This window comes from Candidatus Uabimicrobium helgolandensis, from assembly GCF_041508025.1.
GTDB lineage: Bacteria > Planctomycetota > Uabimicrobiia > Uabimicrobiales > Uabimicrobiaceae > Uabimicrobium > Uabimicrobium helgolandensis.
The window spans coordinates 4781560-4839230 of sequence record NZ_CP165719.1; the positions used below are offsets into that span (position 1 = coordinate 4781560).

At 34.3% G+C, this 57671-nt stretch carries 38 protein-coding genes (1 of these 38 running past the window's edge); 23 read left to right on the forward strand and 15 right to left on the reverse strand.

Translation table 11 applies throughout. The features are described from left to right. Positions 1–305 precede the first annotated feature (305 nt). Complete coding sequence (locus tag UABHE_RS17450) at positions 306–1493, forward strand: PcfJ domain-containing protein (RefSeq protein ID WP_372364517.1); 1188 nt, start codon at positions 306–308, stop codon at positions 1491–1493. A gap of 139 nt (positions 1494–1632) precedes the next feature. On the opposite strand, the gene UABHE_RS17455 is transcribed toward UABHE_RS17450, so the two are convergent. Next, complete coding sequence (locus UABHE_RS17455) at positions 1633–2631, reverse strand: hypothetical protein (protein WP_372364519.1); 999 nt, start codon at positions 2629–2631, stop codon at positions 1633–1635. Then, positions 2582–4900, reverse strand: coding sequence for an LPS assembly protein LptD (gene lptD / locus UABHE_RS17460; protein ID WP_372364520.1), 2319 nt, complete (start codon positions 4898–4900; stop codon positions 2582–2584). Before lptD ends, UABHE_RS17455 begins: the two co-directional genes overlap by 50 nt. Positions 4901–5073: 173 nt before the next feature. Between lptD and UABHE_RS17465 the strand changes: the two genes are divergently transcribed. From UABHE_RS17465 to UABHE_RS17540, 16 genes are all read left to right on the forward strand, one after another. After that, a complete protein-coding gene (locus UABHE_RS17465; protein WP_372364522.1) occupies positions 5074–7596 on the forward strand; it encodes a VWA domain-containing protein in 2523 nt (840 codons plus the stop codon). Further along, entirely contained in the window at positions 7593–9752 is a 2160-nt protein-coding gene (locus tag UABHE_RS17470; RefSeq protein WP_372364523.1) for an RND family transporter, read from the forward strand. Before UABHE_RS17465 ends, UABHE_RS17470 begins: the two co-directional genes overlap by 4 nt. Next, complete coding sequence (locus UABHE_RS17475) at positions 9742–10596, forward strand: HEAT repeat domain-containing protein (RefSeq protein WP_372364524.1); 855 nt, start codon at positions 9742–9744, stop codon at positions 10594–10596. The genes UABHE_RS17470 and UABHE_RS17475 overlap by 11 nt, the downstream gene beginning before the upstream one ends. Continuing rightward, positions 10589–11221: a hypothetical protein gene (locus tag UABHE_RS17480; protein WP_372364525.1), complete on the forward strand. Its 633-nt coding sequence runs from the start codon at positions 10589–10591 to the stop codon at positions 11219–11221. Before UABHE_RS17475 ends, UABHE_RS17480 begins: the two co-directional genes overlap by 8 nt. An 86-nt stretch (positions 11222–11307) precedes the next feature. Further along, complete coding sequence (modA, locus tag UABHE_RS17485; protein WP_372371632.1) at positions 11308–11964, forward strand: molybdate ABC transporter substrate-binding protein; 657 nt, start codon at positions 11308–11310, stop codon at positions 11962–11964. 44 nt (positions 11965–12008) lie between these two features. Further along, positions 12009–12665, forward strand: a complete 657-nt coding sequence (gene modB / locus UABHE_RS17490; RefSeq protein ID WP_372364526.1) for a molybdate ABC transporter permease subunit — start codon at positions 12009–12011, stop codon at positions 12663–12665. Positions 12666–13249: 584 nt separating this feature from the next. Continuing rightward, positions 13250–14113 carry a serine/threonine protein kinase gene (locus UABHE_RS17495; protein WP_372364527.1) on the forward strand — a complete coding sequence of 288 codons (864 nt, stop codon included), beginning with the start codon at positions 13250–13252 and terminating at the stop codon, positions 14111–14113. Positions 14114–14123: 10 nt separating this feature from the next. Next, the gene (locus tag UABHE_RS17500; RefSeq protein WP_372364528.1) at positions 14124–15371 is read left to right on the forward strand and encodes a M48 family metallopeptidase; all 1248 of its coding nucleotides are present in this window, start codon (positions 14124–14126) and stop codon (positions 15369–15371) included. 179 nt (positions 15372–15550) lie between these two features. Then, positions 15551–16615, forward strand: a complete 1065-nt coding sequence (gene tsaD / locus UABHE_RS17505) for a tRNA (adenosine(37)-N6)-threonylcarbamoyltransferase complex transferase subunit TsaD (protein WP_372364529.1) — start codon at positions 15551–15553, stop codon at positions 16613–16615. Positions 16616–16620: 5 nt separating this feature from the next. Continuing rightward, positions 16621–19917, forward strand: coding sequence for an AAA family ATPase (locus tag UABHE_RS17510; protein WP_372364530.1), 3297 nt, complete (start codon positions 16621–16623; stop codon positions 19915–19917). Then, on the forward strand, positions 19918–23298 hold the full coding sequence (locus UABHE_RS17515; protein ID WP_372364531.1) for an AAA family ATPase: 3381 nt from the start codon (positions 19918–19920) through the stop codon (positions 23296–23298). Further along, a complete protein-coding gene (locus tag UABHE_RS17520; protein ID WP_372364532.1) occupies positions 23285–25555 on the forward strand; it encodes an AAA family ATPase in 2271 nt (756 codons plus the stop codon). The genes UABHE_RS17515 and UABHE_RS17520 overlap by 14 nt, the downstream gene beginning before the upstream one ends. Further along, a complete protein-coding gene (pdxH, locus tag UABHE_RS17525; RefSeq protein ID WP_372364533.1) occupies positions 25552–26187 on the forward strand; it encodes a pyridoxamine 5'-phosphate oxidase in 636 nt (211 codons plus the stop codon). The genes UABHE_RS17520 and pdxH overlap by 4 nt, the downstream gene beginning before the upstream one ends. 57 nt (positions 26188–26244) lie before the next feature. After that, positions 26245–27627: an MBOAT family protein gene (locus tag UABHE_RS17530; RefSeq protein WP_372364534.1), complete on the forward strand. Its 1383-nt coding sequence runs from the start codon at positions 26245–26247 to the stop codon at positions 27625–27627. Then, positions 27596–28495 carry an SGNH/GDSL hydrolase family protein gene (locus UABHE_RS17535; protein ID WP_372364535.1) on the forward strand — a complete coding sequence of 300 codons (900 nt, stop codon included), beginning with the start codon at positions 27596–27598 and terminating at the stop codon, positions 28493–28495. The genes UABHE_RS17530 and UABHE_RS17535 overlap by 32 nt, the downstream gene beginning before the upstream one ends. A 40-nt stretch (positions 28496–28535) precedes the next feature. Beyond that, positions 28536–29222, forward strand: a complete 687-nt coding sequence (locus tag UABHE_RS17540; protein ID WP_372364536.1) for a 7-carboxy-7-deazaguanine synthase QueE — start codon at positions 28536–28538, stop codon at positions 29220–29222. A gap of 52 nt (positions 29223–29274) precedes the next feature. Here UABHE_RS17540 and UABHE_RS17545 read toward each other — a convergent pair whose 3' ends face one another. Genes UABHE_RS17545 through glgB form a run of 3 tightly spaced genes read right to left on the reverse strand, consistent with a single transcriptional unit; the run spans position 29275 to position 33962 of the window. Beyond that, entirely contained in the window at positions 29275–30117 is an 843-nt protein-coding gene (locus tag UABHE_RS17545) for a sulfurtransferase (protein WP_372364537.1), read from the reverse strand. Next, positions 30117–31052 carry an alpha/beta fold hydrolase gene (locus tag UABHE_RS17550; protein ID WP_372364538.1) on the reverse strand — a complete coding sequence of 312 codons (936 nt, stop codon included), beginning with the start codon at positions 31050–31052 and terminating at the stop codon, positions 30117–30119. Before UABHE_RS17550 ends, UABHE_RS17545 begins: the two co-directional genes overlap by 1 nt. A gap of 9 nt (positions 31053–31061) precedes the next feature. Then, positions 31062–33962, reverse strand: a complete 2901-nt coding sequence (gene glgB / locus UABHE_RS17555) for a 1,4-alpha-glucan branching protein GlgB (RefSeq protein WP_372364539.1) — start codon at positions 33960–33962, stop codon at positions 31062–31064. A gap of 382 nt (positions 33963–34344) precedes the next feature. On the opposite strand from glgB, the gene UABHE_RS17560 reads away from it, so the two are divergent. The 6 genes from UABHE_RS17560 to UABHE_RS17585 all read left to right on the forward strand — a co-directional run bounded on the left by UABHE_RS17560 (position 34345) and on the right by UABHE_RS17585 (position 39638). After that, positions 34345–35190: an LEA type 2 family protein gene (locus UABHE_RS17560; RefSeq protein WP_372364540.1), complete on the forward strand. Its 846-nt coding sequence runs from the start codon at positions 34345–34347 to the stop codon at positions 35188–35190. Positions 35191–35206: 16 nt separating this feature from the next. Continuing rightward, a complete protein-coding gene (locus tag UABHE_RS17565; protein WP_372364541.1) occupies positions 35207–36112 on the forward strand; it encodes a metallophosphoesterase in 906 nt (301 codons plus the stop codon). Then, positions 36109–36972, forward strand: a complete 864-nt coding sequence (locus tag UABHE_RS17570) for a DUF1684 domain-containing protein (protein ID WP_372364542.1) — start codon at positions 36109–36111, stop codon at positions 36970–36972. Before UABHE_RS17565 ends, UABHE_RS17570 begins: the two co-directional genes overlap by 4 nt. 104 nt (positions 36973–37076) lie before the next feature. Further along, complete coding sequence (locus tag UABHE_RS17575) at positions 37077–37904, forward strand: hypothetical protein (RefSeq protein WP_372364543.1); 828 nt, start codon at positions 37077–37079, stop codon at positions 37902–37904. Between the two features lie 83 nt (positions 37905–37987). Further along, a complete protein-coding gene (hemC, locus tag UABHE_RS17580; protein ID WP_372364544.1) occupies positions 37988–38902 on the forward strand; it encodes a hydroxymethylbilane synthase in 915 nt (304 codons plus the stop codon). Between the two features lies 1 nt (position 38903). Next, positions 38904–39638 (forward strand): glycosyltransferase family 2 protein, encoded by a 735-nt coding sequence (locus UABHE_RS17585; protein WP_372364545.1) that lies wholly within the window; start codon positions 38904–38906, stop codon positions 39636–39638. Positions 39639–39874: 236 nt separating this feature from the next. Here the strand turns inward: UABHE_RS17585 and UABHE_RS17590 are convergent, their stop codons facing one another. The 10 genes from UABHE_RS17590 to UABHE_RS17635 form a co-directional block, all read right to left on the reverse strand. Continuing rightward, positions 39875–40144: a hypothetical protein gene (locus UABHE_RS17590; RefSeq protein ID WP_372364546.1), complete on the reverse strand. Its 270-nt coding sequence runs from the start codon at positions 40142–40144 to the stop codon at positions 39875–39877. Between the two features lie 2 nt (positions 40145–40146). After that, positions 40147–40557, reverse strand: a complete 411-nt coding sequence (locus UABHE_RS17595) for a hypothetical protein (protein ID WP_372364548.1) — start codon at positions 40555–40557, stop codon at positions 40147–40149. After that, positions 40557–44993, reverse strand: coding sequence for a protein kinase (locus tag UABHE_RS17600; protein ID WP_372364549.1), 4437 nt, complete (start codon positions 44991–44993; stop codon positions 40557–40559). The genes UABHE_RS17595 and UABHE_RS17600 overlap by 1 nt, the downstream gene beginning before the upstream one ends. Before the next feature lie 10 nt (positions 44994–45003). Then, entirely contained in the window at positions 45004–50385 is a 5382-nt protein-coding gene (locus tag UABHE_RS17605) for a hypothetical protein (protein WP_372364550.1), read from the reverse strand. A 10-nt stretch (positions 50386–50395) separates the two neighbouring features. Beyond that, a complete protein-coding gene (locus UABHE_RS17610) occupies positions 50396–51538 on the reverse strand; it encodes a hypothetical protein (RefSeq protein WP_372364551.1) in 1143 nt (380 codons plus the stop codon). Further along, the gene (locus tag UABHE_RS17615) at positions 51486–52118 is read right to left on the reverse strand and encodes a hypothetical protein (protein ID WP_372364552.1); all 633 of its coding nucleotides are present in this window, start codon (positions 52116–52118) and stop codon (positions 51486–51488) included. The genes UABHE_RS17610 and UABHE_RS17615 overlap by 53 nt, the downstream gene beginning before the upstream one ends. A gap of 4 nt (positions 52119–52122) precedes the next feature. Further along, positions 52123–53058 (reverse strand): MraY family glycosyltransferase, encoded by a 936-nt coding sequence (locus UABHE_RS17620; RefSeq protein WP_372364553.1) that lies wholly within the window; start codon positions 53056–53058, stop codon positions 52123–52125. Between the two features lie 388 nt (positions 53059–53446). Continuing rightward, the gene (locus tag UABHE_RS17625) at positions 53447–55507 is read right to left on the reverse strand and encodes a protein kinase (RefSeq protein ID WP_372364554.1); all 2061 of its coding nucleotides are present in this window, start codon (positions 55505–55507) and stop codon (positions 53447–53449) included. Positions 55508–55939: 432 nt separating this feature from the next. Continuing rightward, on the reverse strand, positions 55940–57280 hold the full coding sequence (locus UABHE_RS17630) for a uracil-xanthine permease family protein (RefSeq protein WP_372364555.1): 1341 nt from the start codon (positions 57278–57280) through the stop codon (positions 55940–55942). Further along, on the reverse strand, positions 57280–57671 hold the 3' portion of the coding sequence (locus UABHE_RS17635) for a xanthine dehydrogenase family protein subunit M (RefSeq protein ID WP_372364556.1). Its footprint extends 484 nt past the window's final position; only the last 392 of its 876 coding nucleotides appear in the window; its start codon lies off the right edge, out of view; the stop codon is at positions 57280–57282. Before UABHE_RS17635 ends, UABHE_RS17630 begins: the two co-directional genes overlap by 1 nt.

Consider the following 57671-nt stretch of genomic DNA (forward strand, 5'->3'; position numbering starts at 1 on the left):
CAATATAGTAGTATATATGTGACTTTATCAAAAGCCGTCTGTTTGTTATTTCGAAAATACAATGTTGAGTCCTTTGGACTCAAATCCCATGTTTTACTTACAAGATCTCTCATAATGTATATTTTATCTATTTTAGCGATAGAAATAGAGATTTTGTATGTGCCAATTCTCATCCAACACATATTTTCTTTAAACTTTCACACAAAATGTGGTTTCATTTGCGTACTTGAATAATCTATAAAAAATATAGACTGATCTCTATTTCTACTTACTTTGTGTCTTACAAAATTGTGATAGAAAGAGCCATGATGTCTATATATCAAAAAAACGTCAAAGTATGCATTGACAGTGAAATTAAAAAAGCCTTAGCTTCTTGCCAGAACAAAAAACAAAGAAGCTTTTTTATGAAGATTATAACTCACGTAAGGCAGTATTCCTGCTTGTTACGGCCACAAATAAGAGGGACCCAGCAACAATATTTTCAAGGCGTTTCTTTTGTAAAATCTTTGCGCGCGGTTATTTCGCATCGTAATTCTTGGATAAATTCCTTCTTCATATGGAAACCTGAAAAATGCGGAAGTGCCAATAGGCAGTTTTATTGTTTACTTACTCATTTATTTGCAAAATATCCAGTCCCTTCTTTTATGATGTCGATATGGTTTGAAGATCCTTCTCCTGATGTTATCCGCAAGCAAAATTGGTTTAAGCATATCGGTAGTGGTCAAAATTTGCGAACAGTAAATGATCTCCCACTGCGTTTCACAAAAAAAATGTCTCATTATTTTGTGCATGCCCCTGGTGATCTCTCTATAAATCAAGCTTTACGGTGGTCACAAGTTCGTGGTATGGGAGGAGATGAAGTTCTTGCAGATTTGGTTGTTTGTAGTCGAATAGGAAACAATTTCGATAATGAAAATTTCTGGGAAAAATTGATTGTTATACTTTGCAATAGTGAATGCTTACCGTATCATAAAATATCTGAAATTATAGACTATGTTTACCAAGCAAAATTTACAGATACAATAGTTCTTGAGTCTAATTTTTCTTTGAAAGGTCAGACAGACAATTCTTTGCTAAATAAAGTGAATAATTGGCATCGATTTCTTTCTCTAGAAGTTTATTATCATACTAAGTATCGATCGTGGAAACAATCTGGTATTAATGGTTATAATCAACAAGACAGTACACTAAAATTTTGCAAGTTGTCCATTGATGAATTGCAAAATAACTGGTCATTGATAGAAGAAGGGCGAAAAATGAGAAATTGTGTTGCAAATTATATTCCCAAATGTCTTAGAGGCACTACTTCTATTTGGTCAATGGCAATACTAAAACAAAATATTCGCAAGCGAATTATGACTATTGAAATAGACAATGATCAAAAGTTGATATGCCAAGCAAAAATGAAATGCAATCAGGCACCGGATAGAGATTCTCTAGAAGCTTTACAATGTTGGGCTGATAAAGAAGGTTTAAAAGTAGAGCTTCAGTAAAAATAGATTTTAAGCAAGTCGCAAAGACTTTTTGCGGCTTGCTTAAAACGCAGACAAAGTCGAATTATTTTGAATGATTCAATAAATATGCGAATGTTCATGTTAGATACGATTGTAATTTATATTTCTACAGCTTGGGTTACTTAATTTTTTGCTCTATTTTTTCTTGAAAACCTGCAAGACCAAAGCTCGATCCATTGAAAATAAGCAAAGAAGGTGAGTTTTGTGTAACGGTGTTTTTCGCTGTTAGAAAGTGTTTTGCTGAATATATTGGGTCAACAAGCATTCCTGTGGTGCGTGCGATTAATTGAATTTCGTTTAAAACAGTAGTATTCACAGCTCCAAATGATTTTGCTGTGGGAGGAGTATGAAATGTAATATTGTACTTGCTTGTATCAATAGTGGTTGATAAAGTATTTTCAATGTAGGAAGTATATTTTTGCAAGAGATTTCTGTAAGTACTTTCGTTACCTGCGATCATTGTTATGTGAAAATTGCGGTTATGTTCTTGCATAACAGCAAAGCCTAAAATCATTGCAATTGAGGTAATCCCCGTGCCGCTATCAATAAAAATATCTGAAAAATTTAGGGAATTCTGTTGTTCGTTTCGCAAAATGTCAATAGCAAGAGTCATTGCTCCCCATAGAGCACTTTCGTGGTTTCCGCCTTCTTCAAGCACAAAAGTTTTGTGTGTTTGTCTGTTGCAATATGCATAGGCGATATCGTTTACTCGCGTCCAATCTTTTCGTTCTATCCAGTAAATTTCATTTTCAGGGCACAGTAGACGTAGCCACAGTGAATTGCCGCGTAAGTTATGTTGGTTTTGCTTTAATAGAAATGGTTTGGCTGTAAGATTATGTTCATTTAAGAACTGTAAAATACCAACGATATTGTTTGAGTTTTCCCCACCAATTATCGCAACTTCAGAAAAATTTTGTTGTTTTAAAAATGGAATAATACTTGCGTACTTACGATACTTAGAGCCAACAATACTCGCACTTAACTCGTCTTCGCGTTTTACATAAGTGTTTGATCTATATCTGTTTATCGAATGAATACGCGTGAAAAGTTGTAATGGTAACAGATGTTTAGCGATAAACGTTGGTAAAGTTTCTTTGTTTTGGTACAAATAAACCACCACTACTCCCAAAATCCATTGGCAAAATTGAAAAGCTCACCCCAACTTCATCGTCAACATTATCGATTTCTAGGGAAATATCAAATGCAAAACGGTGAAAGATACGACGTACGGTAAAATTACTTTCTCGTAGTGTTTCGTCTCCATCAAAATCAAATTGTTGCGAAATTTCAAAACCCCATTTTTCATTGAAGTCATTACGCACCCTGTATGTTGTGATGAAGTTATTATCTCGTTGGTAACGAAAATCAAGGCTTAAAAACAAATTGCTTAATGGTTGTGAGATAAGAGAAGAAGATAATACGTCTAAACCATCTACCTGAAAATCATATTCAGCATTACCAATAAGACGTAAATTGTTGCGAATGTTCCATACTAAGTCAATTTCTAGATTGGATAACTGCTCGCGAAACCCTCCTTGTTCTTCTGGTAAATAGGAAAGTTCTAACTCAAGGAGAAAAAAATCGTCACTACCACTTTCGCGGACGGTGCGTAAGCGATTGATTAAGCGCAAGGTTACTTGTTGTAAATCGTCTACTTCTTCTACGGCATTAAATGGTATGAGTTCATTAGAATCAATGGTCGTGCGCAAAAACTCGTAGCGTACTTGTGGTGTGAAAACGTGTAAAAGTTGATGAATATCGAGAAGGCTGTTTTCTACATAAAATAAACGGTAAAAATTAGTGGAAATTTCTGCTCCTGTAGAAAAAACACCGCGCACTTCGTTAAAATTATCTATACTTTTTTCAAAATAAGTACTGCGTCCTTCTAGGAAAGGTACAAATTGAATGCCACCAGCAGATATTTTATAATTGAGAGTATGTATTGAATCAAAGCGAATAATGCGCTCGCCATCAAATTGTGAACGATTTTGTTCGTCGTCTTCACGGCGAACATTTGCTAATTCGACATCAGTACTATAATACAGACCACCACCCCATTTATCTAAGAAAAGTTGCTGTTTAATAAGATGGTATGTTCCTCGTGGTAAGAATACGATTTGTTCTTGAAAATCATTTAAGTTAGCACTTGCGAGAAATGTGACTCCATGGTTTTTCCATACTTTTTTGAGATGCGCATAGGTTTCTTGTTCTTTTTCTTCGCGGGCTTCATTTTCAAAAAAATCAAACAATAATTCTTCATCCGAAATATGTGAAAGTTCTATGTCTAAAAACCAATCGTTTGGTAGTTGATGACGATGTTGCCAGTAAAAGCGATATAAAATTTCAAAAGTAGCTTCTTCTTCATCTAAAGGATCACCGTCAAGTGTGTTGCCTAATTCGCGAAGTGGTTGGTCATGTACATAATACGTTTTGAAAAAACCAAGAAAGGAGTCTCCCTCATAATTAAATCCTGGCCCTATACCAAAACCTCTCTCTTCATATACATCTAGATTTAAATCCCAATTCATACTTTGTAACCAGTTTTGTTTGTTACGATAGAGTTCTCCACCCCACAGCGTAAGTAAATGATTACCAAAACGCGAAGAACTTCCCACCCGAACATTACGTAGAGGAAAGTCTTCTAAAGAGTGTCCTGCTATATATGGAATATAAAAAATAGGGGTGTTTTGTGCATACAATGTATTTTCTTCTGATACAATGTAGGACCTTTCGCTATTTTTGCGCATTTCAAGATGGTCTACGGAAAAATGATAGTGCGGTTCTCCAAATTGACAAGTTGAAATATCTGCATTATGAGCTTCTATATGGTTTTTGGAATGTATACGCAGGGTTTGGGCGCGAAGAAAGAGAGGGGTTTGTTCTCTCGTTCCTCGAACGATGCTTTCTGTAAGGACACCCGTTTGTTTACTTGTATCAAAAAACATCGCTTTAGAGCGCAAAGTCTTGTTTCCCCAAAAAAAATGGACGTTGCCTTCAGCGTATATTAAAGCGTTTTTTACCTGAACTTTTTTGCTATCTTCGCCAAAGGACTGTTTTTCTCCAGGAAACCATATTACCGCTGACTCACTATACAACTCTAATACTGTTTTAGGCTTTTCATTTTCTACTGTTTCTTGCCATAAATGTACACCTTCGGTGAGTACCCAGACATTTTTTCCTTGGTATTCCTGCATTTCCACAGCGCCAAAATCCATATTTAAAGGAAGCTTCTCTGGATTTGAACTAGCAGGTTCTCCAAGTAGTTTTACCCACTTATCTGTTTTTGTGGTTTTTTGCGATTTTTTTTTGGTGGAATCTTGGGCTATAGATTCTTGCTGTCCATAGATCAGAGTCAATAGAACAAACGCGACAATGATGTTTTTCATAAAATCCTTGATTTCTAACGATGTTTTTGTTTAAAGTTGTGAAAACATATGGAAATATTTTGTAATAGGGTGCGCTCTAATTATTTATATAGGTCCCTTATCTTCCTTATACTACAAAAGATACTTTATTAAGTCAAACTCCTCATTATAATTTTAGAGAATTTGGATTTACTATGGAATTTATATACCCTTCTCTGCTCATACTACTCTTTCCTCCAATGCTACTCTTTCTCTATAAAATTTTAAGAAAATCGTGGAGTAAGAGCTTGATTTTGTGGTTAATAACAATAACTTTTGTTGTTGTTGCCATTTCTTTGCCCGTATGGAAGTATCAGAAAAAGCAGCGACAAACAATAGTTTGCTGTATCGACACCTCGTTAAGTATATCACCACAAGAAATGCAAGACTTCCTAACGCTACCCATACATAAAAAATGGTCCTCTTCGGAAAATGATATACATTTTATTCTATTCGGCGATGAGTTATCTATACACAAGAAGTTTCCCAAAAAGATTTCTCCTACAAGTAATTTTTCCGTTTTAGAAGAAGCTCTTCAGGGAGCGTTAGCTCTTATTCGTAGGAATAAAAATCCTGGGAAGATAATTGTGTACAGTGACGGAACGGAACAAATACTATCTTCAGAAGTACTAGGAAAATACCAGTCCCAAAAAATTCCTATTTTTGCAATAACACCAAGCGAGCGCACCAGGGAATTTTATTTTGATAAATTGTCTATTTCTCCGCAACTTTATCCTCGTGAGCGTCCCGAATTTACTCTTAACTATCGCAGTACCTTTTTTGGAAGTGTGCGCGTTAGAGTGCTTGCAAATCAAAAACCATATATAATGCGCGACATTGTTGTTCAAAAAGGTAAAAACAATATTACTTTCTCAGGAAATATTCTTAGCCCAGGTGATTATTTTTTTGAAGCAACAATCGACGCCAATGATCGACCTCAAAACAATAAAGGTTTTGCTGCAACAACGATTATAAAACAACCAACTGTTCTTATAATAGGACAGGTAAACAACGATTACCTTGCACAATCTCTTGCGTTTTATAATATTAAAACGACGACACATTTTAATGCTCGTGTAAGTTACGATGCAATTGTGGTTATCAATCGCAAACAACTCTCTAGCAAAATGAATACTTTTTTGCAAAAATACTTAGAGCAAGGAGGTAGTGTTCTATGGATAGGGCAGGGAAACAGTAGTTGGCTACCAGGAATGTATGTTCCGCAAAAGAAAAAAGATCCTCCAGTAAATGATAAAACTCCCAAAGAAAATAAAAAACCAAAAAGTGACAATAAAAAACCACGTAAAATACAAGCGCGTTCTGCCGCTTTTGTTTTTATTATTGATCGTTCGGAAAGTATGAAAGGTGAAAAGCTACAGTTAGCGCAACAGTCAGCACTAGAAACTATTTCGCGTTTATGGATAAAAGATAGTATTGGAGTGATTGCTTTCGACGTTGAGCCAAACTGGATTATACCTTTGGGGCCTATTGTTAGCTTTGATTGGGCACAAAAACGTTTAAGTCAAATTTCCTCTCAAGGAGGTGGAACAATAATCAAGTCGGCTCTTGAGATGGCTTTTACAAAATTGCGTCGTATTCCGACTCATATCAAGCACATTATTTTACTTACTGACGGATTTGGTGATGTTCTTTCCCGAGGCACTATTGTTAAAATGGTTAATGAAATGAACGATAGCAATATTAGTGTGACGACAATAGGTGTTGGTGAATTTCTTGATGAACCGCTGTTGTCGGCCATTGCTCATGAGGGAGAGGGGAGTTTTTATATAACAGAAGATCATCTCAATATACGTGCTCTTGTGGTAAAAGATGTTGACCGTATATTAAAAATTCGCGGTCCAATTCCCAAAAATGAGCAGCCAAAAGAAAATAAAATAAAGCTTCCAAATATACCAGACTTTAACAAACCAGAAAAAGAACCGAAGAAAGACAGCAAAAAATATTTTACTGTAGATAAAACGGCAGCAACTCCTATATTTGCTAAATTTCAAAAGTTTCCAGGGATCAAGAAATATAATCATTACAAAACTAAAAGAAATAGTAAAGTTGAATTGGTTGTTCGCGAAACAAAAGAACCTCTATTACTACAGTGGAATTGGAAACTTGGACGTGTAATGTTGTGGGCAGGTGAATATGAAACTTGGCAAGAGTGGCAAAAATATCCGCAATTTTGTAGCACTCTCACTTATAACTTACTAGCTAAAAATGTTGACACGCCGCATGCTTTACTTGAAATAGAAGAGATCACTGGCCGCGGCGCAAAGTTGTTACTTACAGTTACACCACCACAAAACTATACTATTATTTCGTCGCAAAAATTTTTGCAGGTATCGGCTACAAAGTGGAGTGCATTTGTTCCTCATAATGGCAAACCTCAGAAAATAGATGTGGTTGTGAAGAAAAAGGAACAAGTCGTCGCACGCGCAACAACTACTTTTGCACCACCATACAAGAAAGAGTATAAAAATTTAGCTATCAATAACTTGTTATGGTCAGAAGTTTGCGAACAAACAGGAGGAGCCAGAATTACAAATGACGATAGCAAAATTTTTGCGCTAAGCTTTATCGAAGATCGTTATCCTCTACAAAATATATTTCTGTGGTGCAGTTTATTCTTAATATTTTTACTAATATTTTCGGCAATGAGAAAACTATGAACAAAAAAATAGCGCTCATCATCTTTTTATTACAAATTGCTATAACAACTTACTTTGTTTTTCCAGCAACAACAATAAAACAAAATAATTCAGTAGCAACATTTATGGTAAATTCGGCAATAGCAAAAAACAATGATTTGTTATTTTCCCAAAACTTTCCCCAAGATGAAACAACTGTACTATCTATAGAACTCCAAGAAACAAATGACGAAAGTATTCGTCTCGCTGAGAAAGTTATCAAGGAAATTGTCAGTGAAAATGGTGTTGTTCGTTACCATTCTTATTTACTAGATACACCTCTGTCTTTGCAGTCTCAATTGAAAGAGACTATCAGCGGCGAACAAAGTTCTAAAGAGCTTATTTTTCCTTTTGTTAAAGATAAGTTTTATACAGCATTAGTTGTTTTCGAACGCGACAATGAGCTACAACAGGCTGCGATTGCTCATATTGTACAGAAAATTCCTTTTTTCATCAAAACCCATCCGCAGATTGCGAACATTTTTTTTGCTGGAGAGCCTGTTGTCGGTTACTATTTAGGGCTGAGTTCTTTAGAAGTGAAAACCAAGTTTTTTCCAACGCTTATTGTATTTTGCTCACTTATTATGGTGTGGGTATTTCGCAGTTTTCGCGTTGTAGTTGCTTGGTTACTTGCTATTGTAAATGCCTTAGTGGTTTCTATGGGAATTTTTTCACTAATGGGCAATAGTCTTAATCTTATAACGAATTTAATTCCAGTACTCATTTTTGTGCTTTCGACAGCAATGCATATGCATATACTCCTTAGTCTAACTCATTTCGAAGATTATATTGCTGGTTTAAAGGAAAAATTGATTCCCAATTTCCTTGTAGCACTTACAACCTCAATTGGGTTTGGTTCGCTCATGGTATCTAATGTCAAACCTATTTATCTTTTAGGGAAATATACGTCGATATCTGTGTGGATTATCTTTGCTAGTTGCTATATCACTCATTTGGGGTTTTCGTCTTTATTTCGTTTAACTCTTTATGACAAAAAAATTCATGGCAAAGGTTTTACACAGAGCAAAATTTTTGCCTTAGGTACCAAAAATGGCACATGGCTTCTTGTGCCAGTTACAGTTATAATATGTGGAGCGATTACTGTTCTTTATAATTCTGCAGAATCAAATGGTTTAAAATATTTTGCATATGAGCACACTTTGCGAAAGAATACTAAGCATATCCAAGAAAGTATAACTGGAAGCAGTAGCATTGAAATATTGATACCAAAATCACAAGGAAAATTTATAGACTATACTTTTTATACGAAGGTCGCATCTTTTGAAAAGGAACTTAAATCTTTAAATAATATTCGCCATATCATAAGTCTAAACCAATATATCTTATTTGTGAACAAGTCTGCCATTGGTTTTGACCAATATGAGGAAGAAGATTTAACTATTTCTACTTCTGAGACGTTACACAATATGCAGAAACAGCTTAGAGAAACAAATGCTAATGTGTTTGTAAATTTTACAAGTGACCATTACTACCGTATTCAGATTTTGAGTAATGCTATTGGTAGTGAACACTTTCATATGCTAAAAGAAAACATAACTCAGATATATGAGCAGCAAAATTTTTCTGGTGATTTTGTATTTACTGGAACATTAGATCAGGTGATCCAAATTCAAATGTACTTGCTGCAGTCAATGGGAGAAAGTTTATTTTTTACAATAGCATTTTCATTGTTACTGATGACTGTTTTTTTGAAAAATTTACATATATTATACCTTGCAATTATTCCTAATCTTTTTCCTTTAGGATGTATGGCATGTGCTCTAAAAGTCTTTGATTTTCCAACAACTATTGGTACGGTGATGGTTTTTTCGATTGCTTTTGGTATTGCAGTTGATAGCACTATCCACCTTTTCCATTCATTTTACCACTACGAGCAAAAAGGTTTTTCTCAAAAGTGGTTGCATAGCCTATCTATGAATAGTAGTGCTATATGGATTACATCTTTTATTCTATTTGGAGCTTTTTTGCTCATCGGTTTATTGTCCGCGTTTTTACCAACAACGCAATTTGGACTTTTGTTATCTGTGGGAATGATTAGCGCATGGATAGGGGATGTTTCTTTTCTTCCTATCAGTTTGAGACTCTATACAAAGGGGCGAAGAAAAGATGAGAAATAATTGCATTATAATAACTATTTTTATTCTATTTTTTATTTGTTGTGACACTTCTCACGCACAAAACTCTTGGGAAAAACGCTATCACAATGCTCATATTGATCCGCAAAAATATATCAGTGACCCTCATTATTTAGTGCGTGGTAGAACACTTGCTTCGCCAAATATAAAAATCGAAGATTTGCAAATTTTGATGAACGATTCGTCGTGGTATGTGCGCTCAAAAGTGGCAGAATGTAAAATGGCAACGGCTGAAATATTGTCTTTTCTTGCGAAAGATAAAAATTTTCACGTGCGTAAAAGCGTTGCTGAAAATGACAACACGCCAAGTAGTGTACTATCGATATTGGCTCTAGATGAACGTTGGCAAGTAAAATTTTCGGTTATTGAAAGTAAGAGTATTCCAATATCGATACTGTATTTCTGGAGTACTTCAGAGTCACACTTTACCAAAAAAGAGTCCATGTACCGACTTGCGCATAAGTTTTCATTATTTAAAAAGCTAATTGACTTTATAAATGAAAAGCAAGAAGTCGAAATGGCAGATAAAATCTGCGCAGAGATTGCTGCTTATAGCTCTGTAGATCCAAAAATACTTGAATTTTTAGCAGATCATCGTAGTTGGGAGGTACGATTAGAGGTTGCGCAGAATTCAAAAACACCTATCAACTGTTTACAGAAATTAGCAACAGACGAAGATGATTCGATAAGAACAGAAGTTGTAAGCAATTCATCAACGACAATCAAGATTTTGCAAGACATGGCTTCTTGTGAAAAAGACGAGGATATAAAAGAAGAAATCGAAGAAATTCTAAATGAAAATTTATCAGGAGAAAGTAATGACTGAACAAATCGAAGAAAAAGTAGTAAAAAAAAGAGGTTGTTTTCATTATCTAGGTTGTTTTGTATCTATATGTATACTTTTAGGTTTAGCTGGTTTTGGATGGATTAGTTATGCTGCATTCACTAATTTTACTGATGCAAAGCCACTTAGTTTTAATTATGAAGTAACAGAAGAACAGCAGAACTCCACACAACAAAAGATAGCTGAGTTTCAGGAGACCATAGAGAGCGGCAAGGAAGTGACTTTAAAACTGCACTCTAGTGATTTAAATGTCATTATTGAGAACAACGAGGAACTTAAAGATCGTCTCTATATGGAAATAGAAAATGGCAGAGTAAAAGGGCAGCTTAGTTGGCCTTTCGAGAGCAGCTTTTTCGGTAAACGTTATATTAATGGAACAGCGGTGTTTAATTGCTCGCTCGAAAATGGTGTTCTCATCATAACTCTAGAGTCTTTAGAGGGAAAGAAGCGCGCCTTACCCGAAGCTCTTATGGAGCAAATACGTCAACAAAATTTAGCAAAAGACCTTTATAAAGATCCTGAAAAAGCAAAAGCTATCCGCAGAGTGAAAAAAATTGAAATCAAAGACGATTATGTTCTTATCACTCCAAATTTAGAAGGAGAGTAATTATTTTTACGCGTTTATTCTTTGCTGTTGTATTTTTTAGCATTTGTGTTAGTTGTGATGCAGACAAAAAAAATCCAACGATTACAATCGCTTGTGCTGCTAATTTTTTTCCTACTTTACAAGAAGTTTGTCAAAGATTTGAAATGCAAGAAAAAATAAGAGTAAATGCTGTTATGGGAGCGTCGGGCAATTTATACGCCCAAGTTTTATCAGGCGCTCCATATAACATATTTTTTTCTGCTAACTGTGAATATCCCCAAAAAATACATAAAGATAACACAAAAAATTACCCGCCACCAACAACATATGTTGTTGGTAAGTTAGTTATGTGGACTATGAAAAAAGAGTTAGATTTGAGCAAAGGAATGGAGTTACTTGAAGACAAGGAAATAAAGACTATTGCGATTGCAAATCCTGAATATGCACCTTACGGACAAAGAAGTAAACAAGCACTGAAATTTTTCAAATTGTGGGAAAAAATCAGTCATAAATTAGTATTTGGCAAGAATGCAAGCCAAACATTTCAATTTGCACAAACAAAAAATGCAGATATTGCCTTTGTTCCTCTTTCTTTTGCAAAAAAGAGCGGCAGATATTGGCAGCTTCCACAAGAAAGTTACACTCCTATTAACCAATGTTATGTGGTTTTACAACAAGATATACTTGTTGACAAGTTCTTACTTTATTTTCACAATTCTGGCGCGATTTTACAAAAAAATGGCTACGATTCTATAATAAAGTAGACTTTACACTCCTTCTTTCACTTAGCGTTTTTTGGGATTAACTCATGTACGATTGGCAACCTATCATACTCACTTTACAATTAGCAGCTACCACTACATTTATTCTATTTTTGATCTCTATTCCTGTTGCTTATTGGCTAGCATTTTCACCAAAAAAACACACGTGGATTGAAACCTTGATCTTACTCCCTCTCATAGTTCCTCCTGTTGTTTTGGGGTTTTATTTGCTTATTGTTTTCGGTAAAAATAGCTATATAGGAAGTGCAGTCAATACAGTAACAGGCTTCCAATTTGTTTTTACTTTTGAAGGACTAGTGTTTGCTTCGATTATTTATAGTTTACCTTTTATGGTAAAGCCTTTGCAATCAGGGTTTGAGTCCATTCCGCGCGCATGGATAGAGACAGCTTATTGTTTAGGAAAGTCTAAGTGGGAGACGCTTTATTTTGTGATGTTTCCCAATATGAAATTTGCGATTCTTTCCGCAATTGCTCTTAGTTTTGCGCACACTGTAGGCGAGTTTGGTGTAGTGCTCATGATCGGTGGCAGCATACCAGGAAAAACAAAAGTAGCATCAATTGCTATTTATGATGCTGTGCAAAGTTTAAATTATCCGCAGGCAAATTTCTACTCTTTGGTTCTAGTGGCTATTACTTTTGTAATTTTACTGTGTATATACAAGCGTGGAGAAAAAATCAATTGAGTGTTGGAAATAGATTATCCAGTCCTTTTAATTTTGGTTTTATTAATATAAAACTACGAGCTATTGCGAATTGGAAGATATGCTTGAAGAATGAGGAATTAAAGTCGACTACACAATGATCTATAGATTATGCTCTAGAAGTGGAGAAGCCTCTAAAGTGGTATACAAAAAACTCTTTTACTACTAAAGTATACTGAGTGTTTTGTTTGCAGTTACTGTTTGTATAGTAAGCGAAAGAGATAACTGGTTAGAGTATGTACGTTTTGGAGGCGCTTAGCTAGAGTTAGATGGTTTTGGGAATATGCCATAATCTATGGACTTTACAAATTTATTCCTAGGTGGTCAGCGAAAATAATAGCCAACTGTTGCAGGATAAGAGGGCAGTTGCGAATCGGCATGGTCCACTTGGTCTGCGCCTTTTGTATACCAAGGTACGCGGGTTTGAAGACCGCTTGGTCGTGAGGAAAGATTTTTTTAGTTAATGACACTTTCTTCTCAACATAGTATATTATGGGATATTAGTAAAGAACTACGAATTTGTAGCTCGACAAAACAAAACATACAAATCATTTGAGGGATAAAAAGTGGATATTTTGAAAGGTCGATACGACATAAAATATATGTTTGAACAAGGGGGAATGAGTAAAATATATAAAGCTCTCGATCTTTTTTTTGACCAAATGGTTGCTGTGAAAGAAATTTGCATACCAGAAGAAGAAAAAGAATACGAATTAGAATTACGTAAACGTTTACAACGCGAATATCGTTTACTAGGTAATCTACAGCACGAAAATATAGTAAAAGCCATAGATTTTTTTGAAGAGAACGATACTTTATATTTGGTGCTAGAACTTGTGGATGGAGAACCTTTAGATAAACTATTGGGTTTTGAAGAAGATACTTACGATTTAAAATATAAAGTTAATGTTGCTATACAATTAGCAAGTGCTGTGAAAACGATAAATGACGCAGGTATAGTTCACCGTGATATAAAACCATCAAACATTATCATTGATAGTAAGACCGGAAAACCAAAAGTGTTAGACCTTGGTATTGGAAAACCACTTGAAGCAGACAACTTTACGCAACTTACTATAGATGGAAGTGTTTTAGGTACAGTTGATTATATGAGCCCTGAGCAATTAAGAGGGGACACTGATTTAAAAACGGATGCTTTTTCTTTAGGAATAACTTTTTATCAGTTCTTTCTTTGGGAACCGAAGTCGCCTTTTTATCATTCTGATGTTATGACATGTGCACAAAAAATTATTGCTGAACAAGTGCCTCTTCTTGTGAGTAAAATAGATCAGGAGGAACTAGAACAACACAACGATACCTATCAATCACTGTCGACTACTATATCTGGAATGCTAATAAAAGAGCCAATGATGCGCACTTCTTTAGAGAAAGTAATTGAAGATTTAAACCTGGTGTATCAATCATTATAAAGGAAACTATGTGAATACTTATGCTTGGATTATTTTAGTAACTATTGTATTTAGCTATATCTTAAATTTGGTCTCTGATTTGTTAAATTTGAGTGCTTTAAAAGATAACTTGCCAGAAGAATTTAATGGAATATATGACGAAGAGAGTTATCAAAATTCTCAAAAATACACAAGAGTATTAACCCGATTTTCATTTATTACCGACTTATTTGATCTTATTGTTTTTCTTGGTTTTTGGTTTTTAGGTGGATTTAATTACTTGGATCAATATGTTCGTAGTTTCGAATTTGGTCCAATTCAGACAGGTCTTTTATTTATAGGTATTCTTCTTTTTGCTGGACAGATTATATCTATTCCTTTTCGCCTCTACCGTATTTTTGTTATCGAAGAAAAGTTTGGTTTTAACAAAACAACGCTCAAAGTGTTTTTTACTGATTTGGTGAAAGGCATGATTCTCGGAGTTATTCTTGGTGGAGCTCTTATCTCTGGTATATTAGCTTTTTTTACTTACGCTGGTCCGTACGCATGGGCTTATGCATGGGCAGTAACGATTACATTTATGCTTGTTATTCATTACATTGCTCCTGCATGGATTATGCCGATGTTTAATAAATTTACGCCTCTAGAAGAAGGCGAACTTCGCGACAAAATCATGAGTTATGCCAAGTCGGTTAATTTTCCATTACAAGACTTATATATAATAGATGGTTCTAAGCGCTCGACGAAAGCCAATGCTTTTTTTACTGGTATGGGGAAAAATAAACGCATTGCTTTGTTCGATACTTTGGTTGAAAAACAAACAGTTCCCGAATTAGTTTCTGTTGTTGCACATGAGGTTGGGCATTTTAAATTGAAGCATATTTTTCAAGGTTTCATGATAGGAATCATTCACACGGGAATTACGTTTTACTTATTGTCGATTTTTTTGAACCATAAAGAACTATTCGATGCGTTTTATATGCAGGACACTTCTGTGTATGCAGGATTAATCTTTTTTGGAATGCTATTTAAACCTATTGAAATGATACTCTCTATTTTTATGCAACTTTTTTCGCGAAAAAATGAATTCGAAGCGGATCGTTATGCTGTGGATACGGCGAAAGAAGAGCCACAAGCTCTTATTGGTGCTTTAAAAAAATTGTCTCGTGATAATCTATCTAATTTAACACCGCATCCTTTTTATGTATTTCTTCACTATTCTCATCCTCCTGTACTGACGAGAATTGCTGCCATTCGAAATCACCTACCAAAAAACTAGAGGTAGCTCTGCTTTGATTAAGGAATGCCGCCAAAATAAAATACCTCACTGAAATTTGTATTTGTTTAGACATAAGATCATTATTTTTGTCAGACCATTATAATACAAAAGAATATGAGATGATTTATCTTGGCGGCTGTTTTCGTTTATTTGACAAATTTTATGATAAAAGGATTCATATGCACACCACAATATTAGCCATTGATACTTCTTGCGATGATACAGCTGTTGCTGTTCTAAAAGATGACATGGTATTTGCCAATATTGTTTCTTCACAGGCTGATATTCACAAAGAATGGGGAGGAGTTGTTCCTAATCTTGCTAGAAGAGCTCATCAAGAAAAAATAATGCCATGCATCGATTTAGCTTTACAACGCGCGCAATTAACAATGGAAGAAATAAGCGCGGTAGCGGTAACCTATGGACCTGGTTTAGCTCCGTCACTTGAGGTAGGTGTTGATACAGCGAAAACCTTAGCTTTAAAACACGATAAACCACTCATTGGGGTTAACCATATGGAGGGTCATATTTTGTCTCCGCTACTTAAAAATAGCAAAGGAAATCCATATACTCCTATTCCAGAAATAGAATATCCTATTCTTGCAATGTCTATTTCTGGTGGTCATACTGAAATCGTGCAAGTGAAAAAAAAAGGTCAATATGAAATTGTTGGTCAAACCCTAGATGATGCTGTAGGAGAAGCTTTTGACAAAGTAGCGCGTATGCTAGAACTTGGCTACCCAGGGGGACCAATTATAGAAGAAATTGCTCTAAAAGGAGATGAAAATAGCATACCTTTGCCGCGACCAATGAGTCAAAATACAGGTTACGATTTTAGTTATTCAGGGTTAAAAACAGCTTGTCTTTATAAATTACGCGATTTAAAAAAAGAAAAAGAGCTGAGCTCTTTTTTAGCAGATTTTTGCGCTTCATTTCAAGAAGCCGCTATCGATTCATTACTTATAAAATTGAAAAAAGCCTGTAAAAAAATACGACCAACAATGGTTTTAGTGGCAGGAGGAGTAAGCGCTAATAATCGTTTACGTCAAAAATTTCGCAAAGCGATGGGGAAATTTAATCTACCAGTTGTGTTCCCTCATAAAAAGTTTTGTATGGACAACGCGGCGATGATTGGTCTCGTAGCATACCATAAGTATTCATGTGGTGAATTTATAAAAGACAAAGAAAAGCTTGATCGTAATCCTTCTCTTGTTATTGGGCAAAAAAATATTTATGAAAATTAAACGTCATGTCTGAATTAGTATCATTTTCTATTGATATAATTGAAATTCACTTGCCTTGTGAGCAAAAACTTACTTCAATGCTTCTCATTCCAGGTATACTTCGTATTGGACAACGCGCAAAAAATGTAGCAAATTCATTCGTGGCTGCTGCGGAAAAAGAATTGGTAGAGCATGGCAGGTATTTAGAGTTGATGCGCTATTTAACTGTTAATAATGTCCATAAAGAAATTATAACAATTAGTATAAAAGCGAAAAAATTTCACCCAGATCTCGATTTGTCATTTGCGTATTTTTACTGCACAACATTCCAAGGTCATTTTCTAAGTTTTGTGCCTGTGTTGGGAATAGAGTCTTTTGGCAAAACATTCGAAATTATGCAAGAAAATCTTCGTGAAAATATTGAGTTGGAGTTTGCGCGAAAAAAGCGGTTCCAAAATGTGAAATATCTAATAGAGACACAGTGGTATAACGATATAGAATTGAAGAAGTGTCAAGTAGACGTAGGTTTTTACACGCTATTTGAATTAGAGAATATTCAATTGCGTAAGAAAAAAAGAATACTGCCAGAGGTAGCTTCAGAGATGTTTTTTGGCAGTCAGATATGTTTTGGCCGTCTCCAGGAATGGGAAATGCTTAAAAGAGCTTTGCTTGGGCGCTACAAACGCAGCATACTTATTGTTGGATCTGGAGGTAGTGGTAAAACAGCACTTGTTGAAGAATTGGCAAGGCAGAAGCATTTATTTGGTATTAAGAACACAATATGGGAAACAAATGCTGCGCACATGATTCAAAAATTGACGAATGAAAATGGATGGCAAGAGAATCTGCATGTTATTTGTTGTGAACTTCGTGATCAGCAGGATTTATTGTTTGTTCATAATTTGTCTGAACTTTTTGAAGTCGGACAATATGTTGGCAATAGCATCAGTATGGGAGAATATTTAAAAGAATACTTACAACGTAGAGAAATTCAAATTATTGCTGAGTGTAGCGAAGAAGAGCTCGCTAGCATAGAGATGCGCGTTCCTGGTTATAGCTCTTTGTTTACAGTAATCGAACTTTCTTCTTTAACAGAAAAAGAATTAAAAGAAGTTATTATTGCCAAAGTACTCTCTCTAGCGGGTCGTCGTCGTATACATATTGCAGAAGAAGCTATAGATGAGGTTATTCGTTTACAAAAGCGTTATACACCGTACTCCGGTTTTCCAGGCAAGCCTATACGTTTTTTAGAATCGGTAATGTTAAGTGTGACCGAAAAAGATGCGCAAATTTCTCGCGAACAAATACTAGATGCGTTTTACGAAGAAACAGGAATGCCTGCTTTTTTAATTGACGCGCAAAAACCTCTTCCACTAGAAAAAATGCGCGCATTTTTTTACAAAAATATCTACGGACAATCCACGGCAATTAACACTGTTATTGATTTGCTGTCTATGGTAAAAACTTCGTTAACTCGAGGGAATAAACCGATTGCCTCTCTTCTATTTATCGGCCCAACAGGCGTTGGTAAAACTGAAATGACGAAAGTACTTGCTGAATTTGTTTTTAGTAATCGCAATCGAATTAGTCGTTTTGATATGAGCGAATTTTCAGATACTTATTCTGTGATGCGTCTTACTGGTGAATTTAGTAGTCAAGAAGGATTGCTGACATCTGTGGTTCGCAAAAATCCATTTTCGGTGATTTTATTTGATGAATTAGAAAAAGCACACTACTCATTTTATGATTTGTTATTGCAGATACTTGGAGAAGGACGTCTTACCGATTCAAAGGGGAATGTGGCTGATTTTTGTAGCACCATTATTATTATGACATCTAATATTGGGGCTAAAAGTTATGGAAAAGGGCTGGCGGGCTTTCACGAAGATCTTTCTTCTTCAGTACAGCAACATTTTATTAGCGAAGTCCAAAAATACTTTCGTCCTGAATTATTTAACCGAATAGATCAGGTAGTTGCTTTTTCTTCTTTAGATGAAGATATAATGTCACTTATTATTGATCGCGAAATACAAAAATTTACTCAGCGCCAAGGTATAAAACACCGTAAATTAGAACTCGATATTACTCAAAAAGCAAAAGATCTACTTTGTAAACACGGTTACAATCCGAGGTATGGAGCACGACAATTACAGAGAACTTTGCGCAAAGATTTTGTCATACCACTGGCAAAGAAGTTAAATCTTTACGACAAGAAAACAGATCTCTATGCTAAAGTAGATACATCAAAAAAGCATATACAAATAGAAGTGAAAGCTCCGCAAGTTCAAGTAGAAAAGCAAAACCTCACTCCTATATATTTAGCTACAGATTTACGCCGAGAAAGCCAAGCCTTAGAAGAAAGTGAATACTACACATCTCTTCAGAATAAATGGGATTTACTTGAGCGCAAAAAAAGAAAGCAAGGCGATAATTTTTGGAAAAAAGAACGTCGAGTACGTGAATATCAAAAAATTTCAGAGATACTAATAAAAGGCCAACAGCTAATTAAAAATATAAGCGACTACGAAAGCAATATATTACTTTCGTATTTACAATCACAGCCTAATGTAGAACAATGTGCAGGTGAAGGACAGAAATATAAAGAACAACTATTTCAATTTAAAATTCAGCTTTATTCGAATCTGGCAACAGAGGACAATGAATGTTTGATTGGTGTTTATGGCGGAGAATCGCATCTACTTTCTATCAAAAATTTGTATGAAACAATTGCATTAAAATATCAATTTAAATTTTCAGCATACAGCGTGTGGTTACGTCAGGAATTTTATCAAAAAGTTGAAGGTTTACATACGCAGCTCGAAGTATTCAAAAAAGAATATAAAGAAAATGAGGGGTGGACTGCTAAGACTCGAGTAAAAAAAGCCAAAAAAATCCAAGAATTAGAAGAGGTAATTAGCCGCGAAGCAGCCAATTATTACGTTAAGGCACCATTTGCTCATAATATTATTCCACAGGAAAAACAAGACAAACTAGTAGGAATAGAGTTAGAGATAATAGGGCCATGTGCTTATTTAAAGTTTGGTTCTGAGGGAGGGATACATAGTTGGTTTGTAAAAGAAGACGAATTCAAATATATTGTTTCTGTGCATAAAACGAAATTTGAAGATTTTACGACACCAAATTTTGTACATCGTCGGCAAACGGAGGAAAAAGTGCGCAGAAAATATGGTAGTATTCCTTTGTTTATAGATAAACTTTATGACAGTTCTAATGAAAAAGATTATGTAGAGGTTCTAGATAAAAACTTATCGATAACATTTTCAAAACTCCTAAACGATATTATTTTTAATGAAAGAGATTAGATGGGATCTGTTACACTAGAATTTCCTGTGTTTATACAAACAAAACGCCTATGGGAAAAGAGCACATTCTACTGTGTACGTCCTCTTTTTACTGATTCTCCACTTTGCGAACATCCTCGCTATAGCAAAGCTCTTAGTAGTTTAAATAAAGAAATTCGTAAACAGTTTCGCGGATTTAAGAGCGGACGCAATAATATAAATGAGCTTTTATGGTTGATGTTCTTGCCTGACTTTCACTTTACTTGTCGCGAACTTTCTTTTCACGTTGCCCAAAAATATGTATCTGGAAAATTTAGCGCTGTTTGGTTTGAATTAAAAGGCCACCGAGTTGTATGCTTGCCAGCATTTGATAATTTTTTGTTTATTCTCCCCAAAAAAGAAAACGAACGCGTTAATTTATCACACGCAATGGAAAGACAGATTCAATCTTTATTTCGAGAGAAGCGCAAAAAAGAAGGAGATGACTACAATCCCAAGGATTATATGACGACGAAAGGAGAAAATGTAAGTGTTTTTAAAATGAACATTTATGTTGGCAATGCCGCATTTCCTTTCGAAGCTAACAACGATGCTTTTTTTGCATCGTTGTTTGGTGGTAGAGTAAAATTTGAAGGTGCGTGGGAGATTGACCGCGTTGGTTATGATTTGAATAATCTCTATCCTAATGATTTACAGCCATGTTTTTTTCGAGACCAACATATTGCGCGACTATCCCAAATAATCTACGCTAAAGAAAATACTCCTGTTGTTTTACTTGGAGAACAAGGCGTTGGTAAATCGTCGATTATCCACGAATGTATTTTTCGCTATTTAGAAAAAAACTCAGAATATGACATATCAAGTCTTGTAAAGGTATGGCATATTGATCCTACCAGAATTATTGCCGGAATGAGCGTTGTTGGTATGTGGCAAAAACGTTTTGAGGCTATTTTACAGTATGTGAAAAAACGCCGTAAGAAAGTAAAACGCGGTACTCCAAAAAATGACTGTATTGTTTTCGATAATGTTATAGCACTATTACGAGTAGGTAAAAGTGCGCAAAACAATATGTGTTTAAGCGATGTTTTGAAAACGTATATCGAAAAAAGACAATTGCAAGTTATTCTCGAAACAACTCCAGAAAAATGGAAGCTAGTACAAGAATGGGATCGTAGTTTTAGTGATTTATTTCAAGTTATTCGCGTGGAAGAACCAACAATACTCGATAGCACTAAAATGGTTTTAAAACAAAGAGCTATTATCGAAAAAGAAAACAATCTCACTATTGACCATGAGGCCCTATCGGCTATTTTTCACCTCCAGCGAACTTATTTGCGACGAGAAAAGTTACCTGGCAGCATAAGCCGATTTTTGCATCGTGCTGGAGTAAAATATAAAAATACATTGATTAATGAAGCTACAATACACGAAGAATTTAGTTTGATGAGCAACATGAACTTACACTTTTTCGATAAAAATGCGCGCTTAAAAAAAGGAGAAGTGCACAAAAAAATTGAAAAAATGTTGATCGGGCAATCTCAGGCAAGCGATGCAATTGCAAATTTAATACATCTAATAAAATCGGGTCTGTGCGATCCAGAAAAACCATTTGCCACTTATCTATTTATAGGACCAACAGGCGTTGGAAAAACCGAGGCAGCAAAAGTTTTGACGCGTTATTTGTTTACACAAGAAGATAAAATCGTTCGCTTTGATATGAACGAATTTATTGATTCAAGTGCTGTAAGTCGCTTAATTGGTGATATCGAGAAGCCACAAGGGCTGCTGACCGCACGCGTACTGCACCAGCCGTTTTGTGTTTTGCTATTTGACGAAATCGAAAAAGCCCATCCTGCTATCCACGATTTGCTATTGCAAGTTCTTGGGGAGGGGCGTTTAACAGATGCACTAGGTCGAACCATTGATTTTACTAATACTGTAATTATTATGACTTCAAATATTGGTGCACAAAGAGTTGGTCAACAAGTTGGTTTTCATGAACGAGAAAGTCAAAAGCAAGCGGTATACACTAAAGCTGTTGAAAACTTTTTTCGCCCAGAGTTTTTGAATCGCATTGATGAAATCATTGTATTTAGAAAACTAATTTTAGATGATTTGATCAAAATAGCACGCTTACAAATAAACAAACTATTACAACGCGATGGCTTTTTACGACGAACAGTTATTTTTAATGTTTCAGAAAAAGCACTTGCACAAGTGGCTCGGCAAGGTTTTGATCCAGAGTTAGGTGCTAGAGCTTTAAAAAGAAATATTGAAAAAGACCTTACTTTCACAGTTGCGGAGGAACTTGCTAGTACTTCTTCTACGACGCCGGTAATTTTTGATATTTTTTTACATAATGACGAATTTATACCACACATTGTCGCTCTAGAAAAAACACCGATATATTTAAAAAATTGTATTCCTGAAGGTATCCCAGAAGAAAATTTATTACCTTTTTTAAAAGATATGCAAAAGAGAACCAAAAATCTTCTTTATCATTATTTTAGTGAAAAAAATGTTTACAACGAAGATGAATGGTCGTATCACATGTTCAAAGATAAACTACAGGATTTTTATGAAAAAATTGAAAGTGATTTATGGAACATTAATGACTATGAAAGTAAAAAAAATATTGATGGAGTGGTTAATGCTCCACCATTGAAAAAAACGTTTTGTAGATCAATTTATGGCTATGACCCTGGTATTAACCCTAATGAATTAGTGTCTCATTATGATGTAGCGAGTTATATAAAAGATTTGTATAGTAATATTCCTGAGCTTGTTGCTGATAACGAAGTTAAGTCGATGGAGTATTTTTTGTCGTTTGCTCACTTGTCTTTTTTTGCAGAAAAAATAGCCCTGGGACATTTAGACACTGTTCATTTTCATTTGAGTTCGTGTGTTGAAGAACGAGGTAAAGATCATCTTATTTATCTTCGTAATTGTTATGAGAAATTTCTTATTTCTCTAGAAATGAATGTGGAGAAAATAGTTGATGCTAACAACGAAGAAATTTTTATTGCGGAAGGGTCGCGCCTGTGGGATTTTTTCCAAAATGAATCCGGAATTCACATGTTTTATTTACCACACGAACCTCCTGTTCCTGTACGTTTGCACTTAACAAAAATGCCTTTATTAAAAGATGAACGAGCAAAAAACAAATGGATTTTACAGCAAAACAACTGTTACCATAATTGGTTGAGTAATTTGGAAAAGGGCGCGGCAACAATAGAAGATTACCCTTACAAAAACAACAATATTTTACGGATCTACTGCCCAGAAGAAAATGGTGGAACTGTAACTGATTTACGCACAGGTCTTATCAATAAAATAGATATGTCATTGGAAGATTGGCAATTGATTTTTTTTGCAAATAGGAATATTGATGGAGATATTTAAGTACTACGCTCTATGTTGGAAATTACAACAAGGTGTTGTCTGTGGTCACTTGGTGGGATCTCATTACCAAGTGGTTAGTAAAAACGCTAAAAAAATAGTTACAGTACTAACTTCGCAATTACATCGCGATTTGGAAAAAAATCCTTATGATGCTGAACCACGCATTCACAAAGCTAGATTAAAAGTTCTTCCTGTCGAAGTACGTTCTGGTTACAAAGAAAAAGATGGGATGTATCCTACGACGTCAAAAATGAAAATTACCATTGCTGCTGTTTATGGCGAAAACTCTCAAGGATTTTATGAGTGCTTTATGCCTTTTCTTAATGAAAGTTTTTTCTTTTATAATATTGATCAAGTAAATAACTTAATTGAACATTTTTCCAAAAATATTTTTCAGAGTTTAACTCCTGAAGAGTTACATCGATATATCATGCCCAGTAAACCGTGGCTTGAAGATTTCTCTGTGCGCAATAAAGGGAGTAAAAAAATTTCCTCTTTCTTTTCACCTGAGAAAGAAGCTCCTGTACTTTCAAAAATCGCAGAAAAATTCCCTCGTTCGAGAAATGCCCAAAAAAATGCACATATATTTCCAGAGGTGGCGTGGGAACAAAGCGATATAGTAGATAAGATTGTAGGTAAAATTGTCAATGAGCAGGCGAACTTGATTGTTGTAGGCAATCGCGGTGTTGGCAAAAGTGCCATACTCCAAGAAGCAATGCGCAAGGTTTTTCAAAAAGAACGCGATAAAAATCCTTATGAAAAACGCCGTAGGTATTTTTGGAGAACTTCCCCTAATCGTATCACTTCTGGAGCAAAATATCTCGGAGATTGGGAGGATATATGCGAAAATGTATTGGATGATTTACAGCGAATACGCGGTGTACTTTGGTTAGTGAACTTTATGGAAATGTTTACTGTTGGTGGACAAGGAGCAGAAGATTCAATTGCTGCTTATATGTCTTCATATTTACGAGATAGGCGTATACAAATTATTACCGAACTTACTCCTCATGAATTAGATCGCGCCCAAACGCTACTACCTAGTTTCATTCAGTATTTCCAAATTGTTCATATTGAAGAAATGTCGCGCAGCAAAATTTTAAAAGTTTTGCAGAACTTTCAAAACTATACAGAGGACAAACTAAATATAAATGTAGAGCAACCAACACTAGAACTCATTTATCGCTTGTTGCAACGATTTGTAAAATACGAGAGTTTTCCTGGTAAAGCTGTCGTATTTTTAAGCCAGTGTTTGAATAATCTTTTTATTAGTGATAAAAGCACATTAAATAATAATGATGTTATAGATGCATTTATTGATAAAACAGGTATGCCAAAATTATTTTTGGACGACGACATAATCATTAATCAAAAAGATCTCCATTCTTTCTTTTCTTCGCGAATTATTGGTCAAGCAGATGCGATAAAAAAAATATGTAGAGTAATTAAAGTCTTTAAAACTGGATTAAATGATCCACAAAAGCCAATTGCAACAATGATGTTCTCTGGACCTACAGGAGTTGGAAAAACTGCGAGCGTTCGCGCTCTTGCTGAATATTTTTTTGGACATGGACAAAAAAAACATCCTTTAATTCGCTTAGATATGAGTGAATTTCAACACCCAGCGCAAATATCTCGTTTAATCGGCGAAGGGAAAGAAATTGGCAAACTCACTCGTGAAGTTCGCGAACGCCCATTTAGTGTAGTGCTTTTTGACGAAATAGAGAAAGCGCACCCTGCTATTTTTGATACACTCCTTACGGTTCTAGATGAAGGCATTCTTGTCGATCATTATGGTCGCGTGTGTGATTTTCGTAATACGATTATTATTATGACCTCAAATTTGGGCGCAAAATCATCGACAGCAGCAGGGTTTAACCCTCAAAAAGTATTAGAATACGAGGCGAGTATTCGCAAATTCTTTCGCCCAGAGTTTTTTAATCGTCTTGATATGGTTGTTACTTTTTTGCCTTTAGATAAAAGCGCCATACAAAAAATTATTTACAAAGAATTAGAAGAGATATCACTTCGCGATGGAATAAAAAATAATAATTTGCGACTAAAGTTTTCGCCATCTATTATTGATTTACTTCTGAAAGAAGGTTTTGATGAACTCTACGGCGCAAGACCTTTGCAAAGAGCAATAGAAAAATTTGTTGTTTCTGAGCTTGCCAAATATATTATGCAAAACCATCCAAGTAGCGCTGAACTACATATTGATTATCAACAACAAATCAGTATTGAGGAGCGAAAATGAATAAACTAAATAATCTCCGTAAAGAGTACGGAGAAGATAGTATTTGTAAAGATGATTTACATTCAAACCCCATTTATCAATTTGAATTGTGGTTCGATGATGCGACTACTGCTGAAATTCCTGAAGCAAATGCAATGGCTTTGGCAACAGTAAATGCCCAAAATATTCCTTCTGTAAGAATGGTACTACTTAAGCATTATGATGATCGCGGACTGGTTTTTTTTACGAATTATCTGAGCCGTAAAGCTCAAGATATAGAGTATAGTGGATGTTGTTCTGTTGTTTTTTGGTGGGGAAAACTTAATCGTCAAGTGCGAATAGAAGGAAAAGTGGGTAAAATTTCGCAACAAGAAACGCAAGATTATTTTTATAGTCGTGCGCGGGGAAGTCAAATTTCTGCTTGGGCATCTCCGCAAAGTTCTGTAATAAAAAATCGACAATTTCTTGAACAAACATCGCAGGAAATAGACAATAAATACCCTGATAAAATCCCGTGCCCTGATTTTTGGGGAGGCTATCGGATTGAACCGTCTTCATTTGAATTTTGGCAAGGAAGAACGAACAGGCTCCATGACCGCATTTATTTTTACAAAAAAGAAAATGCATGGACCAAAAAGCGTCTTGCCCCTTAGTCGAGTATAACAATGCTTTTTAATAGTACCATTTTTATCATATTTACGCTTATATTTATGCCTATCTACTTTCATCTTCGCGGAGAAGATCGTAGGTGGTGGATACTTCTTTGTAGTTATGTATTTTATGGCTGGTGGGATAGTCGTTTTTTACTTTTAATTGCTTTTTCTACAGGCATTGACTTTTTGATTGCTCGTTCTTTATATGAATCGTCATGTTCAAATAAAAGACGTATGCTGCTAATAACGAGTATTTGTACAAATTTGGCGATACTTAGTTTCTTTAAATATTGTAATTTTTTTATTGATTCAGCCTCTTTTTTAATGATAGAACTTTTTGGACAACATACTAACGTTAAGTCTTTGCAAATTATTTTACCTGTAGGGATTTCATTTTATACCTTTCAGTCAATGAGTTATACGATTGATGTGTACAAAAAAAAAATGTCACCAGAAAAAAATTGGGTTATATTTGCTTCGTATATCGCTTTTTTTCCACAGCTAGTTGCAGGTCCAATTGTACGAGCGAAACAATTATTACCTCAATTTCAGCAAGACCGAGAATTTAATTGGCAAGAGTTTACCTTGGGGTTTGCACAAATTTTAGTAGGGTATTTTAAAAAAATTGTTGTTGCTGATTCATTGGCGATGGTTGTTGACCAAATATTTACTGCTCCAAATAGTTTTAACGCTTTGAATATTTTTCTTGGTATATTTTTGTATTCATTTCAAATCTATTGTGATTTTTCGGGTTACTCAGATATTGCGATTGGTTTAGCGCGCATGCTTGGGTTTCATTTTCCACGAAATTTTAATACCCCTTATTTTTCGAAAAATTTTAGTGAATTTTGGACACGTTGGCATATTTCTTTATCCAGTTGGTTACGCGATTATTTATACATACCGTTGGGAGGAAATAGGTACGGAGTTGTAAATACATGCAAGAATTTAATGATAACAATGTTATTGGGAGGTTTGTGGCACGGAGCGAATTGGAAATTTGTTTTTTGGGGGCTACTTCACGGAATTTTTCTTATACTACAACGCTTTTCTTCTCCTATTTTCAATAAATGTTGCGAAGCTATACATTTGCCGAAAATATTGCGATTGCTGTTTGCTATTTTTATTACTTATCTCTTAACGTGTGTTGCGTGGGTTTTTTTTCGTAGCGACTCTTTTTCAAAGGCAATAAATGTTTTTTATTATATGTTCACTGGAAATTGGACGTTTGCGAATCTCAAAAATAAATTTCCCCTGGTAAAAGGAATTTTTGTCGTTTTTCTGCTGCTTAGTTGTGAAATTATACACTGGAAATGGAATTTTACTGATATTATTGTGCGGCGTCCATTTGTGCGAATTTTAATATTTGCAGTTATTTTGTGGAGTATTGCTTTGCTAGGAAGTTTTAATGAGACAACCTTTATCTATTTTCAATTTTAAAAATCCAAAATGTTGGTGCGTATTGTTCTTTTTGGTCATTTTTATAGGCGACCGCGTTATTGCTCAAGTTTTAAAAACAATTGTTAACCAAAGTCAGTTTCGCTACTCTAAATTGTATGGTCAAACAGCGCAAAGTGATTTTTTACTTATTGGCAATTCAAGAGGTCTAGTATTTCACCAACCAACTATAGCAAAACTAACGAAGAAAACGACTATTAATCTTAGCTATAATTCTATGCCTGTAGATCTCGCTTGTGCAATTATGAAAGATTATTTCGATTTGTATCCAGCTCCACGATGTATTTTTTTTGAAATTACCATGCTTAATTATAACAATAAAAAACTAATTTCTAATTTCATGATGTACCGTTCTTCTGCTAATATTAAAAAACTTGTTGAGAGGAACTTTCCCAAGTTAAATTGGTGGTGCAATTTTTCTCACATATATCAATATAACGGTGAAGTACTCCTTCGAACTTTGTATTACATGTTCAAAAGTGATCAAGATTGGGCTTTACGTCAACAAGCGAATATTTCTCAGGTTAAAAAAAATATTAATAATATGGAAAGGTTTCGCTACCAAGCAAAGCAAGAAGATTTAGAAAATCTACGCGACCTAGTGAAATTAGTTAAAAGCAAAGGCAGTGATATAAAACTCATTATTCAACCACTGTTCCCTGGTTTTGTGCAAAAAATAAAAAATTTCAATGATTGGAAGCAACGTATTTCAAAATTTACAGGCCTAAAAATATATGACTACTCGCAAATCGACTTCCCCGATCACTATTTTGTCGACCGAGTTCACCTCAATGTAAGTGGCGCAAAAGCCTACGCAAAATTACTATACCAAGATGGTATTTTTAAATAGGGCGCTCTAGTAAAGTTGATAATAATTAAGGATTTAATTTGTGCTTATTTCAGAAATATTTTATTCGTTACAAGGAGAAGGTTTGTATACGGGTTATCCTTCTGTTTTTATACGTACATCTGGTTGTAATTTGAGATGTTCATGGTGTGATACTCCCTATACTTCTTGGTATCCAGAGGGTAAAAACAAAAGCATGAATGAAATAATGATAGAAACTAAAGCGTGGGAGAGAGTTTCGCATTATGTTATAACAGGTGGTGAACCAATGGTGCAGAGTGAAATGGGTTTACTAATTACAAAACTAAAAGAGAGATCTCATTTTATTACAATTGAAACAGCAGGTACTGTATTCTCTGAAAGTATAAAGCCGGACTACTTTAGTATTTCTCCGAAGTTAAAAAATAGCTATCCTAGTAAGAAAGATTCAAAGGAATTAAAGATACATTCTAAGAATAATTTATATCATGCGCTGAAAGACTTTATTCAATGCGGAACAAAATATCAATTTAAATTTGTGGTTAAAAACAGAAAAGACACTGATGAGATACTAGAACTAGTAAATAAATATGACATTCCACGACACACTGTGTTTTTAATGCCCGAAGGAAGAAGTGTTGAAGAGTTAGCAGCAAAATCTCATGTTATTGCAGAAATTTGTAAAGAAGAGCAATTTAACTTTTGTAATCGGTTACAGATATACTTGTGGGGAGACACTAAAGGAACATAAATATTCCTAGTTGCGCACAAATAGATTAAGGCGTGTTAACACGCCTTAATTTCTAACTTTTATTTGTAGCGATTGGAAGCTCTGAATTACGACACCACTCGCTCCAGGAACCGACAAACAACTTTGCACCTTTTTTACCAATGTGCTCCATTGCTAAAATATTACGACATGCAGTAACACCTGAACCACAATAAAAAACAACTTTCTCGGGAGAGGTATTATTTAATAAGCATCCAAAATTTTTATGTAGTTGTTGCTGGGAAAGAAATATTTTTTCTGCGTCAACATTGTTCTCATGGCAATAATTAATTGCACCTGGAATATGACCTGCAATAGGATCAATTGGTTCTTGTTCACCGTTATAACGCTTAGTAGAACGAGAGTCAACAAGAACATAATGATGCCTGTTATTTACAACTTCTTGCAAGGAAAGCTTTTTTTGTTTTTTAGGTTTACCAACAAACTCGGTTTTTTTATTTTTTTGTAGACCCGATTCAACAGAGTATTTTTTTTGTTGCCAATGAGTCCAACCTCCGTTGAGTACTGCGACTTGTTGATGTTGTAGATAACGTAACATCCACCATAGCCGACTAGAGATGGCTCCTCCATTGTCATCGTAAACAACAACTTGCTTTGTTTGATCGATTCCCCAAAGACCTAGAGTAGTGCAAAAGTCTTGCATGTTAGGTAATGGATGTCGACCACTCTTGAGTGTGGTGATTCCAGATAAATCTATATTTAAATTAGCATACACTGCTCCGGGAATATGACTTTGCAAATAATTTTCATAACCCAACTGTTCATTTTTAAGATAAAAACGACAATCGATAATGACCCACGAGTCTTTGCAATATTTCTCTTGCAGTTCCTCTATATCAATTAATGTAGTGTACACTAGTTCACCTGTAAATTACTAAGGAATTGGCGATAAACAGCACTAAATTTACTCGGCGCTTCCATGTTTACACAATGTCCAGCATCTTTAATAAGGCTAAACTGCGAATTTTTAATATTGCGATGATATTCTTGGCCAATGACATCGTGAGGAAAAAGCCCATCTTGCTCTCCCCACGCGACAAGTGTCGGAACATTAATATCTTTTAGTCTGTCATTTAAAGCGGTGTCAGGGAGTTCACTTAACTGGTGATTTATATTGTCGCCAATGAGGTCATTCATGATTTTGTTGTACCAATTGTAGTTGTCAGCATAGCGTCTATAAATAAAATGCTTCACTGAACCTGGCATAAAAGGCTTTTTGTGAAAATTAGTATTTAAAAATTTTGAAAAGTCTTTCTTATTTTTTATAGAAAATAAGTTGTCTCCCTCTGCTAGGTTTTTATAGAAACCAACTAAAGGCAAAGTAATGACCCCACCACCACACAAAATGGTTAAAGACAACATACGATCACAACCCTCACTCGATATATATGCTGCGATTGCACCTCCCATTGAATGACCAATTAAATGAAACTTACTAGGCACTATCTTATTTAAAAAATCGTTCATCCATTCACTGTACTGTTCTATCGTATAGCTAAATTTCTCTTCTTGTTTATTTTCACCAAAACCAGGCATATCTGGTATTATCAAATGATAATCGTTCATCAGGCGCAGCGCGATATGCAAAAAACTTTCTTTGTTATCAGAAAAACCGTGAAAAATCACAATCGTTTCTTTTTCTGGATCTCCAATTTCTAAATATTTTATTTGTATTCCAAGATCAATTTCTTTTAAAACAGCGTTTGCGCTTTTTTTTCGACGTTGCACATCTAAGTTGTACAACGATTTTCCTAAGGACCAATACATATGAGAAAATAATTTAGCTGGCATAACATTCTCCTATTTGTTTTTTTTTCTGTTTTTTTTGCTTTTACGTTTTGATTTTAAATTGATTTTGGTGTCAGACTTAGTTTTGGGAATTTTGGTGTCAGACTGAATTTTGGTGTCAGACTTAGTTTTGGAATTGATTTTGGTGTCAGACTTAGTTTTGGTGTCAAACTTAGTTTTGGTGTCAGACTTAGTTTTGGTGTCAGACTTAGTTTTGGGAATTTCCTGAATTTGGGTGTCAGACTTAGTTTTGGTGTCAGGCTGCATTTTGGTGTCGGATTTAGTTTTGGTGTCAGGCTTAGTTTTGGGAATTTTGGTGTCAGACTGCATTTTGGTGTCGGACTTAGTTTTGGTGTCAGACTTAGTTTTGGTGTCAGACTGCATTTTGGTGTCGGACTTAGTTTTGGTGTCAGACTTAGTTTTGGTGTCAGACTTAGTTTTGGTGTCAGACTTAGTTTTGGTGTCAGACTGCATTTTGGTGTCGGACTTAGTTTTGGTGTCAGACTTAGTTTTGGTGTCAGACTTAGTTTTGGTGTCAGACTTAGTTTTGGTGTCAGACTTAGTTTTGGTGTCAGACTTAGTTTTGGTGTCAGACTTAGTTTTGGTGTCAGACTTAGTTTTGGTGTCAGACTGAATTTTAGTGTCGGACTTAGTTTTGGTGTCAGACTTAGTTGTGAAATTAATTATACTTGGTTTAGTTGTTTTAAAATGATTATTGTAGGTTTCCCAGTCCACGTTTATTTTAAATACCAACATTCCTAAAGCAGGAAGATTGAGTTTCAGTGTATGGGGCATATTGTATTTGGGGATATTCTCGACTTTCGCTTGCCCCATGTTTCCTATGTTTTGGCCACCGTAAATACTGGCATCACTGTTAAATATTTCGGTGTATTCACCAAAGTATGGGACTGCTAGTAAATAATTGTATCTTGGAATGGGTGTAAAATTAAAAACAAATAGGAGTATTTCTTTGTTTTGTTTGCGGAAAAAAGATAGTGTGCTAAATTCTGTATCTTTGTAGTCGCACCACTCAAACCCATTACTGTCGAAATCAGTTTCGTAAAGAGATGGATAGGATTTGTATAGTTTATTGAGGTCTTTTACATATTGTTTAATTTGACGATGGGATTCATAGTCCAATAGGTTCCAATCGAGAGCTTTATCGTGGTTCCATTCTTTCCACTGTGCAAATTCACCTCCCATAAATAACATTTTTTTTCCAGGGTGTCCATACATAAACCCATAGAGTAGACGTAGATTTGCAAATTTTTGTTCGTAGTTACCAAACATTTTATCAATAAGAGATTTTTTCCTGTGTACAACTTCGTCATGAGAAAGAACTAGCACAAAGTTTTCATTGAATGCATACCACAAGCAGAAAGGAAATATAGAGTGGTTGTATTTGCGATGAATAGGATCTGTTCCCATATACTTGAGAATATCGTTCATCCATCCCATATTCCATTTCATATCAAAGCCTAATCCACCAACTTGTGTAGAACGAGTAACTCCTGGCCATGTTGTTGATTCTTCTGCTATTATAATAACGCCTTTGTAGTTTTCGAGAACTTGAGTATTCAAGTCGCGTACAAAGCCTACCGCTTCTAAATTTTCATGTCCACCATGTTTGTTTGGTATCCACATTCCTTCTGGTTTTGAGTAGTTTAAGTGTAGCATGGAAGCTACGGCATCAACACGTAGTCCATCAAGATGATATTTATCTAACCAAAATAAGGCACTGGATATAAGAAAATTTCTTACTTCGTGGCGACCATAATTGTATATGTATGTTTTCCAGTCTAGGTGTTCTCTTTGTCTTGGATCTTCGTGTTCGTACAGATGGGTACCGTCGAAAAAGCACAAGCCATGGGTGTCTTTGGGAAAATGAGCAGGAACCCAGTCAAGTATTACACCGATGTCATTTTGGTGACAGTAGTCAATAAAATACATAAAATCTTGTGGTTCACCGTAACGACTTGTTGGAGCAAAATATCCAATTGTTTGATAGCCCCAGGACCCATAAAAAGGATGTTCTAGGACAGGCAATATTTCTATATGTGTGTATTCCATTTCTTTGACATAAGTAACCAAGGGTTCTGCTAGCTCTCTATAAGATAAAAAATCGCCGTTTTCCTTGCGTTTCCAAGATCCAAGATGTACTTCATATATTGACATAGGCGATGTATAATGTTGTTTTTTAGAGCGCTCTTCCATCCATTTGTTGTCGTTCCACTTGTATTTGTTGAGGTCGTAAACAATAGATGCTGTATTTGGACTAAGTTCAGAGTAAAAACCGTAAGGATCGGTTTTATCAAAATATCCACCTTGGTCGGTATAAACGCGATATTTATACAAATGGCCAGATGAAACGCCAGGAATAAATATTTGCCAAATCCCTGATTGATTTAAAATGCCCATCATATGTGTTTTCGAGTTCCAACGATTAAAATCGCCAACAACGCTAACCGATACAGCATTAGGAGCCCAAACGCTAAAATAGGTACCTTCTACACCACCAATATTGATAGAGTGTGCACCTAATTTCTCATATGTTTTGTAGTGAGTACCTTGTTGAATAAGGTGTAAATCAAAATCGGTAAGTTCAGGAGAAAAACTATATGAATCGAAAAATTCTTCCTCTGAATTGTCTTGTTGAATAATCTGTATTTTATACGAAAATAGTTTTTTTTGATTCTCGATAACTACTTGAAAAAATCCTTGGTCATGAATTCTTTTCATTGTATATTTTTTTTGTGTTTCTAAACAACATATTACTGCTTTTTTTGCATGTGGTAAAAACGAATTTATTGTTAGAATCCCTTTATTTTTATCGAATTTAGGACCTAAAACACTAAAAGGATCTCGATGCTGCTGATTGATAATAGAATTTATGACTTTTGCATCTATGGACATTGTTATACCTCATAACCGATGAAAAGAATATGTTTGAGAAGACGAAATACCACATTCTCTATATGCTTAAATTATTATTTATAGATATTGGTAGAGCTGTTAAATGTACGATTTAAGGTTGCTTTGCTAAGTCACTTTTATCGCCCGAATACTTTAATTCTACAGGAACTTAAACAATGACAGGTGGTGATAAAATAAATATTTAGAGTTTATGATAACATGTCTCGTGTCAAAAACAAAATTTCATAGCAATTGCAACATTTTATTTTGTTCATATCTTAAAGGATGTGCTATTATGTAAAAACTTTTCGCAATAACAATTATCATTTATTTGTTTGTGGTCAACAATAAAAAAAGAAATCTTAATGGAAGGAATAACAATATGTACATTAAAACATGGGTTATTATCATGCTATCTACCATGTTACTTTCTTGCTCTTCACTGCAATCGCTTTTAGAATCTGCGCCTAAACCGGGAGCTAATATTGTAGGGGTAAAATTAAGCGGCTTAGATCTACAACAAGCAAATCTTGTATTTGATATTGATATTTCAAATCCATATAGTGTACCTCTTCCATTAACTAATCTAGATTATTCTTTGGCAACAAACGGTAAAAGTTTTTTGTCGGGTAATGCTAAGGAATTACAAGGTTCTATACCTGCGAGTGGTAATAAAGTTATTCAATTACCGGTATCGATAAAATTTCTAGAAACGCTCAATGTACTATCTGGTTTCAAACCAGGATCAGTAGTTCCATATACTGCCAAAATGGATTTGTCTGTAGATGCTCCTGGAGTTGGGCCGATTTCTTTGCCATTACAAAAAGAAGCAGAGCTTCCTATTCCTACAGCACCAGATGTTAATTTAGAGAGTGTAGATTGGCAAGATATTGGTTTCTCAAAAGCAACAGCAACTTTGAATGTACGTTTAAAAAACAACAACGAGTTTCCTCTAGATTTAAACAAACTTAATTATGCACTAAAACTATCAGATACTTCTGTTGTTGAAAATAAGATAGAAAAAAGTACTTCTTTTGCTAAAGGTGAAGAAAATATAGTAAAGATACCTATTTCTATTTTACCTTCTAATTTAGGATTTGCATTATTTAATATGCTTAAAGGGTCTGGTTCTTCTTACGGCTTAGAAGGATCAATGGATGTACAAACGCCGTTTGGTCCCTTGAATTTACCGTTATCTGGTAGTGGGAATACAAAATTTAATCACTAAGGAGTTATTGAGATCGATGAATACTCGTGATTTTATCAAATTAAAAGAGGCTTACTCTCTTACTATTCGTGCTAACCAAGAAGATAAGTACCGTACAGGAAACTTAATTGAACTACCTGCTAAAGGCGATGTTGTTATTATGGGTGATTTACATGGTAACCGCGAAAATTTTGCGAAAGTGGTTAATGCCGTAGATTTAGGAAACCATCCCAAACGCCATCTTATTATTCAAGAAGCCACTCATACCTGTGAAGTAGGCGAAGATCATAGCTATCTCTTGCACGAAGATATCGCATTTTTAAAAAGTAAATACCCACACCAAGTTCATATTATACTGGGAAATCACGAACTCTCAGAACTAACAGGTAAAGAAATTTTAAAAGGTGGTATTTGTTATAACATTTTGTTTCGCCAAGCAATGAAGCAAGCTTATGGTGAATATTATCCGGCACTTTTAGAATTGTTTAACGATTACATTCGAACAATGCCTATTGCTTGTAACACTCACAATGGGATTTTTATGTCCCACTCAACACCTCCTGGTAAATACTTGAGCCATTACTCTCTAGACTTTTTTAAAAAGGGTACTGGAAACAAAGAAAAAGATGATGCGATGATTGAAAAAGTTGTTTGGGGAAGAGATTTGTCACAGGAATCAGCAGATCGTTTTGCAAAATGTGTTAATAGTGAAATTTTAATTGTAGGTCATACGGCCTGTAAGAGAGGCTATCAATTACCAAATACAAGGCATATCGTTATCGATAGCAAAGGCACATTTGGTACATCAATACATTTTCAATTACACAAAGAATATACCCAAAAGTCTTTAGTAAAAAAAGGCCTTCAATTTATCAATAAGAAAGCTGTAAAAACGGCGATCGCAAAAATGAAGGAAAAAAAAGCAAGGAAGTCTGCAAAATGAAGAAAGTCTACGTATTTATTATATGTTTCTGTTTCTCTTTGGTAAATGCAGATAGCTACAAGGGAGAAATAGAAATATGGAAAAAGCAGCGCATTAGTTCCCTCAAAAAAAATTGGTTAAGCCTTGTTGATCTACACTGGATTAATAAAGAAAATACACACATTGGCAGTGCAGAGAATAGCGATATTCGCGTGTCGCAAAAACGATTTCCGCAGCAGGTAGGTATTTTTACTAAAAGTAATAATCAAGTTTTTTTTACTCCGCAAGTACCAGGCATTATTTGTGACGGCAAACCTATTAGTACCAAAACAATAGTTTTTAAAAAAGAGAAGTCCTGTAATCTTCAATATGAGTCTTTATCGTGGTTTGTAATAGAACGAAGTGGCAAATTAGCTGTTCGCGTCCGTGATTACAAAAATGAAGATATTAGTAAACTTGATAAAGTGTTGTGTTTTTCAATAAAGAGTCATTGGAAAGTAAAAGCAAAATTTGTTCCTTACATGCCACCGAAGAAAATAGAAATCACTAACATTCTTGGTATGACCAGTGAGGACATAGTTCCAGGCCAACTTTTATTCGAGATAGAAGGTAAAGAGTATAGCTTGGATCCTGTTAAAAGTGGATCTTCTCTTTTTATAATGTTCCAGGACGTGACAACAGGAAAAACAACTTATCAAGTAGGACGTTATATATATGCAGATGCTCCAAATGAAAAAGGGGAAGTGATTATCGATTTCAATAAGGCATATAATCCCCCATGCGCATATACTCCTTATGCAACTTGTCCTATGGCTCCAGAGCAAAACAAACTCCCTGTAGCAATTACTGCTGGAGAAAAATATCTATTAAAAAATCACTAAACATATTTTGATAGCTCCTTATTCTGTCGTAGTAGGTGATACAATATGAAATATCACTTGTAGGGCATGTCCCTAAATACAGAAAAAAAATAAGGAGAGGGCCAATGAAATATGTTTTTTTTATATCAATTATTGCGTGCAGTTGTTTATTTGCAGAAAATAGTTTAAAACAAAATCATGAAAATACTTTACTTTATTATGGTGATGTAGAATTTTTACAGGGGCAACACCAAAACTTTACCCAGATGGATGTTGTAAATAACAACGATAAAAATAGTTCTATTTTTTTATTAGCAAACAGTTTTGCTTATTATTGTGCTAGTGAAAAAAATACCACTTATATTATTTGTAAAGCGGTGAAACAAAAAGACTCACTAAATTTAACCTTTACTAACAGATTATTAAGAGATAAATATTCGCAAACAATAAAATATACAACGATTTTTGACTTGAGTGATAATTTTAATATTCGCACATTTGTCGATAAAGAAATCACAGATGCACGTGCCGATTTCTTACATATAATCAGTTGTGTATTACAATTTGCTCCTGAATTTTTGCCAATTATAACAAAGTGTAAAGGCGATATTCTAAAGTGTATTCTTGAAATAGTAAGTCCTGCAAGTAAGCTATTTAAATGTATTTTCAAAAAAGATAGCCAAATTCAAAAACAAAGAGTTGGAAGATTTACTGAAATTCCTTTTCAATTTTTGCCTCCTTTTACTTCTGAATATACAATATATAAGTTAAATCGGCAAAAAATTGCAAATTACACAGTAGAAATAACCTCAAAATCACCTAATATCGTTGATTTTGAAATAGACGTCAAAATAGTTAATAATGTATTAAGAGTAGGTATAAAAAATATAACTTATACTGGAAATGGTCGCTTATATATAAATGGTAAGGTTATACTTTTTAGTGAAAAATAGCGACAGATAAACGGAGAATCCACGAAGTAAAGTTAACTTTATTTCGTGGATTCTCAGAACTAATTTACAAAGTAGAGAAAACAATGTTGAATAAAATAATCCTAGGAACACGTGGAAGTAATCTTGCATTATGGCAGGCAAATTTGATCCAATCGCTTTTACAGGAGAAATACCCTTCATATATTATTGAGATCAAAGTTATTGATACTAAGGGAGATATGATACAGGATAAGCCTCTCCCTGAAATAGGTGGCAAAGGTTTATTTACTCAAGAGATCGAAAATGAGCTTTTAGATGAAACTATTCATATTGCTGTTCATAGTTTGAAAGATTTACCAAGTGAACTGCCAAAAGGATTAATATTTGCAGGTTCTCCAACAAGAGGAAATCCTAAAGATGCTTTTATTTCTAGTAGGTGGTCATCACTCGCAGAAATGCCGAATGATGGTTGTATTGCAACAGGTAGTTTACGCCGAAAAATACTCGTTCAACAGCAAAAACCTCAAGTGAAATTTGTGGATCTACGCGGTAGTATAGAGACAAGATTGCGAAAGCTCGATGAAAATGGTTGGGATGGGATCATTATGGCTCATGCAGCATTAGAGCGCTTGCAAAAAGAAAATTTAGTTACCGAGTCGTTATCCCCTCAAATATTCACTCCAGCAGTAGGGCAAGGAGCAGTGGGGCTCGAAATAAAAGAAACGCGCGACGATGTATTAAAAATTGTGCAAAGTATTAGCAATGAAAAAACGATGTTCGAAGTCACTGCTGAAAGAAGTTTTATGCGTACACTCGAAGGTGGTTGTTCCGTTCCACTCGGAGCTTGGGCGCTAGTAAAGGGAAATGACTTAATTCTACGTGGTTTTGTTGGTAGTAGAAAAGGCGATGCTACGATTAATGAAAATATTACTGGAAATAAAGAAAACGCATGCGAATTAGGTAAGAAATTAGCACAGCAATTTATTGAACTTGGAGCAAAGCAACTTTTGGCAGAGTGAAATGAAATACAAAAAACTATCTATTGTCGTTCCTATTTACAATGAAGAAAAAACTTTAGAAAAGATTCTCAGTAAAATAGAATCTCTTTCTTTAAATATAGAAAAAGAAATCATTCTTGTAAATGACGCATCGAAAGATAATACACTGCAAATATTACAAAGATATACAGATAAAGATAATTTTATCATTTTACACAATGAGCAAAATTTAGGAAAAAGTCAGACAGTCAAGAAAGGTCTTCTGGAGTCGACAGGCGACTTAGTTGTTATTCAAGACGCGGATTTAGAGTACAATCCAGAAAACTGGCAACAATTTCTTCCTTATTTTGAAGAACATGGCTACGATATTGTGTATGGTAATCGCTTTGGTAAGAATAATAAGGTGATTTATTGGCAAAACTGGTTTGGAAATCGTTTTTTAAGCATTGTTTCTTCCTGCTTTACATACCCACGCTCACGTATGATGACTACTGACATGGAAGTGTGTTATAAAATGGCACGCGGTAGTATATTTCGCGAAATAGCAAAAACTATAAGGTCAAAATCTAATTTTGGTTTAGAGCCAGAAGTCACAGCTAAATTCTCAAAATTTAAAATCGATGGTAAGCACCTAAAGTTTAAACAAATTGCTATTGATTATGCCCCGCGTTCTGTAGAAGAAGGGAAGCATATGAAAGCTTTTTCTGATGGATTTAAAGCCTTATGGGAAATTTTAAAATTTAATTTATGGAGATAATTATCGTGGGATAGAGGGTATAGTATTTCCAAAGGAGATTTATCTTCTTGTCGTTTTAGTTTTTGAAAATTTTCTATTAAGCCTTTGCTTTGTAAAAATGATTGTTACCTAGGATTATTAAGGATAACAGCAATATCTATATCCAATTTTTATAGAACACAGGCATGGAAAGAAATAGAGTATAAGTGAGTAATCTGTAGGTTCAAGAAATCTTAATCTTAATTCTTAATCTAATCTTAATCCTTTAAAAAAACATGGTCTTTGGAAGTTCTTTTGATCAATTCAACGAGCATTGAGACAATTGACCGCAGCATATTTTTTCCCAAATTAATTTGCTCTTTAGGGTAGTATTCTTTGGTAATTATTATATCTAAAGCGCCAGCACTTTCAAGCGCAGATCCTCTAGCAATATCAAAGTAGCGATACAGCGCATTGCCACGGACATCATTATGGTGCCCGTGAAAAAAGAATCGAAACGTTTGTTTTCTTTCTTTACAGAAGCGCATTTTTAGTTTGTACCATTAGCATCGATCCCAGGAATGTATGCGCTTATATTCTGAATATGTTCTTGTAACTCAACACAATATTCCACGCCGACTTTCAACAAAATTGCGATTATGTCGAAATAAGAACCGTGTTTTTTCTTAGGAGACCATATACTGGCTTCGTACAGTTTCAAGCTATCGCGTATTTGGTAACGAACAACCACACCATCTACACCACCTTTAGGTTTACTCCCACAAAGAACTTGTAATTCGTAATTGTTAAAAAATTTCTTTATATGTGGTCCCTCCGCTACAACTTCGATTTTTTTATTGTCAAAGTTATAACAAACAAGTAAGTGATCATCTGCAATGGAGAATTGCCAACAGTGCTCGCCATGAAAAGCGGTTAGTATTGTTATTGTTCCTTCTATCACTATTTCTTATACTGTAAATTAATAAGCATGCTTTTCACTGGTATGTATTCTTCACTAAATTTTCGTGAAACGCTGTTTAGACTGCGTAACATTCCACGTAGTGTTTGTTCTTCAATCCACGAGCTTTTGATTTCTCGTTGTAGTTGGTATACTAATTTTTCAATTTTTTGCGTTTCTTGATTGATATCAACATCAATGTTACCAGAGGCTAGATAGCGTTTGAGTATTTTTCCTTTGAAACCATTTGGAATTGGTATTGACTTGTTATTGTTTTTTAAATCGTGTACTACTGCTTGCAATTCAGCCATCAAATCGGGATATTCGCGTACTTTTTTAATGGTCATTTGTATACGGTCGCGTATTAATAAACTACCACGGTCTTTTAATAATGGTTGTAGTGGTAATTCTTCATAGCGTCCTAACGAGTTTATTATACTTGAGTACCATGATCCGGGTGATTTACGCCACGCGCGCAGATTTTTTTCACGTTGCTCGACTTCTACATAATTTTTTTGTCTTTCGCGTCTTAAACTATCGTTGTTTCTTAGCTCGTTGTTAAAAGCCAAGGCTCGCGAACTATTTTTCATATAGGTTTTTAATAAAGGTAACATGGAAAATGTTGGATTATCTAGATATGGCGTTACCAGCGTTTGTAAATCAGCATAACGTTTTTGAATAAACATTTGTTTTGCTTCGTCTATTAATTCGTCAAGTTCGTCTGACTCTCCTTTGGCTTCTATTACATATTTTTTACTTTGTTTACTTAAATTCATGTAGCCGTCTTTAACATTGTATGAATTTAGTTTATCAATATTACTTAAAATATTTGGAATAAGAGTGTCTATTTCTTTTTTGCGTTCTTTTAGCTTCAAAACTAAATCGCGCATTTGATTTTGCTCTTGCTTTTGCCTTTTCTCTACTTTAACGATTTCTTCGACTTCAACAGTTCGCTCTTCAAGTTTTTTGAGCTTATTTAATAGATTTAAATAAGTTGCATTACTTTGATCTAAGGGCTTTATTAGTTTGATAGCCTGAAGATATTCGTTTTGTTTTAATAGGGTTTGTGCATTATTTATTTTGCTACTATATAAATTAACGATGTCTTTTGCTTCTTGTAGTGTATTAAGTAGTGAACTTTCTACCTGAGTGTAGCCTCTTGACGCTGGATAAATAGAAACTAAACGTTTTACACGTCCTTCTACAGGTAAAAAACTACGTTTTAGACGTTCACTTTGGGTTTCGACGCGTTTCAAAATGCGATTAGCTTGTGCTAACCACCTTGTCTTTTTTCTTTGACGTTGTAAACTTACAATTTTGTTTTTCAAATAGGTAACTAATTTTTCGAGATTTGAGGCGTACTTTTTACCTTTGTTAATATCTGTTTCTTTGCTTTTTAAAACTTTGAGTGCTTTTGCTAAATTATCTTGTTTTAGTTGTTCTTCTGCTTGTCTTACTAAATTAGATAAACCTTTTTCGTTGTTTTTTGCCTTTTCTAAAAAAGATTTTTGCTTAGAGGTTAGTGGCTGTTTTGTCAGTGAAAATTCTTCTTGTAAATATTCTAAATTCTTATCGACAGAAACATCGGCTTGCTGAATGCGCGACAAGTTTCTTTTTGCTGTTGATAGTAGTTTAATAATATCGTTTTTATTTACCTGAGGCGTTTTTGGAGCTTTAGCTATACGTATGCGGTCAACAAACTGTTCTTTAATTGATAGTAAATCCTGAAGCACGGTTTTTTTACCTTGAACATAAGGTTTTAACAGTTCTATCGCTTTTTCTTCTTCTACTTTGTCAAGCAAAACATTTACTTCTGTCACTAAATTTTTGACTTGTGTGATTTCATTTTCTGCTTGTTTAAAAAGGCTTTTAGGAGACTTCACTTTAAGTGATATCTTGCCAGCCTCTTTCCACTGACTTTTTGCTGAATCTAGTGCCTCTTGTAACTTTCCAACGCGTTCTTGTAGCATCACAAATGTTTGGTCGAGAATTCTGCGTTGTTGTCGTTCTTTATATATATTTTCTGATGAAGTAAATATCTGCTGTACCGTTTCGCGTGTATCTGTTAAATATTCTAAGTCTTCTTCGTTGGCTTTTTGATATGGTTTAGATATTGTTATTGCTTCTCCGTACTGATTATTCTTCATCTTACTTGCTATCTGAGCAACAACTTTTTCATATTTATCAACTTGTTGTTGTGCTTTTTTCAGATTGTTATAAATATATTCATCAACTGGTAAGTAACCTTTTTCTGTAGGAAACCGTTCTTGGAGTACCGCAAGTTTTTCCTCTATTAAGTTGACTTTCTCTTCTGTTTGTACAATATGCTCTTGTAGCAAGCGATATGTTTTACGCATCATTTTTTCTTCGTCGCGCGTTTTTTTCAAACTTTTGGCAATGCGTTGCGTAGCTGTTAGTTTATCAAATAATCGATCTAACATGTTTACAGCATTGCGATTGAAGTTGGTATAGTTCTTATATTTTTCTGCCCATTCAAAAGCAGCTTTAGGGTTTTTTTGGGTTTCTGCTTTGCCTTCTTTCATAATATGATCGAGAAGCGCAAGGTAATCTTTTTGTGCTTTAAGAATATTAAGTTCGCGGTTGTTAGGTTGCGGATATCCCTTTTTCGCAGGGTATTTGTTTTGAAGTAAATACACAACACTATTGGCACGCTCGACTTTATATATAATTTTATCGCGAAAGTTTTGTAAGTCTTTTTGGACTTGTGAGTAGGCGTTATTTTGCTGATATTTTTGTACTTGCTCTTTAACAAAAATTGTAACCTGTTTACGAAAGTGATATAAGAAAGGTGCAGAGATAGCTAAAAGTAGAACAAGAGTAACAAGTACGCGCTTTAAGAAACTTTTCTTTTTTCTTTGGATAGGTAAATTAGCAAGATTAAATTCTTGGGTTTGTTGCGCGCTTTTGGTCATAACACTGTGGCTAATTGCATTTGCTTTTTGGGCTAGAGTAAATGAACGTCGTAGATCAAGTAAAGCTTCCTGTGCTCTATCGTATCTTTTATCTGGTGACTTATGTAGTAGTTTCATTACGAATTCATTTAATTTGGGAGATATTTCCTCGCGAATTCGACAAGGTTCTATCGGAGTTTCTGAGATGTGCTTTTTTAGCGTTTCTAAATTATTAGTAGAAACAAATGGTAAATGTCCGACCAGCATTTCGTATGCAAGACAACCTACTGAGTATAAGTCAAAGCGATTATTTGTGCGCATGACTACTTGCGAAATGTTTTCTGATTTGCGAAAAATACCTTCTGGGGCAACATGTCCAGGGCTACTACCAATGAAAGACCATTTAGGTAGAGTTTGATTCATATCAAGAGCTGCCCATCCAAGATTAGTCAAACGCACTTCGAATTTTTTAGTTATGAGGATATTGCGAGGAGAGATGTCGCGATGGGTAATGTCTTCCTTCGCACAGTAATCCAGTGCCTGTAACAAACCATCGAGAATATACATTACGATTTTTAAAGAAATTTGTATATTTTTTTGCCGATACTCTTTGAGTAAATCGTCTAAACTAACGCCATCAATATAGCGCATAACCATAAATTCAATGCTTTCACTTTTTTCTTCGCGAACAAAGGTATCTTTTGCTGTAGAGAATTTATTGCGTTTTCCGCGAGCAAGTCTATATGCTTTAACGAAAAAATTGTCAATGGTTCGCTCACCAGCATCTATTTTTTGCGAGCGGTATTTTTGCAATTTCTCAAAAGACTTTGCTTCTTCGGCAAATCTTTGGTGATCTAATTTTTCACTTTCTGATAAATTGGTGTTTTTTTTGCTTTTGTGAATATATTTTATGAGAATCTGTTGATCAGTTTCTATATTAAGACCACGATAAATAGAAATAACACCTTCTTCTTTTATTTTTTCTATCAAAAGAAAGTGATTAGGGATAATAGAAAAATTGTTTTCAATTTCAATAGAGCGGTGGATATCTTTCTGGTCAATGACTTGTATTTGTTCTTGTCTAAGACGCGAAAGTGCTAGGCAATCCGTGAGTAAAAAACGTAGAGATTTGCCTTTATAGTTTTCTGGATTGATTTTACTTGGCAACGACAGAAATGTTTCACTTTTTTTCATAATTGTGAATAAATCGTCTTGAATTGCCAGTTGAAAATTACCAGGAAAGCGAAGTAAAACTTGTAAAAGCTGCCAGTATTTTATGGTTTTCAAACTAGGTAGTTGTTTTTTTAGTAAACCGATATTTTTTACAATTTGTTTTTGCTTGGCGTTTAAGGCTTTTGCTTCATAAATCTTTTGTTCCCACTCGACTACGTCATTAAATAATCTCTTTAAAATACCTAATAAATCAGATGGAACAGCTGAAAATAAAAAACGGTCAATGAGGCCCTTTTCTCTTTCGTACTTTTCTCTAATAGCTTTATATTTCACTTTTACTTCGTTCGCCTTCACTTTTTACTCCCTAATCGCTGAAATTTTTTCTTTGTTCGTTTTCCCAGCGATTACAAATATCAATACATCCCTGAATAATCTCTTTGATAGAGGCCGGAAAAGGTGGAGGAGAAAATATTTGCATTACTTCTACCATACGAAATACAATAGATTGTCCTCCTATACGAAATAAATATTTGATTAACATTGTTAATCGATTGATGTAATCTTGTTTCGAAAAGTTATGACTATATTTAAGAGCCAATTCTAAGCATTCAAAAAATTGATTTTGGTCAGTTATTTGATCTAACACTAATGGATATAAGTGAGTTTGGTCTATTTGTACTAGCCAACTCATAACTCGCTTCGGATTTTTTTTCGCTTGTTCTTGTAAAACGTCTTGATAATTACTCAAGTCGAATTGTTCAATTTTCTTTAGTATATTGAGAATGTCTTCCGGACATCTAAGTGCTACAGCCCGAAAAATAGCTTGTAGAGTTTCTTCTAAATCAATAAACCTATCATGTTCAATATACATAAAAAAGAGACGAAGAGTGCTCTTAGGATATAGATAGCTTAATTTCTCTAACGTTTCATTTGGAATTTCTACAGGAAAGCCAGAATCCCATTCAAGGGAAAGCCCTAAAAAGTTATAACTTGGTTTAATTCCTTTTATAGCAGTTTCTATTTTATTTTGATAGATTAAATATTCGGAATCATTGTTTTCCTGTAAATAAATTTCTGCTATTTCACAATATACTTTCAGTAAGATATTAAAATTTTCGATTTTCAAAATATAATCATGTGGTGATTTTTTTTGCTTAGCGCTAGCGACTGCCAATGCTCCAAAGACAGCATCTCCACATAAAAGATCGTCTACAATGTTCTCCATTTCGAAAACCTTTAATGGTTTGGACGTAACGAGAACATTAGCTATTTCTTCTAAGGCAGAGTTAACAACTTCTGGGTTGTCATGATTTTTAGCCATGTTTATAGATTGTTGTAAATTGTCTAGGGATTTCTGAGCGACGACTTTAACAAATAAATCTTCGTTATCTTCATAACTTTGTACAATTTTGTAAGCAAGCTCTATGTCTTCGTCGAGCAAACGCATAATTAAATCTTCTAAATAGTAACGTTTTTCTCGTTCTTGGCATATTTTTGTTAAACGAATAATTTCTTGCGTTAGTTTTTTGGCTTCGTACGAACAATTGATATCGAGCATTCGTTCTACAAGTTGACAATAGAAATATAAGAGATCGTTAGCGGATATGCATTTTGTAATAGATGCATTTTTTAACCATAACACAATTCTTTTGCACATTTTCTGCGTGAAATTTTTTGCAGTGCACAAGTATTCTAGTGCAAATTCTACTGATGAAGCGAGAATTTCTTCATCAAAAATACTATTGATTAAGGATATTGCAATATCAATATTGAGTTCTAACAGAGTAATAAAAATATTAGGCACACGTAGATACACGAGTTCGAAACCGCCATAATCATCAATTGTTTGGGCACATTCCTCGCAAAAACCACTGATTATAGGAAAACCTTGTTCGACAATTGATGTCGCGATTATTTCAAAACCTTCTAAACGATCTTCTTTACTTATGATTTTTTCAACCCAAAGCATTTGTTTTTGAGGCTGGTCAATGGTACTTATTAATACAAATGCAATAAAGTCCTGTTGGTCCCAATAACTTAGCCAGATTTCATCTACTAATTTTGGCTTAGCCCAAAACATAATTTTAAATAAAAGAGGAAAGAACTGCTTTTCTATGTCAATCTTTTCTGATTCTTTTTTGTAAAATTTCTGCGCAAAATATTTTAAATTACTTTCAAATCGCAAGCGATTAAAGCCACTGAGTTCTCTTGCAACCATAAATGTTATGTAATTTGTTAGCGATAATTCTTTGTGTATTTCTGCTGGAAATAGACTTAAAATCTCTTCGATATCTTTTTCTGACCAGATAGGGCTTAAAATATAAGGAAAAATATCTTCTAAACTCGGCAGGCGATTTATAGATAAAGTAATGAGGCGGAGAATATGTTTTTTATTCGCCGTTGACAGAGAAGGGTATTCTTCTTTGCTAAATTCAATTTGAATATCTAAATTTTTATCATTGATGATAACATAGGGAACGCTGCCTAATATGTAGAAAATGTCTTTTTTTCCGACAAGATAATTTGCCAGAGATATTGCTCTTTCTGGCATAGTAAATAACAAGCGGAAGCATAGTTTACTAAAAAGTCTTGGCGAAACCATCCAGCGATGAATACAAATTTCTGGTGTATAATTCCAAGATTTATCTTGCTGCATACATTTGATAACAGCATCTTCTATTTGGCATAAAGAAACTTCATCAATGATAAATTTTTTGATTTGCATTTTGGCATACAAGTATTGAAATAACTGATATGCTAGATCTTTTTTTGAATGACAAAGTTGCGAAATTAAGCTATATACAATTTTTTCAAGTATATTGTTTGAAAAACTAGCAGAAGCCTCTTGCAGCAATGTAAAAGTGTAGCTCGGTTTGCGATGAACGATAGTTGATAGTAGTAATGTGTAAATTTCTTCGCGATACAATATATCTGAATGTGCGACAATAATGTCATATATACTAAGCAGTTTTCTTAGCGAGAGTTTTTTAAGAGCTCGTAGTAGAGAAATAGAAACTGTAGAGTTATGAGTAAGGTCCCAACCACTTATATTTAGAAGAAAATCGCAACCAACAATTTCATTGTGGCGATATAATTTTAGAAAAATGTTCCCCATTTGCTCGCCAAAATCAAAGATAGCTTGCTTTTTTATCATGTCCATGAATTTTATCGCTTCTTCAATATTAAACTCTACAAGTAGTGGGATTCCTTTTGTTATGAGTCGATTTTTTAGTGTCTCATCTACCTTTGAATATAATGAGACAATATTTTGAGGAAAATTAGTAATGTGTTTTTCTAACCATATAACTTTGACGCGATCTATTTCGTATTTTTCAAGTGAAAAAAGATCTAGCTCTTTCAATTTTATGTTGGGATGAGCTTCTACAAGTTTTTTTACCGCATCTTCTTTGTCAAATAGCATATCTGGAATAATTTGCTCGATATAGTAGATTGCAATTTGTTTGTCTTTAGTCCAAAGTACAGTTGCCATTTCTGCAAGTAGTTGATTTACGGTGTTGTATTCATAACTTTGGCCATCTTCGCCTATTGTTTTTTCTGTTAAATCAAAAAGCTCTTGGAAGTTGTTTTGCGAACTATCTAAGAAATTCTTGGTAATGAGTTCGGCATTTTTTTGTAGATCTTCTATAGATAAAAAGCCTTTGGCTATTAGGTAACTAATATATATCGAAAAAAGGGAGATTTTTTTGTCTTCTTCCTCAAATTCTTTTTTTATACGAATTATATCTCCCGCATGGATATTTGCTAAAAATTTTTGGCTATTTTTCTTAATGTTATAAGTGCCTACAAAGTCTAGCAAGCCGTAGCTGTAGGTGTGAATAATTTCTACTAATTTATCTGTAAGGTCTTCCTCAACGCTTGGGTTTTTATCTAGATAATGAATAAAGAAACAGATACTTCCAATAATTTGTTCTGTGTTGTTTGAAAAAGAAATTTCGGAAACTATTTTCATGAATAAATCTATTTTGTTCATTGATAAAGCACAAACACCTTCTAAACGAAGGCGTGATACTGAATCGCTAATTTTATTAATAAATTCATACAACAACACAAAGTCATTTTTTTGATGAATAATATTATAAATGACGGTCCATCTTTGCCATTTTGCGTAATCAAATGAGCCAGGCTCTGCACCACTTTCTTCTACAAGCGCGATTGTTTTGTCTAAGGAAATGTAAAGCAAGTCTTTTACTACACTATCAATCCACTGGATGTCCCAGTTAAAAATAAATAGTCGACATACATCAAAACATCGTTGTGGTTCTATGACAACAAAGGCCTTAATTAGTTTAATAATTGTTGATTTGTTGTGAAGTAAGTCTTTATCACAATATAGGCTGTCGAAAAAGAATACCGCTTCCTCATTTAGCTCTTCTTCTAATAAAAAATCCAGTATCATCAGAAATACTTCTTCGCGATATTCGCTTGTCAGCTTATCGATATATTCAATCACGATATCCTGGTTAATAGTACACCAGACTAGCATCAAATGTTTTAAATGATCGTAAGATTTTTTTTGTAAAAAATTACGATAAAGTTTTATGAATAGACGATTGTCGCTCTTAATTTTTGTTTGTGTTGTTTCTAATATTTGAACGATATGTTTTTCTAAATCAGGATAAACATTACCAAGAGCCAGTACTTTATTACTAAAATCTAATTGTACAAGAATTTCTAAAATGTCATATGATAGTAACTTTTCAAGAAAAGCGTTGATGAAAAACTTACTTAAGAGTTCGTGTAAACAAGTTACGATGTTGAAGGAATTTTTCTTAAGACGTCGGTTGATTTTTTTATGTATATCGCGATAATCTGTTAATTTCTCTAAAGGAGGATAAAATGTTTCTTTGGCAAAAAAGATATCTTCCATTCCTTTGTATTCAGAAGAGTAAGGTTGTTTTTCTAAAAAGGTACATATGATAGATAATTCTTTTATTATAGAGCTGTCTGTTCGTTTTTCTTTTTTGAAATTATCATAATTGATATACTCTATTTGTTGTTTTTTGATATTAAAATAAGCAAAAAAATGAACCGACTTTTGCGTATTCATTGAGAAAAAAGGATATAGAGATAAGAATTGAGAATTAGAGTTGTTGCAAAGATAAAACTTATCTAAAGTACCATGTATTTTTGATTTGATATCTTGTAAAGAATGTTTTGGTTTTAAACCAACAAATGATAACACTGGAACGGTCGTTTCCTCATTTTGTTGCCAAGGAAAATCTTGATAGTATGTTAAAGAATAACTATTCCAAAACTTAATAAGTGGTATTAGGTGTTGAAAATGTTTTAAGTAGCGATTGTATTCTTTTGTCGAAATGTCTTTTTTCTTTTTATTTGCTGGGACATTTATTTGTAAGATTTTAGCAAAAGCATTTATTATTTTATCGGGATCAAGTGCCGAGATATTTGTTAAAAATGTTTCGTTTTTAGGCCATGTGCTTTCTAAACAATTTAACCAATTATTTGCCCAATTTCTTTTTTGAGTTAAACATTTATAAACAAGGGTATGGGACTGGTTATTATGTCTTTTTGTATGAGCCAAGTAGTCGCTTATATTAATAATGGTTGTATAGCGAAATAAACATTCTACTAAGTTTACAAGTGCTTTTGCTGATTTCTGAGAATTGGAATTTTTATGTACTTGTAAAAAAAAGACCCACCGCTTGCCTAACGGAGATGAAATTTTTTCCGTTTGTAATTTTTTATCCATCTGAAAGGTAGTCATCTTTTTCTCTTTATTTCTGTTTCCAGTTACGCGCTCGCAGCCAATTTTTCCAACGCTGAATAGTTGAATGATTTTGATTAGTGAATCTTACAAGAATGCTTTTTACTAGGGAAGAAAGCGATACGCTTTCTAAATTATTAATTAAGTAAGAAATCGCTGGCTTGAGGTTCTTGTTTTTAATGAAAAACGAAGAATAAAACAATACTTGAGAATAATTTTTTATCACAGCACCTTTAAAATAGGCGATGGGGTTTGCCATAACAACGTGGTATTTTTTAGGTAGCACCTTTATTGTTACTTTTGGAAATTCTATTTTAGGAAAATGGTTCTTACCAGCTTTTTGCAGTGTTGCTAGTTTAATTTGTGTTTCAACTTCAAATTCTTGATAACATTCTTTTTTCAGAAATTTTTGAGGAATATTTACTTCCGCTTTCCACCATTCCCCTCCTTTTATTGTCATTCTTTCATCTATTTTCGGAGTTTTTGTTGTGATATCTGTGCGATTATCTCCTGAAAGAAAAAACTTTGTAGAAGTGATTTTCAAATCTAAATGTTTTTTTCCGCAAATAATGGTGATAGGTTTAAAGCCGTTGTTTTTTATAGCAATTATAAAATTCAATTTGTCTTTAAATGAATAATATTTTGCAGTTGTATATGATTTTGTGATTATGACTTGATTCTTTATTTTTTGTTTTCGTTCTATCGTTTTTAATGACTTTTCCATTTGATTTTGAAAAGGAAGATTTTTCTCGAGAAGCAAGATAGCTTTTATAATTTTGCTAGCTTCTTCATACTTAGTTTGTTTTGCAAAATCAAGAGCTTGTTGGTAATGTTGCAAAAAATGATCGTTTTTTTCCCACTTGGTTTTTGTTTTTTTTTGGGAAAGTTGCTGTATTATATAAAAGTAAAGCGGATTTTGTGTTGTTGTTAGTCTTTTTTCAATATAGGGTTTTACACTTTTTCCCAAATTCACAATACGCTTTATTGTTTCATTTTGTAAGTTCTTATCTGTATTTTTATCTTCTAATACTGAGAAAAGAGAAAGCAAGCGCCCTTCGTTCACTTCTTGAGCGCTTAAACATAATGTCAATATGAATATATTAGTTATTTTCTTGATAAAAGAAATCAAAAGTGGGCTTTGCCAAAAATTCATTGAAGGTTTTCCTCAAACATATCGTTTTTTTCATATTAATATTCTGTTTTTGCCATATTAAATCTACTGATTTACACTGTAGCATTGATTCTGTAGTATCAAAGCCAATTAAAAATTTGTGAACCGCGCCAGTTACTATTTCTTTGTCATTTAACAGTAAGTCTGTGTATAGTGTACTGTTTTGTGGCTTTAGTATTTGATTTTGATGAGAGTTACTTTCGCAGTTGAATATACATTTTATCATTTCTGGCGCAAATTTTAGTGGTTGCTGGCCAAAATGAGCGATGTACAAAAAATAAAATTTGTATTTTTTTTTAAAAAAGCGATTAGTTATGTCGTTATTAAAATTATTTAACTCAATAGTATCACTGTGCGGTGTTAAAATTACTTGACTCTTAGAAGAAATATTTCCCAACCATATCGTTTTTGTGTTTGATACTTTAACCGGTTGAAAGTTAACAATTGGAGTTTCTTTGTCTTTCTCCAACAAAAAAATCTCTATTCCTCTTATAATTATAATAGGCATACAAAAAAAAGCCAAGCAATGTATTAAGTATTTTATTTTTTCTGAACCATTCATATTGTTATCCGACTTGTTGTGAAACTACAAATAAAAGAATGCTTAGAATACATGTGATCACCAAAACGTAAAATATTTGCTTTTCATCATTTATATCTTTGTTGCGTAAGTGTAGTATCGTACTTTTTTTGTGCACAAAGGGAGTAAAAACAAAATATATTATTGGAACAATTAAAATTATAATAGGGATAAAAAACCCTAGATTGCTGGATGTATACTTTATATCCATAGATGTTGCTGCAATAAGAAAGCCAAGAAAATAAGTACCAGATTTTCCAAGTAGAATCTTACTTGGTTTTATTTGATCAACAAAAACTCCGAGAAGTCCCCCCATTGCCGTTGCAAGAACAAGAGCATTTTCATATTGATCATTTACAACAGAAAATAAGAAAAAAATGGCACTCAGTACGATTAGTAAATTGGTAAAGAGTCCATCTATTTGATCTAAGATATCTAAACAGTTGATTACAAGTACTACCCAACAAATGGATAAAAATATATTTCCTAAATAAAAAGTACCTTCACCTAAATTAATAGGTAAAAAACGCAAGAAATCGTGGTCGAAAGAAATATTATTTACAATAAGAGTACAGGCAGCTAAAATTTGTATTACAATCCGTAGAAGAATAGAGTAAGGATATACATCGTGTATTAATCCTGAAAATGTAACGAGAATAGCACCTAGTAGCAAACCTAAAAATTTAGGATTTCCTAATGAAATACGTATTTCTTGGTCAGGGAATTCAATATAGAAAAATAAAATTAAGGTTAATATAAACCCCAAATATACTGCTACTCCACCAAAATAAGGAATTTCTCTACTACGAATATGATCTTTTCGGGAAACGATATTATAGTTCTTGGCGATTTTTTTGATTGGATAAACAGCTGAGTAGGTAAGAAAAAAAGATATCGATAAATAAATTAAATAATAAGTCATTTTTTCTGCCCTTAAAAAAAAAGAGGCCCATAGAAGACTCCTTCTAGGACCATTCTTCTAGAGCATATCGTGAGACAGAGAATACGCTCTTACAATTATTATTAATAAGTAATGAAAATTATAAGGTTGAGCAATGCTCAACGAGTTGCATTTACAGCACAATGTGCGTTTGTAAAGTGTTATTACTTTAGCTAAATAGGAGCCCTGTAAAATTCCTATAATGTTTGGAATAGATTTTTTGATAAGGTGTGTAATGGATATCGGTTTAGAGACAAATGCTGAAAATTCTACTGTATCTACTCTTTGGGGATTTAGGACAACATTACATCCTAATTTAAGCAAATGATTAAGTTTTGCTTTATCATATAGGGAATTCCAGAACTAGAACCTATCCTTCAGCTCCTAAACCTCTTAATTCATCGCACAAAGTTTTATATTGTCGAGCACCTTTGTGATTTTTATCTAGAGTTAGAATAAAATCGAAACTTTTGATTGCTCGGGTGTATTTTGAATTTCGGAAATTTTCTAGACCTTCTTGTAAAGATTGGTTTATTTGTACTTGATCTTTTAGCTTTTTTTCAGCGAGTTGCTTGTATTTTTCAGCGCCGATGTGTGTTTCCATATATTTGAGAACACGATCATAACATTTAACTGATTTTTCCCACTGCTGACTTTTGAAAAAGGTCATTCCTTGGTTATAGAAGAAAGCAATTTCTTCCATTTTATTGCCTTCATCAATGCGATCTTTTGTTTCTTTTAGTAGTTTCTCTGCATCTTTGTGCTGATCATCAACGCGTAAGACCTCTTCAAACATCTTAATTGCTTGAGTAAAATTCCATTTCTCATACGCTTCTACAGCTTGTTTGTATTTGTCATCTACTTCTGAACGATTTTTCTGTAAACGCGACAATTCTGCCTGCGCCATTTCCAAGTATTTTCTTGCATCTTTGTGTCCAGAATGTAGTTTTAAAACCGCTTCAAACCAATGTACTGCTTCATCATATTTTTCGTTTTTTAACGCCATAATTGCATCGCGATACATTTCCGCAATTTTTGCCATTTTAATTTTTTTATGACATAGTGATTGAAGTTTTTGAATTAGTTCGCTATAAGGATTTATAAGTAACGCTTCTTCGAATTTTTCTAGTGCTTCGTCAAAGTTATTTTGCTGAAACAACTTTTTCCCTATACGAGTTATTCTTTGTGAATTTTCTAGCTCTTCTTTCACTGAAACTTGTGCGCGGTGAAATGTTTCTGGCATACGGTTTTGTAAAGAATTAATATATCTTTTTACAGTTTTTGAATTTTGATAATGACATGCTAATTTTAAAAAGTCTTTAACATAGTTGTATGCCTCATCGTGCATAGAAGCTTCGTGGAATGCTTGTGCTTGATGAAACCATTCTTCTATAAGATCTTGTTCTTGATGCGTTTTAACTAACTGTAATGTTTCTTGTTTTTTTGTCTGAGCTTCTTTGTTGTGAGGTTCTATCGCTAATATTTTGTCATAAATTTCAAGTGCTTCGCCAAAATTTTCTCTATCAGCAGCTAGGTGAGCATCTATAATAAGTGGCGTAATCTTATTTTCTATTCTCGTTGTAGGTGATCCTTGATTTAGTAATACATCAATAAGTTCATCTACATTTTTGAAGCGATCTTTTTCATCTTTTGCTAAAGTTTTTAAAATAACATTGTTTAAAAACGTAGGTACTTGATCATTTAGTTCTTCTGGAGGGATAGGATCTTCGTTTAAATGTAGTTTGTACAAAGCAATGGGGGTTTCGGCATCAAAAGGAACACGTCCTGTAACCATCTCGTATAAAATAACTCCTAAAGCATACTGGTCAGTAAATGCAGAAACTGTTCCTTCGAACTGTTCTGGAGCCATGTAAGTTGGTTTACCAAGAACTATACCTGTTTGAGTTACTCGCTCAGAGCCTATTGTTTTTGCAATTCCAAAGTCCATAATCTTTACTACATCATCTGGGCGAATCATTATGTTATCAGGCGACAAGTCACGGTGAATAATTTGATGTTTTAGATTATGGGCGTATGCAATAGATTTACCAATTTGGATAAATACATCTAGTGCTGTTTGAATTGCAAAGGTGCCATCATCTTCAAGAATATCTGCTAGAGTTTTCCCTTCAACATATTCCATAATAAAACCAGTAATATCTGGTTCATCGATAGCACTTATAATGCGCACGATATTAATGTGATCTAACTGTGCAAGAAGGCGCATCTCAATTTCAAACCGTTGTCGAAAACCTTTTTCTTCTGATAAATGCGGATGAAATATTTTTAATGCTCTTGGAACATCGAGTTTAGTATCTATAGCTTTATAAACTGTCCCAAACCCTCCCACCGCAATCTTCTCTTTAACAACACACGAGCCAAAAGTGCGGTTGATCATCTTATCAACTTTTTCTATATTTTCCACAGTCATGAATTGCCTTTATTAATGAATGGATTTGATTGGATGGATTTGGTAAATAATGTAGATAGAAACAAATATAATTATGACATGTTTTGATTAAAACCCAATATAATTTTCCCAAATTTTATACTTTTATTCAAAGAAAAGTCAAGTTTTTTTTATGATTTCGCATTAGATATCTTTAATCTATACACTCATTTAAGGATTCTTTTGCTTTTTTAATATTTTTGCTTGGAACGTTTAGGTTTTTATTAGAGGCTATGATCAATTAGATCGTTAGCGTGACCTTCACGATGACTCTCGTTATAATCAGGTTTAGAAAAAAGTTTTATAGTTTCTTTTTAAGTGAGTCGCAAAAAACAATCATCGTTACTATATATTGTATTACTTATAAGGTATAGAATACAAATGAAAATGTGCTTTTTTCTAATTGATGAAGATCTACAAAGAAGATGAATGTTGACGTCCTAGGACTATGTTTAGGAACACACCAACAACAACGGCTACGACTACAGTGTTGCTTGTTAAAATTTCTACCGCTAGAGGTAAATTCCAGTTTTGGGTTTTTACAATAGAGGGAATTGATAAAGCACAAACAAGTGTGATTCCAATAATTAAAGAATTTTCCTGGGTATTTTTGGCAGCAGCTAGGAGCCGTATACCCGATACGCAAATCATACCACAAACAACGACAAAAACGGCACCTAGTACTGATCTTGGCATTGCAACAAGTAACGCACCAAATTTAGGACATAAACCGTATAATATTAAAATAACTGCTGCAATTTGAACAACAAAACGGCTTGCAATACGCGTAGTATTGATGATGCCGATATTTTGGCTATAACTTGTGCATGGCATTGCACCGAGTAAGGCAGATAACATACAGGAAAATCCTTCAGCAGCAATCCCTCTATTCATATGGCTTACTCTGTACGTTTCACCGCATGCAGCACAAGTCGCAGCGTAATCTCCTATTGATTCAAGAATAGAACCTGTGTAACCAGCAATAATTCCTACAATTGCCGCAAAAAAAGCTTCGTTCCAAGAAAATCCAGAAAAAGGATAAGGGTATATCTCAGGCAAAGAAAACCAAGGTTTTTGTGCGACGATTTCCCAGTTTACCATACCCCACAAACTAGCAATGCCTAACCCTACAACCCAAATAGAAATAAATACTGCAGCTCTAGAAAGTAAGCCGTTCAAAATATTTTTTGCTAGTATTTGTAAACCGAGAATCATTGCAATGACAGAGCAAGCGAGCATTAAATGCGAAGGATCTCCGCTGCCGATTGTCCATCCCATTGCAACTTGCCCTAAAGATAAACCAATACAAGTTACCACGCATCCAGATACTGCGATAGGAAATATTTTCCGCAAAAATCGCAGGGCTCCTACAACTCCCAGCAACATTTCAAAAAGACCGCCAATAAAGATTGCGAACCACATTGTTGCTGAACCGCAAATAGGCCCTACTGTTTTTAAAACAGCTGTATGTGTTGCTGAGGGACCTTGAATTATTGGAAGTCGATTGCCAAAAGTTGTTTGAATTAAGGTTGAAATTCCCATTGCAAATAAACAAAAGTTGACAAATTTTGCTCCTTGAGTTTGTGACATTTCCATTGCTGAAGCTACAGCAAGAGGAAGAACAAAAGGGGAAATATCAACTAAAGTATGTTGCCATGCGTATAAGATACTTTCTACTGATGATGAGGGTCTTTCGTCTATTTTGTAGATCGGTTCACTAACAACAGGAGTTTCATCCCAAACTTTTTCATCCATTACATTTGTGCTCTGTCAAAAGCTCGCTTCAAAGTTTTTTTTGTTAAAACCTTTGCCAAGTGGCGACGATATTTTGCTGATGCGTGTATATCAGAACCTGGTTCAATATCTTGTTCAGAAGCGACATTTGCTACGTTTTCTAGTAACTCATCGCTCAATTGTTCCTTTTCTAGTAATTTTGAAGCATTGTTTGCTAGTACTGGAGCATCTCCTACGCTAAAAAATACTATTTTTCCTTGTTCGCAACGTCCTTTACGGTCAACGCGTAAACTGACCGCTACACCAGCCATAGCATAATCTCCGTGACGACGTGAAACTTCATCAAAAGCAAATCCGTATCTTTTTGGTTTGTGAGGAATGGCAACTTCGACTAGAATTTCATTTTCAGTCA

What these genes read in the sequence shown, in the direction of transcription:
- UABHE_RS17470 (WP_372364523.1), top strand. Translation starts at nt 7,593, where the DNA reads ATGAACAAAAAAATAGCGCTCATCATCTTTTTATTACAAATTGCTATA.
- modB (WP_372364526.1), top strand. Translation starts at nt 12,009, where the DNA reads ATGTACGATTGGCAACCTATCATACTCACTTTACAATTAGCAGCTACC.
- lptD (WP_372364520.1), bottom strand. Translation starts at nt 4,900, where the DNA reads ATGAAAAACATCATTGTCGCGTTTGTTCTATTGACTCTGATCTATGGA.
- UABHE_RS17610 (WP_372364551.1), bottom strand. Translation starts at nt 51,538, where the DNA reads ATGAATTTTTGGCAAAGCCCACTTTTGATTTCTTTTATCAAGAAAATA.
- UABHE_RS17590 (WP_372364546.1), bottom strand. Translation starts at nt 40,144, where the DNA reads ATGCGCTTCTGTAAAGAAAGAAAACAAACGTTTCGATTCTTTTTTCAC.
- tsaD (WP_372364529.1), top strand. Translation starts at nt 15,551, where the DNA reads ATGCACACCACAATATTAGCCATTGATACTTCTTGCGATGATACAGCT.
- pdxH (WP_372364533.1), top strand. Translation starts at nt 25,552, where the DNA reads ATGAATAAACTAAATAATCTCCGTAAAGAGTACGGAGAAGATAGTATT.
- UABHE_RS17565 (WP_372364541.1), top strand. Translation starts at nt 35,207, where the DNA reads ATGAATACTCGTGATTTTATCAAATTAAAAGAGGCTTACTCTCTTACT.
- hemC (WP_372364544.1), top strand. Translation starts at nt 37,988, where the DNA reads ATGTTGAATAAAATAATCCTAGGAACACGTGGAAGTAATCTTGCATTA.
- UABHE_RS17605 (WP_372364550.1), bottom strand. Translation starts at nt 50,385, where the DNA reads ATGACTACCTTTCAGATGGATAAAAAATTACAAACGGAAAAAATTTCA.
- UABHE_RS17615 (WP_372364552.1), bottom strand. Translation starts at nt 52,118, where the DNA reads ATGAATGGTTCAGAAAAAATAAAATACTTAATACATTGCTTGGCTTTT.
- UABHE_RS17575 (WP_372364543.1), top strand. Translation starts at nt 37,077, where the DNA reads ATGAAATATGTTTTTTTTATATCAATTATTGCGTGCAGTTGTTTATTT.
- UABHE_RS17535 (WP_372364535.1), top strand. Translation starts at nt 27,596, where the DNA reads ATGAGACAACCTTTATCTATTTTCAATTTTAAAAATCCAAAATGTTGG.
- glgB (WP_372364539.1), bottom strand. Translation starts at nt 33,962, where the DNA reads ATGTCCATAGATGCAAAAGTCATAAATTCTATTATCAATCAGCAGCAT.
- UABHE_RS17450 (WP_372364517.1), top strand. Translation starts at nt 306, where the DNA reads ATGATGTCTATATATCAAAAAAACGTCAAAGTATGCATTGACAGTGAA.
- UABHE_RS17510 (WP_372364530.1), top strand. Translation starts at nt 16,621, where the DNA reads ATGTCTGAATTAGTATCATTTTCTATTGATATAATTGAAATTCACTTG.
- UABHE_RS17560 (WP_372364540.1), top strand. Translation starts at nt 34,345, where the DNA reads ATGTACATTAAAACATGGGTTATTATCATGCTATCTACCATGTTACTT.
- UABHE_RS17585 (WP_372364545.1), top strand. Translation starts at nt 38,904, where the DNA reads ATGAAATACAAAAAACTATCTATTGTCGTTCCTATTTACAATGAAGAA.
- UABHE_RS17550 (WP_372364538.1), bottom strand. Translation starts at nt 31,052, where the DNA reads ATGCCAGCTAAATTATTTTCTCATATGTATTGGTCCTTAGGAAAATCG.
- UABHE_RS17530 (WP_372364534.1), top strand. Translation starts at nt 26,245, where the DNA reads ATGCCTATCTACTTTCATCTTCGCGGAGAAGATCGTAGGTGGTGGATA.
- UABHE_RS17630 (WP_372364555.1), bottom strand. Translation starts at nt 57,280, where the DNA reads ATGGATGAAAAAGTTTGGGATGAAACTCCTGTTGTTAGTGAACCGATC.
- UABHE_RS17620 (WP_372364553.1), bottom strand. Translation starts at nt 53,058, where the DNA reads ATGACTTATTATTTAATTTATTTATCGATATCTTTTTTTCTTACCTAC.
- UABHE_RS17465 (WP_372364522.1), top strand. Translation starts at nt 5,074, where the DNA reads ATGGAATTTATATACCCTTCTCTGCTCATACTACTCTTTCCTCCAATG.
- UABHE_RS17520 (WP_372364532.1), top strand. Translation starts at nt 23,285, where the DNA reads ATGGAGATATTTAAGTACTACGCTCTATGTTGGAAATTACAACAAGGT.
- UABHE_RS17625 (WP_372364554.1), bottom strand. Translation starts at nt 55,507, where the DNA reads ATGACTGTGGAAAATATAGAAAAAGTTGATAAGATGATCAACCGCACT.
- UABHE_RS17515 (WP_372364531.1), top strand. Translation starts at nt 19,918, where the DNA reads ATGGGATCTGTTACACTAGAATTTCCTGTGTTTATACAAACAAAACGC.
- UABHE_RS17570 (WP_372364542.1), top strand. Translation starts at nt 36,109, where the DNA reads ATGAAGAAAGTCTACGTATTTATTATATGTTTCTGTTTCTCTTTGGTA.
- UABHE_RS17475 (WP_372364524.1), top strand. Translation starts at nt 9,742, where the DNA reads ATGAGAAATAATTGCATTATAATAACTATTTTTATTCTATTTTTTATT.
- UABHE_RS17480 (WP_372364525.1), top strand. Translation starts at nt 10,589, where the DNA reads ATGACTGAACAAATCGAAGAAAAAGTAGTAAAAAAAAGAGGTTGTTTT.